The sequence below is a fragment of the Cellulomonas sp. zg-ZUI22 genome (assembly GCF_017353535.1).
GTDB classification, from domain to species: Bacteria; Actinomycetota; Actinomycetes; order Actinomycetales; family Cellulomonadaceae; genus Cellulomonas; species Cellulomonas wangleii.
Genome location: NZ_JAFMUZ010000007.1, coordinates 112,862 through 170,532 on the forward strand (window position 1 = coordinate 112,862; position 57,671 = coordinate 170,532).

The window sequence follows — 57,671 nt, forward strand, 5'->3', positions numbered from 1 at the left end:
ATGCCCGCGACCGTGTGCTGCAGGCCCTGGCCCTGGCTCACGCGGTCCGAGACCCGTGCCGCGTACTGCGAGTCACGGCCCGGCGAGACGACCGCGACCGTGGGCGCGCCGCTGCCGTTGTCACGGCCCGACCAGCCCTGCAGCGTGCTGTCCTCGAAGTCCGCGTCGATGCTGCGCGACGGGACCCACGAGCCGTCCGCACCACCGGTGGGCAGGGTGAACACCCACCCCGCGGCGAGCCGCTCGGCGATCACGGTCCTCGCGGCCGCGACCGAGCCGGCCCGGTCGCCACCGCCGTCGTGCACCAGGACGACCTGGCCGTCCCGCATGCTCGTCCGCAGGTTCGCGGTCAGGGTGGCCACGTCCTGGGTCTCCCAGTCCGCGATGGTGCTGGTCACCGCGAGCGGCTGCATGCCGAGCGCGACCGCCACCGCGGCCGTCTGGCCCCACGACCCGTTGGGGGCACGGAAGTACGGCACCGGCGCGTCCGGGTCGCCCAGCGCGCCGCGGATGATGGCGAGGTTCGCCTTGAGGTCGGTCTCGACGTCCGCCTTGCTCCACCCACCCATGTCCGCGTACCCCGTGCCGTGGTTGCACAGGGTGTGCCCCTCCGCCACGATCCGCCGCAGCAGGTCCGCGCCGCCCGGCGCCTGGACGTTCTGCCCGATGACGCAGAAGGTCGCGACGACGTCGTTCGCGGCGAGGAAGTCCAGCAGCTCGCCGGTCGCGGCACCGTTGGGGCCGTCGTCGAAGGTCAGCGCGGCCGTGGCCGTCGCACCGGCGGCGGGACGCGCCGCGACGACGGGCGTGGTCGTCGGGCCGACCGCACCGCCGAGGACGAAGCCCTCGAGGTCCGGCACCCAGCCGTCGCCGGGAGCGGCGGCGACGGGCGGCCCCACGATGGTGATGTCGTCCACGAGGAAGCTCGCGGTCGCGTCCGCGGCCTCGAGGTAGAGGTCACCGGTGACCCCGGCCGGGCGCTGCCACGTGCCCTCGAGCAGGACCCAGGCGGCGTCGGTGACCTCGACCGCCGGCGCCACCGTGGGGTAGGTGCTCGCGCTGTCGGCCACGGTCATCTTGACGGTCGTCGGCGCCGTGCCCGCGACGAGCCGGACCCAGGCGGAGAACGTGTACGTGCCGCCCTCGGCCAGCAGGGTGTTGATGGACGTCTGCGCGCCGTGCCAGTTCTGCGTCCGGCCCGCGACGAGCATGGCGCCGTTGCCGGTGCGTGCCGTCGTGGTCGCGGCGGCGGTGCCGCCGCGGCCGGCCCAGGGCGCGATCCCGGACTCGAAGTCGGAGCTCAGGACGGTGACCGGCGCGGGCGGGTCGACCGGCGCCGGACCGCTCGCGGCACGACTGACGACGACGTCGTCGAGGAGGAAGGCCGGCCACGGAGCCGCGCCACCGACCTCCAGGGTGACCTTCGACTTCGCCGGCACCGAGCGGGCCGGCAGCGTGTACGTCCCGGTGACCGTCGTCCAGGCGTCGGCCGTGACCGGGGTGTCGCCCACCCACGTGTAGACCGCGTCGGCGTCCGCCCCGCCGTTGAAGCCGGTGAAGTGCGCCGCCGTCGGCGCCGAGCCCGCAGGAAGCCTGACGCGGGCGCTGAACGTGTACTCCGTGCCCGCCTCGAGCACCCCCTCGGCGCTGGACACCGCGTCCCACCCGTTCGCGCGGCCCGAGACGCTCAGCGCGAGCCCCGCGCCCTCCGCGACGTAGCCGAACGTCGGGTTGCCGCTCTGCTGCAGCTGACCCAACGTGCCGTCGTCGAAGTTCGCCGAGACGACCACCACGGGTGGCGCGGCGGCACTCGCCGAGGACAGGGACGTGCCGATCATGGGCGCGACGACGAGAGCGGCGACAGCCGCCGTGACACCGATACTTTCGAACGCCTTTCGGCGCAGCCTGCTTCGCATGACGCTCCCTTGCGCAACCGCGGCACGCCCAGAACATGGGGCGCAGGCGCTCAGTGTGGGAGCGGGGCACGCCGGCCAACAGACCTGGTCACCCGTTCAGATGCGGCCCCACCGATGGAAACTTTCGGCCTGGGAGCGTGGTCATCGGACTATCCGACGGGGGTACGCCCGGTCTGCACGCTTCCGTCCGGTACGGACTTCACCCAGAGCCGCTGCCGCCAGCCGTCCACCGTCGAGGGATGGTCCGCCCGCGCGTGCCCGCCCCGGGACTCCTCGCGGACCAGCGCCGCGAGCGCCAGCACGGTCGCCACCTGGTGCACGTTCGTCGTCTCCCACTCCGCGAGCTGGGGCTCGCCCAGGCGCCGGCCGTCGTGGCGACGCTCGTGCGCGTCCGCCGGGATCGCCGCCAGCGTGGCCAGCGCCCGCCGCAGCCCCTCGCCCGAGCGCAGCACGCCCGGGCCGTCGGTCGCGGCGCGCTGCACCCGCGCGCGAGAGGCCGCCGCGACCAGCGCCTCGGCCCCCGGCCGCGGGACCGGCTCGACGCGCGGCAGGAACCCGCCGTCGATGCGCGCCGCGACGTCCCGCGCCGCGCGGTGCGCGAACACCAGGCCCTCCAGCAGCGAGTTCGACGCCAGCCGGTTGGCGCCGTGCACGCCCGTGCACGCCACCTCCCCCACCGCGTACAGGCCGGTCAGCGACGACCGCCCGTCGAGGTCCGTGACCACGCCGCCCGAGTGGTAGTGCTGCGCCGGCGCCACCGGCACCAGGTCGGTGGCCGGGTCGATGCCGTGCTCCGCCAGGCGCTCGTGGATCGTCGGGAACCGCCGACGCAGGAAGTCCGCCCCCAGGTGCCGCGCGTCGAGCCACACGTGGTCCGAGCCCGTCGCCGCCAGCCGCCGCACGATGGCGTGCGCGACGACGTCCCGCGGCGCGAGCTCGGCCAGCGGGTGCACGTCGGGCATGAACCGCACGCCGTCGGTGTCCAGCAGCAGGGCCCCCTCGCCCCGCACGGCCTCGCTGACCAGGGTCAGCTGGCCCTTCACACCCGCGCCCAGCCACAGCACCGTCGGGTGGAACTGCACGAACTCGAGGTCCCCCAGCACGGCGCCGGCGCGCAGGGCCGCGGCGATGCCGTCGCCCGTCGCCTGCGCCGGGTTGGTCGACGAGCGGTACACCTGCCCGATCCCGCCGGTGGCGAGCACCACCGCGGGCGCGAGCGCCGCACCGACCCCGTCGCGCGAGCCCTCGCCGATGACGTGCAGCGTCACCCCGGCGACCGCGCCGGGCGCGCCGTCGGGGCCCGGCGCACCGGTCAGCACGTCCAGCACCAGGGCGTGCTCGATGACCTCGATGCCCGGGTCGTCGCGCACGGCCTCGATCTGCGCCACCAGGGCACGGGAGATCTCGGCACCCGTCGCGTCGCCGCCCGCGTGCGCGATGCGGTCCGTCAGGTGCCCGCCCTCGCGCGTCAGGCTGATCGCACCGTCCGGCGTGGTGTCGAACACCGCGCCCCTGGCCACCAGCTCGCGCACCCGGCGGGGCCCCTCGGTGACCAGCGTCTCGACCGCGCGCGGGTCGCACAGCCCGACGCCCGCGACGAGCGTGTCCTGCAGGTGCGCCGCCGGGGAGTCCTCCGGGTGGAGCGCCGCGGCGACCCCGCCCTGCGCCCACACCGTCGACCCGGACGACAGCAGCCCCTTGGTGACCAGCAGCACCCGGCCCACCCGCGAGCGCAGCTCGAGCGCCGCCGTCAGGCCCGCGATCCCGGAGCCCACCACGACCGCGTCCGCCTGGACGGTCCAGCCCGGGTCCGGCGCCGCGAGACGCGTGGCGAGGCGGACGGACGGCAGGTCGGGCAGCACGGGCACGCAGCGGACACTAGCGCGGCAGGGTCAGCCCACCGCGCCGTCGACCGCCTCCCGGCCGCGCGCCAGCGGCAGGCCCGACGCGACGAGGCCCGTCCGCGCCGTCCACTCCTCCGGCACCTGGCCCGGGTCGTCGCCCGTGTCGACGATGCGGTTGTCCGCGTCGACGAGCACGACGTGCGGGGTGTACGTGCGCGCCTCCGCGTCGGACATCGTGCCGTAGGCGATGACGATGACGACGTCACCCGGGTGGACCAGGTGGGCGGCGGCGCCGTTGACGCACACCTGCCCACCGCCGGGCTCGCCCGCGATCGCGTAGGTGGTCAGGCGCGCGCCGTTGGTCACGTCGACGACGTCGACCTGCTGACCGGGCAGGACGTCCGCCGCCGCGAGCAGGTCCGCGTCGATCGTGATGGAGCCGACGTAGTGCAGGTCGGCGGCCGTGACCGTGGCGCGGTGCACCTTGCCGGTCATCATCGTGCGCTGCAGCGTGGTCACGCGGCACCCCCGGTCGTGCGGCCCGTCGCGTCGGAGCCCCGGCCCGCGCCGGCCAGGCCGGTGCGCAGCGTCAGCGGGGCGTTGTCGATCAGCCGCGTGCTCCCCACCCGCGCGGCCAGCAGCAGCAGCGCCTCGTCGGTGCGGGCGTCGGCCGGCGCGAAGGTCCCAGCGTCGACGAGCGCCACGTAGTCCACCGCGTCGTCGTCGGACAACCGCTCGTCGAGCACGGCACGAGCAGCCGCGACGACCTCGTCCGCGCCCTGCCCGCCGTCCGCGGCGCGACGCCCGGCGGACAGCGCCGCCGACAGGCCCAGGGCACGCTCGCGCTCGTCGGCCGTCAGGTACGCGTTGCGGCTCGAGCGGGCCAGACCGTCGGGCTCGCGCACCGTCGGGTGCACGGCGACGACGACCGGCACGTCGAGGTCCTCGACCATCCGTCGCACCGCGACCACCTGCTGCGCGTCCTTCTGGCCGAACACGGCCACGTCCGGCTGCGTCAGGTGCATCAGCTTGAGCACCACCGTGAGCACACCGTCGAGGTGGCCGGGGCGCGAGGCGCCCTCGAGGACGTCGCCGACACGACCCGCGGTCACGCGGACCGTCGGGTCCCCGTCCGGGTAGACGACGTCGACCGTCGGGGCGAACACCACGTCCTGCGGGCGCAGCAGACCGGGGCCCGACAGCAGCCGCAGGTCCCGCTCCAGGTCGCGCGGGTACCGGGCCAGGTCCTCCGTGGGGCCGAACTGCAGCGGGTTGACGAAGATCGTCACCACGACGACCTCCGCCAGTGAGCGGGCGTGCTCGACGAGCGCCAGGTGCCCCTCGTGCAGCGCCCCCATGGTCATGACCACGGCGCGCCGGTAGCGGCGCCGGCCGGTGTCCGACTCGGGCCGCGGCAGCGTGGCGGCGTCCTGCGCGGCCAGCGCCGCGGCGAGGCCGTCGCGGTCGCGCACCAGCGCGGGGTGGGTGGTGCTCATGCGTCCTCCTGCGGCGGGGTGCCGCCGTCGTCGTCCGGTCCTGGCGCGCGGGGGTGTCCCGGCGGCGGTGCTCCGTGGTCGTCCTCCTGCAACGCCGGGGGCGCCGGGATGATGCCCGCGAGCGCGTCGAGCACGCGCTGCGCTGCGTCGGGGCCGACCAGCCCGGCGCTGAGCGCCCGCGCCGCCGCGGCCCGCGACAGCGCACCGTAACCCGTCAGCACGTCGACCGCACCGCTGGTGGTGCCGAGCTCGGCGAGCACCGCGACGTGGTCGGCCACCGTGCCGGCGTCCCCGCGCCGCACCGGGCCGGTGAGCGCGCTCACCGCACCCGGACCGGTGTCCCCGGCGGCGTCCTCCGCCCGCAGCGCCCCGTCGAGCGCCGCCTCCAGCAGGGGACGCAGCACGCGACCGGGATCCGCCACGCCCGCCGCCCGCAGCACCTGGGCCGCCTGGGCCACCAGCACCACCAGGTGGTTCGCACCGTGCGCGAGCCCTGCGTGGTAGAGCGGGCGCCGGTCCTCGTCGACGACCACCGGCTCCCCACCGATCTCGACGACGAGCGCCTGGCCGATCGGCAGCACGGGCCCGGGCGCGGTCACCGCGAACGCGCAGCCCGCCAGCCGGGCCAGGTCGAGGGACGTCCCCGTGAAGGTCATCGCGGGGTGCAGTGCCAGCGGGATCACGCCGGCGGCGCGGGCGGGCGCGAGCACGGCCGTGCCGAAGCGCCCCGACGTGTGCACGGCGATCTGCCCCACCTGCCACGCGCCCGTGTCCGCCAGGCCCTGGACCAGCGGCGCGAGCGCGTCGTCGGGCACGGCCAGCAGCACCAGCTCGGCGCGGCGCACCACCTCGGGCACCTCCAGCACCGGCACGCCCGGCAGCAGCATCGCGGCACGCTCGCGCGACGCCTCGGACACCGCGGAGACCCCGACCACCGGGTGGCCCGCACCGCGCAGCGCACTGCCCAGGACGGCGCCCACGCGCCCGGCGCCCACGACGCCCACACCCAGGCGGCCCGGACGCGACGCCGGGTCGGCGGTCACGGTCGGCCCCCGTCGTCGGCGACGGGCTCGGCCGGCGTGGGGCGGACGGACGCCACGACCGTCGGGTCGGGTGCCGTCGCGGTGGCTGCCGTCGGGGCCGGGGGCGGTGCCGTCGGTCCCGTGGGCGTCGGGGTCGGGGCCGTCGGCGCGGGTGCCGCGTCGACCACCGGCGGCTGCGGAGGCTGCGCGCCGGCGACGTCGCCGCCCGTCCCCAGGTCCGCCGCGGCCGTCCGCATCCACAGCTCGGGTCCGGCGACGGCCCGGGCCTCGCGGGCGCGGCGCGCCTGCTCCTGCAGCAGCTCCGCGGCGACGTGCTCGTCCAGGTGCTCGACCTGCGGCGTGACGGGTCCGGGAGTCGAGTGGGTGACGAACGTGGCGAGCCGCAGGCGCCGCTGCACCGGGCCCTGGGTGAGCGCGATGCTCTGCGTGCGCTCGTGCGGCACGACAACCACCGAGCGCCACCACCGGCCCGACCGCATGACCAGGGCGGTGCGTGTCACCAGGACCCCGTGCCGGCGCCGGCTCAGCGGGTCGACCCAGCGCGCGCGGTACGGGGCGGGCGTGAACCCGCCGTCGTCGTCGCGGCCCGTCAGGGCGGCGTCGAGCGTCGCCAGCGGGTCGTCGACGCCCAGGTCCGGCAGCACCAGCCACAGCGCGACCGCGGCCTCCGCCCGCGTGGCGACGGGGTGCAGCACGGACTCGGTCATCGACTCGGCGCCGTAGCCCGCGACGTTGATCTCGACCTTCCACCAGTCGGCGCCGCGCCAGAACGGCCCCTGGCTGAGGCGCACGGCCTGCACGCGTCCCGGCGGCACGGTCTGGGTACGGGTCTCGGTCAGCCCGTGCCGCAGCCGGATCCCGTCGGGGGACACGGCCGCGCGGAACGTCGCGGCGGCGTTGAGCCGCCCCCACACGTAGCCGCCCACGCCGATGACGCCGGGCAGGACGACGAACAGCATGCCCACGTCCCCCACCGTGACGCTGGCGGCGACCGACGCCACGAACACGACCAGCAGGGCCCACGGCGGCCCCGAGCGCAGGATCGACCGGATGAGCCGGGGCATGGGCAGCTCGTACACCTGCCGCTCGGGCGCGGCCTCGTACACGCGCACACCCGGGCTCCCGGCTGCCGCGCCCGCGACGTCGGGCACCGCGCCCGCCGCCCCGTCGACCGCGGTACCGGCGTCCGGGTCGCCCGCGGGCCCGGGCACCACCCGCGTCGGCCCGACGCCGGCGGCGAGCGCGAGGATCTGGGCGCGCAGCGACTCCGCCTCGGCCTCCCGCAGGAAGGCCAGCTGCACGGCGGAGCCCGTGCCGCCGGCGACCTCGAGGTTGAGCTGGGCGAGTCCCAGCAGCCGCGCGAGCAGCGGCTGCACCATGTCGACGGCCTGCAACCGGTCCAGGCGCGCCTGGCGCTGCTGGCGGAACAGCAGTCCCGTGCGCAGGTGCACGGCCGTGTCGGTGACGGCGTAGCGCATGACCCGCCACGCCAGCGCGGAGTACACGAAACCGACGAGCCCGACGAGCACGACGGCACCGAGCACGACGAGCCACGCGCGGCCCGGGCCGAGCGCCCCGACCACGTCGCGCAGCACGTCGGCCATCTGGTAGCCGACGATCGCGACGAACGCCACCAGCGCCTTCCACCCGCGCAGCGCCGGTGTCACGGGGTGCAGGCGTCGCCAGTCGTACCCCTCCTCCCCCGCGGACTCGGGCACGGGGTGCAGCGCGGTGCTCACAGCCCCGCCAGCCGGGCCTCACCGCGGGACGCGAGCCGGTCGCGCAGCCGCGCGGCCTCGGCCGGCGGCAGACCCGGGATGGTCGCGTCGGTGCCGGGGGCGGCGGTGTGCAGCTGCACGGTCGCGATGCCGAACCGGCGGGCGAGTGGACCGGACGTCACGTCGACGTACTGCATGCGCCCGTACGGCACCACGACGAGCGAGCGCAGCAGGATGCCCCGGCGGATCAGCAGGTCGTCGGCGCGTTCGGCGTACCCCACCGCGCGGACCTGACGCGGCACGAGCAGCGCGCCCCACACCAGCAGGACGACCACGAGCGCGGGCACCGCCCACAGCCACGGCACGCCGACCAGCGCCGCGAGCAGCACCGTCGGGACGAGCAGCACGACGGCCCAGATCCCGAGGACCACGAGGCGCGCGGTCGCCAGGCGCGTCGACACCGCCGTCCACTCGACGTCGTGCAGGTCGAACGGGTCGGTGTCGCCCGCCGCGGCAGCCGGTTCCGGGGTGGTGGTCATGGGGTCCATCCTCCCGCACGGCACCGGGTGCCCGGGTGCGGGCGGGTCAGCCCGCCGAGGGGTCGGGCTCGGTGCGGCGGCGCACGGCCGGCTCCTCGGCGTCCGGCGGCGGGATCCGGCACCAGTGCTCGACGACGAGCCCCACGACGGCGAGCACGACCGCCCCGACCACGGCGACACCGGCGGACCCGGCCCGCGCCGAGTTGCCGGGCACGTCGGCGTCGGTGAGCAGGGACAGAGCCTGCCCGCCGTACCAGCCGGTCAGCAGCGCCCCGGTGTAGCACGACGCCTTGGCGAGCACCGCGGTGCGGGCCGCACGCACGGGGTCCAGCAGCGGTCGCCTGCCCCGCTGGTACTGCCGCACCGCCCAGCCCATCGACAGCACGACACCGGCGATCACCAGCTCCACGGCGACCACGAGCCACGGGACGTCAGGCGGGGTGGCCGCACCGCGGCCGACCGTCATCCGCATGGCCCACCACGTGACGGCCGTGACCCCGGCCGCCAGCAGGACGAGCGTGCGCACCCGGGTCGCGGTCACGGTCGGTGCGTCCCCTCCGGACCGGCGGCGTCCGGCTCGGGGATGGCCGCCGGCACAGGCGCCGTCAGCCAGTCGAGGGCCATCCAGCGCACGCCGTCGCGGTCGGGTGCGGTCGCGGCGAGCTGTGCCACGGGCCCGCCGCCGAGCCCGGGCAGCACCGCCTCCGGGTCGACCTGCGCCCACGGCTCGAGGACGAACGCGCGCTCGTGCGCGCGGGGGTGCGGCAGCTCGAGGTCGTCGGTCACGGCCAGGGTGTCGCCGTACACGATGATGTCGACGTCCAGGGTGCGCGGGCCCCAGCGCTCGGCGCGCTCGCGTCCGTGCGCGTTCTCCACCGCGTGCACGGCGCGCAGCAGCTCGCGCGCGGCCAGCGTGGTGCGGGCCAGCACGACGGCGTTGAGGTAGTCCGGCTGCTCGGGGCCGATCGCGGCGGTCCGGGCCAGCGGGGACACGGCGACGACCTCGACGCCCGGCGTCGCCGCGAGGTCGGCGACCGCCCGCCGCAGGGTGTCCTGCGCGGGGCCGAGGTTCGCCCCCAGCGCGAGCACCGTCCGCACGGGGTGACCCGGCGGCTCGTCGAGCGCGTCCTGCACGATCTCGCCCTCGACGACGTCCGTGACCGGGTCCATGAGCTGCGTCGCACCGAGATCCGGGCCGGGGCCGCCCTCGTGGCGGTCGTGGACCGGCCACTCGGGCCGGGGTGCGGCGGGCGCGGCCGCGTACGCGTCCACCCGCGCGGCGTAGGCCGGGTCGACGGGCGCCCCGCCGGCACGCTCCGCACCGTGCGACGGCGAGGCGGCGACGGCGGCACCCACCGCGGGCAGCACCCCGGTCGGGACCGCACCGGTCGGCGCCGGCCCGACGCGGACCGCACCGCCGTCGGGACCGCCGTCGTGCGCGGGACGCGAGGTGTCGGGCGCGGGCGGACCCGCCGCGGGCGCCCCGGCAGGCGGTGACGGCGGCCCGGGGACCGTGGCCGCACCGGACGCGGGCGTGACCGGTGCCGCCGGCGCCGCGTGCGCGACGAGCGGCGGCAGCGGGGCGGCGGCGGGCAGCGGGGCTGCGGCGGGCAGCGGGGCGGCGGCCGGCAGCGGGTCCGGGGCGGCGGCCCCCAGCGGCAGCGACGCCGTGCGCGGTCGCGACGCGTCGGTGGACCGGCGCACCTGCCCGGTCGCGGGGCGGTACGGCTCGGCGGCCGGGAGCTTGCTGCGGTCGCGCCGGATCGAGACCACGACGTCGTCGAACGGCACCGTGATCGGTGCCTCGGGCTTGTGCACGGCCACGTCGACGGCGTGCACGCCCGGCCGTGCGAGCACGGTCGCCGCGATCCGCTCGGCCAGGGTCTCCACCAGGTCGACCGGCTCCCCGGTGAGCACGGCCACGACCTGCTCGGCCAGCTCCCCGTAGTGCACGGTGTGCGCCAGGTCGTCACCGGCCGCGGCGCGACGCGTGTCCACGTGCACGACGACGTCGGCGACGAACGTCTGCCCGTCGCGCCGCTCGTGCGGGAACACCCCGTGGTACCCCGTGGCGCGGATGCCCGTCAGCCGGATCTGGTCCAGCCGGCGCCCGCCCTCGTCCTGCACGTCGTCCTGCACGTTCACCGCGCTCCTTCCCGTGCGGCACCCGTCGTCGCGTGCCGTGCCGTCGTGTCACCCTGCGCGTCCCGCCAGCGTGCGGCCACCCGCACCGCTGCCGCGGACGCCGCCACCTCGTGCACCCGGACCGCCCAGGCCCCCGCCGCGGCGGCCAGCGCCGTGACGGCCGCGGTCGCGTCGTCGCGGGCCTCCGGCGCGGCGGGCGTGCCGTCGGGCCCGGCCAGGAGGTGCCCGAGGAACCGCTTGCGGCTGGCGCCCACCAGCACCGGGTAGCCGTCGGCCACCAGGTCCGGCAGGTGGGCCAGCAGCGGCCAGTTGCTCTCGCCCGTCTTCGCGAACCCGAGGCCCGGGTCCAGCACGACCTGCTCGTCGCGCACCCCCGCCGCGTGCAGCGCGGCCACGCGCTGCGCGAGCTCGCGCCGCACGTCGCCCACGACGTCGTCGTAGACGTCGTGCGCGTCCATCACGTCCGCGTGGCCCCGCCAGTGCATCGCGACGTACGCCGCACCGGTGCGGGCGACGACGTCCGCCATGGCGGGGTCCGCCATGCCGCCCGACACGTCGTTGACCAGCACCGCACCGCGCTCCACGGCCCGCTCGGCCACGACGGCGCGGGTGGTGTCCACGCTCACCGCGGCACCGTGCGCGACCAGCCGCTCGACCACCGGGAGCACACGCGCGAGCTCCTCGTCGACCGGGACCCGGGCCGCGCCGGGGCGCGTCGACTCGCCCCCGACGTCGAGCAGGTCGGCACCCTGCGACAGCAGCACCACCCCGCGCTCGACCGCGGCGTCCGCGTCGAACCAGCGCCCGCCGTCGGAGAACGAGTCGGGGGTGACGTTGACGACCCCCATGACCAGGGTGCGGCCGGGCGCCCGCAGCGCGGGAGGCAGCGCCGTGAGCCGGGGCCCGTCGGCGTCGCCCCGCTGCGTCGTCGGCCGCGTGTCCACGTCGGTCCCGTCAGCGGCCCGTGACCAGGCTCATGGCCTCGGCACGGGTCGCCACGTCACGCATCTGCCCGCGCACGGCCGACGTGACGGTGCGCGCCCCCGGCTTGCGCACGCCCCGCATGGACATGCACAGGTGCTCGCACTCGACCACGACCAGCACGCCCGTCGGGTCGAGCACCTCGACCAGGGCGTCGGCGATCTGCGTCGTCAGCCGCTCCTGGACCTGCGGGCGCCGGGCGTAGACGTCCACCAGGCGCGCGAGCTTCGACAGACCCGTGATGCGCCCGTCGGCACCGGGGATGTAGCCCACGTGCGCGACGCCGTGGAACGGCACCAGGTGGTGCTCGCAGGTGGAGTACACCTCGATGTCGCGCACCAGGACCATCTCCTCGTGGCCGAGGTCGAACGTCGTGGTGAGCACGTCGCGCGCGTCGAGCCGCAGCCCGGCGAAGATCTCGCGGTAGGCGCGGGCGACCCGTGCCGGCGTCTCGCGCAGCCCCTCGCGGTCGGGGTCCTCCCCCACGGCCAGCAGCAGCTCGCGGACGGCACGCGCCGCACGCTCCTCGTCGTACGACCCGGCGGAGGCCCCGCCCGTCACGGCGGGTGGCGTCACGTCGCTCACGTCACCGAGGTCCGTCCGCGTCCGGCGTGCCGTCCGGGGGCAGCTCGACGACGGCGGTCGCGGGGTGCTCGGGACGGGCCGCCGCGGCCTCGTCCTGCGGCACCACGCCGTGGCCGTTGAGCGCGGCCTTCTCAGCCGGCGTCATGACGGGCCCGCGGTCGGACACCGCGCGCTCCTCGGCGGACAGCCACACGTCGCGCGGCGGGCGCTTGACGACCGGGGCGAAGATCTCGGCCAGCTGGTCCTGGTTGAGGGTCTCCTTCTCGAGGAGCTCCAGCACCAGGGCGTCGAGCACGTCGCGGTACTCCACGAGGACGTCGCGCGCCTCGTCGTGCGCCCGCTCGATGAGCGCGCGGACCTCGAGGTCGATCGACGCGGCCACGTCCTCCGAGTAGTCCCGCTGGTGGCCGACGTCGCGGCCCAGGAACATCTCGCTCGACTCCTGGCCGAGCTTGATCGCGCCGATCCGCGCGCTCATGCCGTACTGCGTGACCATCTTGCGGGCCGTGGACGTGGCCTTCTCGATGTCGTTGCTCGCCCCGGTCGTGGGGTCGTGGAACACGAGCTCCTCGGCGACGCGCCCGCCCATGGCGTACGCGAGCTGGTCGAGCAGCTCGTTGCGCGTCGTGGAGTACTTGTCCTCCATCGGCATGACCATCGTGTAGCCCAGGGCGCGCCCGCGCGGCAGGATCGTCACCTTGGTCACCGGGTCGGTGTACCGCATGGCGGCGGCCACCAGGGCGTGACCGCCCTCGTGGTACGCCGTGATCTTCAGCTCCTTGACGTTCATCACGCGCGTGCGCTTCTGCGGGCCGGCGATGACGCGGTCGATCGCCTCGTCCAGCGCGGCGTCGTCGATGACCTGCGCGCCACGGCGGGCCGTGAGCAGCGCGGCCTCGTTGAGCACGTTGGCCAGGTCGGCGCCGCTGAAGCCCGGGGTGCGGCGCGCGACGACCGCGAGGTCGACGCCCGGCGCCATCGGCTTGCCCTGCGCGTGCACCTGCAGGATGTGCTCGCGGCCCTTGAGGTCGGGCGGCTCGACGGCGACCTGCCGGTCGAACCGGCCGGGGCGCAGCAGCGCGGGGTCGAGGATGTCGGGGCGGTTGGTCGCCGCGATGAGGATGACGTTCGTCTTGACGTCGAACCCGTCCATCTCGACGAGCATCTGGTTGAGCGTCTGCTCGCGCTCGTCGTGCCCGCCGCCCAGGCCGGCGCCGCGGTGACGCCCGACCGCGTCGATCTCGTCGACGAAGATGATCGCGGGGCTGTTCTCCTTGGCCTGCTGGAACAGGTCGCGCACGCGGCTCGCGCCGACGCCGACGAACATCTCGACGAAGTCCGAGCCGGAGATCGAGTAGAACGGCACGCCCGCCTCACCGGCGACCGCACGGGCCAGCAGGGTCTTTCCGGTCCCGGGCGGGCCGTACAGCAGCACGCCCTTGGGGATCTTGGCACCGACGGCCTGGAACTTGGCCGGCTCGGCGAGGAACTCCTTGATCTCCTGCAGCTCCTCGACCGCCTCGTCGACGCCCGCCACGTCCGCGAACGTGACCTTCGGCGACTCCTTGCTCACCAGCTTGGCCTTCGACTTGCCGAAGCTCATGACCTTCGAGCCGCCGCCCTGCATGTTCGACATCAGGAACCAGAACAGGCCCAGGATGATGATGAACGGCAGGACGAGGGTCAGCAGGCTGCCCCACCACGACGGCTGCGGGACCTTCGAGGTGAAGCCGTTGGGCGGGTCGGCCGCGGTGATCGCGTCGACGACCTGCTCGCCCTGCGGGGTGACGTAGAAGAAGTAGACCTGCTTGCCCAGGTCACCGTCCTCGTCGGGGTCCGGGTCGTAGGCCTCGGTGAGCGTGAGGTCCACGCGCTGCGTGCCCTCGGTCACCAGGGCCTGGTCGACCTTGCCGTCCTCGAGCAGCTGCAGACCGGCGGACGTGTCGATCTGCTGCGACGCGGGCACCTGGAGCATGCCGAACGCGGTGAGCAGGATGGCGACGGCCAGGGCGACCCAGATGAAGGGGCCGCGGAAGAGACGCTTGACATTCATGGGCGATCGGGGCGTGGCCCCTCATCCTCCGCTCGCAGGGACACTGCCCTTGAAAGTACACGCTGGACCTGGACGGCCCCTGTGGTGTTCGCCCAGGGCACAGGCGCCCCGCGGCCGGCTCAGTCCTGGTAGACGTGCGGCGCCAGCGTCCCGACGAACGGCAGGTTGCGGTAGCGCTCGGCGTAGTCGAGGCCGTACCCCACGACGAACTCCGTCGGGATGTCGAAGCCCACGTACTTCACCGGCACCTCGACCTTCGCCGCCTCGGGCTTGCGCAGCATCGTCGCGATCTCGACCGACGCCGGGCCGCGGGAGCGCAGGTTGGACAGCAGCCACGACAGCGTCAGGCCGGAGTCGATGATGTCCTCGACGATCAGGACGTGCCGGCCGATGAGGTCGGTGTCCAGGTCCTTGAGGATCCGCACGACGCCCGAGGACTTGGTGCCCGAGCCGTACGAGGACACCGCCATCCAGTCCATCTCGACCTTGCCGTGCAGCCGGCGCGCCAGGTCGGCCATCACCATGACCGCGCCCTTGAGCACACCGACGAGCAGCAGCGGCTCGCCCGCGTAGTCGGCGTCGATCTGCGCCGCCATCTCGTCGAGCCGCGCGTGGAGCTGCTCCTCGCTCAGCAGCACCCGCTCGAGGTCGTCACCCATGTCCGCCGCGTCCACCGCTCACTCCCGGTCGTCGTGCTGTTCGTCGTGCTCGTGGTCCTGGTGGTCCTGCCTGCCGGCCCGTCCCCCGGCGGACCGTGCGGGCCGGGCCGCGTCGGCACCGCCACCCGCGGCCTGTGGCAGGCCCAGGTAGAGCCTGCCACACCCGCGTCGTGCCACCCGGCCACCGGGCAGGTGCACCGGCCCCTGCCCGCGCCACTGCGTGACCAACGCCTCGACGGCCAGCACGTGCACGCGCGCGAGCGCACCCGGCGGGCAGCCCGCGCGCACCGCGGCGTCGTGCAGGACGCGCCGCCGCACCGCGGCAGGGGCTGCCGCGAGGGGGCCCACGTCCAGCACGACGACCCCGGACTGCCCGGGCGCGGACGCGGACGCGACGAGCCCGGCGGCCGCCTGCTCCAGCGCCTCGTCCGCGTCGGCGAGCGCCTCCGCCGTGCGGGCGAGCGCCTGCGCGACCCCGGGTCCCAGGACCGTCTCGAGCACCGGCAGCACCTCGGTGCGCACACGGCTGCGCAGCGGCAGGTCGTCCGCGGACCCCGGCACCGCGCCGGTCCCGGCGACGACGTCCGTCCCGGCCGGCGGCCGGCCGTTGGTCGGGTCGTGCCACGGGACCAGGCCCTGCGCCGCGCACGCCGCCTCGGTGTCCGTCCGCCGCAGCGCGAGGAGCGGGCGGCGCAGGCGCCCGCGCACCGGCCGCATCCCGGCCAGCGCGCGCTCGCCGGACCCGCGCGCGAGCGCCAGCAGCACCGTCTCGGCCTGGTCGTCGAGGGTGTGGCCGAGCAGCACCGCCGCCGCGTCGAGCTCGTCCGCGACCGCGTCGAGCGCGGCGTGGCGGGCGGTCCGGGCGGCGCCCTCCGGCCCCCCTGCGGTCCCGACGTCCACGCGGACCACCCGCACGGGGTCCAGTCCCAGGGCGCGGCACGCGGCTGCGGCGTCGCGCGCGACGTCGGCGGACCCGGGCTGCAGCCCGTGGTCGACGACCACGGCGCCCGCCCGCCACCCGGCACGCGGGGCCTCCCACGCGAGCCCCGCGGCCAGCGCCAGCGAGTCGGCGCCACCCGAGCAGCCGACGAGCACCGTGCGGCCCGGCGGCACGTCGGCCAGGGCGCGGCGCACGGCGACGCGCACGGCGGCGACGGCCGGCGGCGGCCCGCTCACGGCCGACGGGGCCGCGGCGTCGAGCGACGGGCGCAGGTCATCCGTGCACGCGGCGCACCCACACGGCGGGGTCGCCGATCTCGGCGGCGCTCGGCAGCGCGTCGGGGCCGCTCCACACCGCGTTCAGGCCCTCCGTGCCGACGCGGGCGCGCACCGCCCGGACGAACGACGCACCGTCCCGGTACTGCGCCAGCTTGAGGTCCATGCCCAGCAGCCGCCGCAGGAGGCGGTCGACGCCGGTCGCACGGGCCGACGCGTCCCGGCGCCGCTCGAACGCCCTCCGGATCGTCCGCACGGTCGGCACGACGGACGGGCCCACCTCGTCCATCATCACGTCCGCGTGCCCCTCGAGCAGCGCCATGACCGCGCCGACCTCGTCGAACACCTCCCGCTGGCGCTCGGTGAGCAGGTGCAGCACACCGCCCTCGTCGTGCGTCACGGCGCGCACCAGCGCGCTCAGCAGGTCCTCGAGGCGCGGCAGGGCGGCACGCTCCGGTGCGCCGCCGGGGGCCAGGTCCGCCAGGTCGGCGAGCAGCTCCGCCGACCGCGCGCGCAGGTGGTCGGCGAGCCACGGCGCGGTGGCGAACTGCAGGGCGTGCGTCTGCTCGTGCAGCGCCACCCAGAGGCGGAAGTCGTGGCCGTCCACGCGGAGCTGACGCTCGGTGGCCAGGACGTTGGGCGCCACCAGCAGCAGCCGCCCGGGCTGCCCGGGCGCCGCGGTGAACGGGTCGTACTGCCCGATGACCTTGCCCGACAGCAGCGCCAGCACGCCGCCGACCTGCGCGGCGGCGGCCAGCCGGGCCGCGTCCGGCACGACCACGGGGGTGCCGTCGCGGCGCGTGGCCAGCGGTGCGGCCATGACCGCGAACATCTCGGCGTTGGCGGTCGCCCAGCGCGGCCGGTCCACCACCAGGACGCGCGAGAGCTCGGCGGGGTGCCGACCGTCGGCAGGCACCATGCCGGTCGCGTCGACGACGTGCCGGGCCGCGACGCCCGCCGCCGCCCGCAGGTCCGTCACGAGCTCGACCAGGGTGGCCCGGTCGGCGACCGGGCCGGGGGCCGCGACCCGCCCGGCCAGGCGGGCGGCGGCGTTCCAGTCGACGGGTCCGGGAGCGGTGGGCTGCACGCGCCCACGGTAACGCGCGAGCGCGCGGCGGGCGGGGTCAGCGCGGGCGGGGTCAGCGGCAGGCGGCGTCAGCGGCAGGCGGCGTCAGCGGCAGGCGGCGTCAGCGGCAGGCGGTGTCAGCGGCAGGCGGTGTCAGCGGCAGCCGCAGGCCGCCAGCGACCCGACGAAGCCGTCGATGGCCTGCCGGGGGGCCCACTGCCCGCCCTCGGGCGTCTGGTCCGCCATGACGACGAACACGAGCTGGCGTCGCTGGCTGTCCAGCACGGTGCCGGCCAGGGAGGTGACTCGCGGCAGCGAGCCCGTCTTGGCGCGCACGAGCCCGCGGGCGTCGGACCGGGTGAAGCGGTCGGACAGCGTGCCGGACAGGCCGGCGACCGGCATGCCCACGGCGACGTCGCGCAGCAGCGGGTGCGCGGGGTCCGTGGTCAGCCGCACCACGTCGGCCAGCAGGGCCGGTGACAGGGAGGAGCCGGCGCCCAGCCCTGACGCGTCGACCATCCGGGCGGCCGACACGTCGATCCCGAGGGTCCCGACCTGGCGCAGCACCGCCTGCGTCCCGCCGTCGAAGCTGGCGGGCAGGCCGGCGTCGAGCGCGACGAGGCGGGACACGACCTCGGTGATGGTGTTGTCGGACGTCTCCAGGAAGTAGTGCACGACGTCGACCAGGGGCGCGGACTCGACGCGCGCGAGCTCCGGCGCACCCTGCGTCGACGACGTGCGCGTCGGCTCGCCCTGCACCGTGACGCCCAGCTCGCCCAGGCGCTGCGCCAGCACCTTCGCCGCCGCCAGGGACGGGTCCGACGTGCGCGGCGCGTACTCGCCCTCACCGACGCGGCCGATGTCGACCGCCAGCCCGGTGACGGGCGCGACGAACCCCTCGTTCACGTTGGCGGGGTGCCACGCCGGGCTGACCGTCGGGCCGGCGAACAGCGCGTCGTCCACCAGCAGGCGCACGCTGGTCGTCCCCTGCAGCGCCAGCGCCGCGGCGGTGCGTGCCGCGAGGTCGGCCATGCCCGCGCGCCCGGCGGTGGCCGCCGGGTCGCCGGCACCGGCCGCCAGCATCATGTCCCCGCCCGCGACCAGCGCGATCGTGCCGTCGTCGACGCGCACCACCCGGGTGGGCAGCGTCGCGTCCGGGTCGAGCGCCGTGAGCGCGGCGACGCCCGTGAGGATCTTGGCCGTCGACGCGGGGATGCGGCCGGCGTCGGGCTGGTGGGACGCGAGCGTCTCCCCCGTGAGCTGGTCGACCACCGTGACCCCCACGCTGGGGCCCAGGCGCGGGTCGGTGACGAGCCCGTCGACCAGGGACTGGACCTGGGCCGCGGCGGGCAGCGGCACCTGCGGGTCGAGGTCGCCCAGCGCCCGCGGCACCGCGGTGGGGTCGACCGCGCCCGGCGCCGTGGGGAACGGGGACGGGTCCGGCACGGGGGGTGCCAGGGTCACGATGCCGGGCACGACGTCGTACGCGTCGGCCGTCGCGTACCCCGCTCCGAGCAGCACGACCACGAGCGTGCCCACCCCCGCGACCCGTCCTGCTGTGGCCATCGTCACTCCTTCCGGGACGTCGTGCCCCCTGCGGCCCGGTACCGCCGCAACGGTGGGTCAGACTACTGTCCGAGACAACGGCGCCCGGGGAGACGACGCGCCCAGTGGTCGATCGACCACCGCCCGGGGGGCGGGGACGCGTGGAGGGAAGCAACAAGTGGAGTTCGACGTCACGATCGAGATCCCCAAGGGGCAGCGCAACAAGTACGAGGTGGACCACGCGACGGGGCGGATCCGCCTCGACCGGATGCTGTTCACCTCGACGCGCTACCCCGACGACTACGGCTTCATCGAGGGGACCCTCGGCGAGGACGGGGACCCGTTGGACGCCCTGGTGCTGCTGGAGGAGCCCACGTTCCCCGGCTGCCTCATCCGCTGCCGCGCGCTGGGCATGTTCCGCATGCGCGACGAGGCCGGCGGTGACGACAAGGTGCTGTGCGTGCCGACGGGCGACCAGCGCGCCGCGTGGCGTCAGGACATCGACGACGTGTCCGACTTCCACCGCCTGGAGATCCAGCACTTCTTCGAGGTCTACAAGGACCTCGAGCCGGGCAAGTCCGTCGAGGGCGCCCACTGGGTGGGCCGCGCCGACGCCGAGGCCGAGATCGAGCGGTCGCGGCAGCGCGCGATCGACTCCGGCTACAACCACTGAGCACGCACAACTGAGCACGCACGGCCCCTCGGGGGTCGCGCACGAGGGCGGTCGGGCGGTGACGCCGGGCCGCCCTCCGGCGTTCCCGGGGCATGACGGGCGGGCGTGCGGACGCGCAGGCGACCGGGACACCGCGGCGCGTCGGGACGTGCGGGCGCCGGACGTGCCGCGCGGACGTGCCGACGAGGGGGTGACCCCGTCGTCAGGGGCGACCGGCGAACGGCATGGTCTTCGACCAGCGCATCGACGTGACGCGCAACGGCACACCGGGCCTGGACGCCTCGACGATCTGCCCGTTGCCCACCCACATCGCGACGTGGTGGATCGAGTTCGGGTCGGCCGGGTTGTCGCCCCAGAACACGAGGTCGCCGGGCCGCAGCTGGTCGTACGAGATCTTGAGGACCTGCTTGTACTGGTCGCGCGACGTGCGGTTGATGCCGACGCCCGCGGCGCGCCACGCGCCGCCCGTCAGGCCCGAGCAGTCGTACCCGTCGGGGCCGGTGCCGCCGTAGACGTACGGCAGGCCGACCTTCGACTGCGCCCACGCGACGGCCGCGGCACCGGCTGCGGCGGATCCGCGCGACGTCCCCGTGCCCAGGCCGTAGGGCGTCGAGGGCGCGGGAGCGGGAGCGGGTGCGGGTGCGGGTGCGGGTGCGGGTGCAGGGGCCGGGGCAGGAGCCGGCGCGGGCGCGGGAGCCGGTGCCGGAGCAGGCGCGGGAGCCGGGACCGCGGGACGCGGGCCGCCCGAGCCACCGCCGTTCGAGCCGCCGCCCGGCGCGGGAGCGCTCGGGGCGGTCCCGGGCGCGGGCAGCCGCTGCGCCTGGGCGGCGGCCTCCGCACGGGCACGCCGGTCGGCGTCGAGCGCGTCCTGCCGGGCACGCTCCACCTCGGCACTGGTCTGCCGGGCCGCGGCGAGGGCGGTGATGAGTCCGTCACGCTCCGTACGGCCCGCAGCGAGCGACGCGTCGGCGTCGGCCTGCACGCGCTCGGCCTGTGCGAGCGCCTCCGCGGCGGCGTCGGCGGCGGCACCGGCGGCCTGCGCGGCGTCGGCGGAGCGCCGCTGCATCGTCTCGGCGACCAGCAGCGCGGCCTGGTACTCCTGCACCGCGTCGTCGGCCTTGCCCGTCACCTGGTCCAGGGCGGTGGTGCGGCGTGCGACGTCCTGGAAGCCGTCGGCGGACAGCGCGGCCTCGAGGACGTCGGCCGACCCACCGGTGCGGGCGAGCTGCCGGGCGAAGGTGACCAGCCGGCGGCGCGCCTCCTCGGCCTCCGCGGCGGCGTGCTCGGCGCGCCCGGAGGCGTCGGCCGCGCGCGCCCGGGCGGCGTCGGCGTCGGCCACCGACCGGGTGTAGCCCTCGGCGGCGGTCTGGACGACGACCTCGGCGGACTCGGCCGACGCGGCGAGCTCGGCGAGGCGCACCTCGAGCTGCGCCACGGACATCTGCGCCCGCGCCACCCCGGCACGGGCCTCGCGCACGTCGTCCGCGGACGGCGTGGCGGCTGCCGGCGTCACGACGAGCCCGAGCGTCAGCAGGCCGACGGGCAGCACGGCGAGGCGGCGCGGCACGCGGCGGGCGAGGGGGCGGCGGGCGGCACGCAGGCACGCCGCACCGGGACCGTCCACGGGGGCCGGGCGGGGCTGGGGTGTCACGTCGCCGTCATGCACGTTCGGCACGCTACCTGTGGGATTCACACAAGAGAACACCTGTCACAACAGTCCCAGAAGTCACACCGTTGTGGTTCGGGAGCAACCCGGACAGACCCCCTGGGCTGTTCGGGTGACGACCGCGCGTCGGGGTCGCCGACCCCTCCGATCCGCGGGAACGGGCCCCGGCGGCGCGGGGCACGGCCGGGGCGCGTCGCCGATCTCGAAGGGTGAGATGTCCGTGCCACGGAGCGGGACGGAGCACGTAGTCTCCTGGACATGTTCCGTCGAATGTGTCGCTGACCGCGCACGTTCCCCCTGCCCACGGGCCGGTGGTCCGGCGAGGGTGCCGGATCCACCGACCGGCCGGCACCGGAGCAGCACGTGCGCTTCCCCTGACCCCCCGCGGGGCGGGCGTCGACGGCGCGCTCCTCGGGTGACAGTCCCCCACCCCGACCACCCGGCACCGCCGGCGAGGAGCACACCATGAGCAACGAGAGCTGGAGCTTCGAGACCCGGCAGGTGCACGCCGGCCAGACCCCCGACGCCGCGACGGGCGCCCGGGCGCTGCCGATCTACCAGACCACCTCCTTCGTCTTCGACTCCGCCGAGCAGGCCGCGGACAGGTTCGCGCTCAAGGAGCTCGGGCCCATCTACACGCGCATCAACAACCCGACCCAGGAGGTCGTGGAGAACCGCATCGCGAGCCTGGAGGGCGGGGTCGGCGCGCTGCTGCTCGCGTCCGGCCAGGCCGCGGAGACGTTCGCGATCCTCAACATCGCGCAGGCCGGCGACCACGTCGTCGCGTCCCCCAGCCTCTACGGCGGCACCTACAACCTGCTGCAGCACACGCTGCCCCGGTTCGGCATCGAGACCACCTTCGTCGCCGACCCGCACGACGCCCAGGCGTGGCGCGACGCGGTCCGCCCGAACACCAAGCTGTTCTTCGCCGAGACGATCCCCAACCCCAAGTCCGACGTGCTCGACATCGAGCTCGTCGCCGGCGTCGCCCACGCGCACGGCGTGCCACTCGTGGTCGACAACACCGTCGCCACCCCGTACCTCATCAACCCCCTGCAGTGGGGCGCCGACGTGGTGGTGCACTCGGCCACCAAGTACCTGGGCGGGCACGGCACCGCGATCGGCGGCGTGATCGTCGACGGTGGCACGTTCGACTACGCCCAGCACCCCGAGCGGTTCCCGGCGTACAACACGCCCGACCCGTCGTACAACGGCCTGGTGTTCGCCCGCGACCTGGGCGTCGGCGGAGCCTTCGGCGTCAACCTGTCCTTCATCCTCAAGGCGCGCGTCCAGCTGCTGCGCGACCTGGGCGCCGCGATCAGCCCGTTCAACGCGTTCCTCATCGCCCAGGGCGTCGAGACGCTCTCGCTGCGCGTCGAGCGGCACGTCGAGAACGCGCAGAAGGTCGCGGCGTGGCTCGAGGCGCGCGACGAGGTCCGGCACGTGCACTACGCGGGCCTGGAGTCCAGCCCGTGGCACGCCAACCAGCTCAAGTACGCGCCGCGCGGCGCGGGTGCCGTGCTGGCGTTCGAGCTCGACGGCGGCGCCGCGGCCGGTCAGGCGTTCGTCTCGGCGCTCGAGCTGCACTCGAACGTCGCGAACATCGGTGACGTGCGCTCCCTGGTGATCCACCCGGCCTCGACGACGCACAGCCAGCTGACCCCCGAGCAGCAGGCGCTGTCGGGCGTGACGCCGGGGCTCGTGCGCCTCGCGGTGGGCATCGAGCACATCGACGACATCCTCGCCGACCTGGACGCGGGGTTCCGCGCGGCCAAGGGCGCCTGAGACCCGGCCCCGACGAGAGGCGCTCGCACGATGACCCGACCCGACCCCCGACCCCACACCCGCACGCCCGCGCCCGCCGGGCGTGCGATGCCCGCGGGGCCGGGGGCGGGCCCGGTCGACGTGCCGGACCCGCTCGTCGGGCGCCCTGCGCGCCGCGGCGGGACGCTCGGCAGCCGCCGCCCGCTGCCGGAGCGGCCGCCCGTGCCCGCGAGCGCGGCGTGGCGCGACGGCGCCGACCCGGGACGCCGGCAGTTCGCCGACCTCGGTCCGCTGAAGCTCGAGTCCGGTGGTCGCCTGCCGGCCGTCCGCCTGGCGTACGAGACGTGGGGCGAGCTGGACGAGGACGGCAGCAACGCCGTGCTGGTGCTGCACGCGCTCACGGGCGACTCGCACGTCACGGGTGACGCGGGTCCGGGGCACCCGACCCCCGGGTGGTGGCAGTCGATGGTGGGCCCCGGTGCGCCCATCGACACCGACCGCTGGTTCGTCGTCGCGCCCAACGTGCTCGGCGGGTGCCAGGGCTCGACCGGCCCCGCGTCCGACGCCCCCGACGGGCGTCCCTGGGGAGGGCGGTTCCCGCTGCTCAGCGTCCGCGACCAGGTGGCCGCGGAGCTGCGCCTGGCGGACCTGCTGGGTGTCGACTCGTGGGCGCTGGTCATCGGCGCCTCGATGGGCGGGCACCGCGTGCTGGAGTGGGCGGCCTCGGCACCGGACCGCGTCGACGCCGTCGCCGCGATCGCGACGTGCGCGCAGACGTCGGGCGACCAGATCGCCGGGTTCCACACCCAGCTCGCCGCGATCACCGCCGACCCGCGCTACCGCGGCGGCGACTACTACGACGTGCCGGACGGCGAGGGCCCGCACGCCGGGCTCGGGCTCGCCCGGCAGATCGCCCACCAGACGTACCGCTCCGCGGTGGAGCTGGACACCCGGTTCGGGCGGATCCCGCAGGGCGCCGAGGACCCGCTGGAGGGCGGCCGGTTCGCGGTGCAGTCGTACCTCGACCACCACGGCGACAAGCTGTCCCGGCGGTTCGACGCCAACACCTACGTCACGCTCACGCGCACGATGATCACGCACGACCTGGGGCGCGACCGCGGCGGGGTGGAGGCGGCGCTCGCCCAGGTCACGGCGCGCGCCCTGGTGATCGCCGTCGACAGCGACCGGCTGTTCACACCGGCGCAGTCCGAGCGGGTGGCGGCCGCGATCCCCGGGTCCGGCCCGGTCCGGTACGTGCACTCCGACTACGGGCACGACGGCTTCCTCATCGAGGAGGACCAGGTCGGCCGGCACGTCGCGGACTTCCTGCGCGAGGGCGCCCGCCGGGCCTGACGGGGCCGCCCGGACGCATGAGGCGGCGGGCCCGATGGCGCGCCGGACGGCGGGAGACGGCACCATGGGGCGCATGTCCGTCGACGTCGCGACCGCCGCCACCGCCCTGCGTACCCAGTGGGACCGCCTGCACGCGTGGGTGGAGGTGATGGCGGACCCGCGGCTCGGGCGGGAGCCGTCGGTGCTCGACGGGTGGAACGTCGTCGAGCTGTGGGCGCACCTGGGCCGGGCGATGGACGCGCTGGCCGGGTGCACGCCGCTGCCGGCGGGCACCGTCCCGATGACCCTCGGCGAGTACCTCGGCACCTACCGGGACCGGGCGCAGGACGTGGTGGAGACGACGCGCCGGCTGGCCGCCGAGCACGCCGCCGACCCCGTCGGCTACGTGACGGCCTCCGCCCGGGCGGCCTTCGCGACGCTCGACACCCTGGGCGACGGCGACCCCGTGGTCCAGGCGCGCCGTGGCCCGGTCCGGCTGTCGACGATGACCGTCTCGCGCGTCCTCGAGCTCGTCGTGCACGGGGACGACCTGTACCGCTCGGTGCGTCGCGTACGGGCCGCCGACGCCGTCACCGACCCGGTGGACCCGGGCGCCCTCGCGCTGGCCGCCGACGAGCTGCTGGGCATCGTCCGTGCCCGCGGCGGGTGGGACCTGGAGGTCTCCGACGCGCGCCGCTGGGTGCGTCTGGCCACCGGCCGCGCGCCGTACGACGTCGACGAGCTGGCCCTCGCGCTGCAGGCGCGGTACACGTCGGACGCCGTCCCCGACCTGGGGCGCATGCTGCCGCTGATGTGAGGTCCGGTCGCGTCGGGACGCCGCACCCCGCGGGCCACGACGCGCGGCGGGCGTCCTCCTGGTGGGTCGGCGCGACCCGGCGGGCTAGCGTGGGGCATGCTCTGCGCCCGCGTCACGTCCTTCTCCCCCGACGACCCGCTGACCGGCCTGGACGTCGGTGACGCGCCGCAGCCGCCGGCACCGGACGGCTGGACCACCGTCGACGTGCGGGCCGCGTCCCTCAACCACCACGACCTGTGGTCGCTGCGCGGCGTGGGGCTGCGCGCCGAGCAGCTGCCGATGGTGCTGGGCACCGACGCCGCCGGTGTCACGGCCGACGGCCGGGAGGTCGTCGTGCACGCGGTCGTGGGCGGCCCCGACGGCCGCGGGGTCCCCGCCGACGAGCCGCGCACCCTGCTGTCCGAGCGGTACCCCGGGACCCTCGCCGAGCGCGTCGCCGTCCCCGGGTGGAACCTCGTCGACAAGCCCGCCGAGCTGTCGTTCGTCGAGGCTGCGTGCGTGCCGACCGCGTACCTGACCGCGTACCGCATGCTGTTCCGCTCGGGCGGTGCGCAGCCGGGGCAGCGCGTGCTGGTGCAGGGCGCGGGCGGTGGCGTGTCGGTGGCCGCCGTGCAGCTCGGCGCCGCGGCGGGCCTCGAGATGGTGGTCACCGGCCGCGACGCCGCCAAGCGTGAGCGCGCGCTGGCGCTCGGGGCGGCGCAGGCCGTCGAACCGGGTGCCCGGGTCGGCCGCGTGGACGTCGTGCTGGAGACCGTGGGCCGGGCGACGTGGGAGCACTCGGTGCGTTCCGTGCGGCCCGGTGGACGGATCGTCGTGGCGGGGCTCACGTCCGGTGACCCGGAGCCGGCGTCCCTGACGCGGGTGTTCTTCCAGGAGATCAGCATCGTCGGCGCGACGATGGGCACCCGGGACGAGCTCGGGCAGGTGCTGGCCCTCCTCGCCCGGACCGGTGTGCGCCCCCTGGTCGACTCGACGTACCCGCTGGCCCGCGCGCGCGACGCGCTGGCCCGCCTGGCGTCCGGCGCCCACGTCGGCAAGATCGTGCTCGAGGTCTGAGGCGTGCGAGCCTCCCGTGACCCGGGCGGCGCCGACGTCCCGGCCGGGGCCGGCGCCGCGGCGGACGCCGCCGCCCGCCCGGTCCCGCAGGCCCCGGCCGGACCGGTCCCGCCCGCCCGCTGGGACGGCGCCGCCCTGACCACCACCTGGTCGCCCGACGCGCTCGGCGAGGGCTTCGAGGCCCGTCGCCTGGACCTGGCGGACGACGACGAGGGCGAGGTCACCGCCACGCTGGTGCGCCTCGCGCCGGACCCCACGCTGCGCCCCGCGCGCGTGGTGCTGTACGTGCACGGCTGGTCGGACTACTTCTTCCAGACGCCGCTCGCGCACTTCTGGCGCGCGCAGGGTGCGGCGTTCTACGCGCTGGACCTGCGCAAGTCCGGCCGCTCGCTGCGACCCCACCAGACCCCCGGCTACGTCGACGACCTGCGCACCTACGACGAGGAGATCGGCGCGGCGCTCGCCGTGGTGCGCGCGGAGCTCGGGCCCGTCGCGCGTGTCATGCTCATGGGCCACTCCACCGGCGGGCTGGTGCTGAGCCTGTGGACCGCCCGCCACCCGGGGGCCGTGAGCGGGCTGGTGCTCAACTCCCCGTGGCTCGAGCTGCAGGGCTCGTCCCTGGCGCGGCACCTGTCGGCCCCGGCCATCAGCCGGCTCGCACGCTTCAACCCCAAGGCCGCGCTGCCCAACATCGACCCCGGGTACTACGCGCGCACCATCGACGTCGCCACCGGCGGGGACTGGACCGTCGACGACCGCTGGCGACCGACGCCGTCGTTCCCCGTCCGTGCAGGGTGGCTCAGCGCGATCATGGTCGGGCACGCGGCGGTCGCGCGCGGCCTGGGCATCGACGTGCCCGTGCTGGTGACCATGTCGGACCGGACGCTCATCAGCGCACGCTGGAGCGAGGAGATGCGGTCCGCGGACGTCGTGCTGGACGTCGAGGCGATCGCGCGGCGGGCGGTCCAGCTGGGGCACGTGGTGACGGTGGTGCGTGTGCCCGGCGGCATGCACGACCTCACGCTGTCGGCGCGCCCCGCCCGTGAGCGGTTCTACGCCGAGCTGACCCGCTGGCTGGCGGCCTACGGCTGGTCCTGACCGGCCCGGGCGTCACAGCGCGCCGGTGGCCTCCGACAGCGTGGGACCGCCGTCGCCCAGGCGCCAGGCCCGCCAGCCGTCGACGCCCTCGACGCCCGAGACCGCGGCCGCCGCGTCGTCCGGGTCCGTCAGCACCGTGCCGTCGGGCAGCTCGATCATGCCGTCGGGGCGCAGCAGCGCCGAGAATCGCTGGCCCCGGCGCTCGCGCACCCACACGAGCGTCGTCACGGCACGCCGGCTCTTGGCGAGCGTCGCCAGCGCGGGGTACGGCCAGTCGGGCCGCTCCGGGCGGGGCGCGGCGGTCGCGTCGGGCGGGCTGTCCGCCAGCGCGTGCCCACCGGGCGACGTCGTGACCTCCGCCTCGGTGCGCGCGTCACGCTCGGCGCCCGGGCGGTCCGGCGTCCGGGGGCCGTCGACCACCGCGGCGCGCAGGCCGGCGACGGGCGTCAGCGTGGGCGGTCCCTCGAGCATGGAGGAGGACGGCGGCACGGACGCGTCGCGCGGCCACTCGGTGACGTCGGGGCGGCCCGGGCCGCCGTGGCGCGGGGTCTCCGCCGGCGGCTCCGGCGGCTGGGCCGTCGGCCCCGCGGTCCGGAACGGCAACGGGGTCGGCTCGGTCACGCTGCCGCGCCGGCCGATGGGCGTGGGCGCGGGCGGCTCCGTGCGCTCGGGCGGCGTGACCGCGCGCAGCTCACCGGTGGGCTGCGACCGACCGCGTGCGGCCGGCGCCCCGGGGCCGCGCTCGAGCTCGGGCTCGTACGCCATGGCGGTCGCGAACGCCTCGCTGGAGCGCACCAGCCGCAGGGCCGTCGGCTCGACCGTGCGGCGCACCCCCTCGTGCAGCGCGAGCGGGGAGACCTCCAGCAGGCGACGCTCGTCGCCCCGCACGACACCCACCTGCATCACGTCGACCTGGTGCTCGCCGCCGCGCAGGAACCCGAGGGCGTCCGCGGCCTCGGCCGCGACCTCGGAGCACAGCAGCAGCAGACGCACCCCGCCGCGGGACCGCCCGGCGGCGGCGCCGAACGGCACGTGCTCGCGGAACGCCGCGAAGTCGACGGCGAACCGCGACGGGTCCGCGTGGTAGGCGCGCGCGAGGTCCGCCGTCGTCATGCGCGCGGCCGCTCCGCCGTGCCGCAGGGCGGTGACGATCGCGTCCTCGTCGAGCACCTGGGCCACCGCCACGACCACCGGCCGCCCCGACGCGTCGAGCGCGAGCAGCTCGGGCAGGTCCGACCGGTCCGACGCGCCACGCGCCCGCACGACGAACAGCGGCTCCCCCGCGATGGCGGCGAGGTGGTGGGTGACGAGCGCGGTGACCTCCTGGGCGAACGACCCGGCGAGCGGCTGCATCGGCTGGACGAGGCGCGGGCGCCCGTCGTCGAGCTCGAAGATCGGCATGTCGCGTCCGGGCCTTCCTTGCACGGCGGGGCGGGCGGGGCGGCGTCACGCCCGCCGGCGCGGTGCCGACCGGGCGCGCGTCGTCGCCCGCCCACTGTCCCACATCCGACCGGGCCCGGTCAGCCCGTCGTCCGGGGGACGTGGGGTCCGTCGGGAGTGCCGGGCGCGAGGGTCCCGGGTCCACCCGCGGGTGGACGCGCGGGCCTGCCGCGGGCAGGGTGGGACCCGTGCTCGTCGCCTTCTCCGTCGCCCCGCTCGGTGCGGGTGAGTCCGTCTCCCACGCCGTCGCCGACGCCGTGCGCATCGTGCGGGAGTCCGGCCTGCCGCACCGCACCGACGCCATGTTCACCACGCTCGAGGGCGAGTGGGACGAGGTGATGGACGTGGTGCGTCGGGCCACCGAGGCGGTGGGCGCGCACGGCCACCGGGTCAGCCTGGTGCTCAAGGCGGACATCCGTCCCGGGCACACCGGCGAGCTCGACGGCAAGGTCGCCCGGGTCGAGGCCCTGCTCGACGGCTGACGGGACGGCGCGTCCCGCGCCCCTCAGCCCTCCGACGCCCCGCGCCCCAGCCGCGACGCCAGCAGCTCGGCCAGGTGCACGCCCTGCACGTCCGCGAGCTGCTCGGCCTGCGTGCGGCACGAGTACCCGTCGGCCAGGTAGACGTCCCCCGGGGCCGCGGCCCGCAGCGCCGGCAGCAGCGCGTTCTCCGCGACGGCCACCGAGACGTCGTAGTGGCCCTTCTCCATGCCGAAGTTGCCGGCGAGCCCGCAGCACCCCGCGAGCGCGGAGAACTGCGCGCCGGCCTCGGTCAGCAGGCGGCGGTCCGCGGTCCACGTCATCACCGAGTAGTGGTGGCAGTGCGGCTGCACGACGGCCGTGACGTCGGACAGGTCCGGCACCTGCCAGCGGTCCCCCGGCCCGATCGGCGCCGGTGCGGTCAGCAGCTCCGCCAGGGTCCGGGTCTCGCGCTGGACGGCCACGGCGCGCGGGTCGTCCGGCAGCAGGTCGACCAGGTCGCTGCGCAGCACGGCGGTGCACGACGGCTCGAGCCCCACGATCGGGATGCCGTTGACGGCGAACGGACCGAGCACCTCCAGCAGGTGCTCGAGCTGGTGCCGCGCGCCCTCGAGCTGGCCGGTGCTGATCCAGGTCAGCCCGCAGCACGCGTCGTGGTCCGGCACCAGCACCTCGTAGCCCGCGTCGCGCAGCACGGCCACGGCCGCGTGGGCGACCGACGGGGCGAGGGTGTCGCTGAACGAGTCGGTCCACAGCAGCACCGGGGGACGCGGCGTCGCTGCCGTGGTGGCGTCCGCGTCGGCGGGCAGCGTCACGCGCGCGGCGTCGTCGCGGCCCACGACGCGCACGTCGCCCGACCGCCGCCCGGCCCGCCGCGCCCACGCCCGGAACGGCACCGGCGCGAACCGCACCATGCGCCGCCGGGTGTCCATGCCGCCCAGCGCCAGCACGGCCTTGGCGACGGGCCGGATGCCGAGCACCGCGTTGGCCACGGCCGCGAGGCCCGGGACGCCCGTGACGAGACGCGCCCAGCGCGGCAGCCAGCCCAGCGCGTAGTGGTTCACCGGGCGCAGCCGACGGCGGTACGTGCGGTGCAGCACCTCCGCCTTGTACTGCGCCATGTCGACGCCTGCGGGGCAGTCGGACGAGCACGCCTTGCAGCTCAGGCACAGGTCCAGCGCCTCGTGCACCTCGGGCGAGGACCACCCGCGCGAGACCAGGCTGCCGTTGGCCATCTCCTGCAGCACGCGCGCCCGGCCGCGGGTGGAGTCCTTCTCGTCCTTGGTCGCCAGGTACGACGGGCACATGAAGCCGCCGGCCGCGCTGTTGTCGGCGCGGCACTTGCCCACGCCGACACACCGGTGCACGGCGGTCGTCATGTCGCCGCCGTCGTGCGCGAACGAGAAGCCCGACGCGGCGGGCAGCGGGCGCGCCGCGGGCCGGCGCAGGTCGGCGTCGAGCGGGCGGGGGCGCACCAGCACGCCCGGGTTGAGCAGGTCGCGCGGGTCGAACAGGTCCTTCACGGCGCCGAACAGCTCGATCGTCCGCGGGGAGTACATGACGGGCAGCAGCTCGGAGCGGGCGCGCCCGTCGCCGTGCTCCCCGGACAGGGACCCGCCGTGGCGCGCGACCAGCGCGGCGGCGTCCTCCATGAACGCCCGCAACGGGTCGCCCGACCGCGTCAGCGGGACGTCGAGGCGCAGGTGCAGGCACCCGTCGCCGAAGTGCCCGTACGCCAGGCCGTCGACCCGGTGGTCGGCCATGAGCGCCTCGAGCTCGCGCAGGTAGGCCCCCAGCCGTTCCGGCGGCACCGCGGAGTCCTCGAAGCCGGGCCACGCCTGCGCGCCCGACGGCGTGCGGCCACCCAGCCCGGCACCGTCCTCGCGGATCCGCCACATCGCCGCCGCGTCGGGCCCGGGCGGGAAGATGCCGACCGCGGCGGTGCCCGCGTCGGCCGCGAGCGCGCGCGCCGTCGCCAGCGCGTCGTCCAGGGTCGGCCCGCCGACCTCGCACATCAGCCAACCGCCGCCCGGGGGCAGGTCGGGCACCGCCGCGGCGCCCTTGACCCGCCGCACCACGTCCACCAGGCGCGAGTCCATGCCCTCGATCGCGAGCGGCGCGTGCGCGAGCAGGGCGGGCACGGCGTCGGCTGCCGTCGGCATGTCCGGGTAGCCCAGCACCACCAGCACCGGTGCCGACGGCACGGGCACCAGGTTCACGGTGGCCCCGAGCACCGTCACCAGCGTGCCCTCGGTGCCCACCAGCATCTTGGCCAGGTCGGTGCCGTTCTCGGGCGTCAGGTGCTCCAACGAGTACCCGGACACCTGCCGGCGGAACCGGCCGAGCTCGGTGCGGACCACGTCGAGGTGCGCACGGACCAGCGCGTCGAGCCCCGGGACCGCGTCGAGCGCACCGGCCCCCGCACGCGCGGTGAAGCGCCGGCCGGTGCCGTCGACGACGTCGAGGTCCACCACGTTGTCCGCCGTCCGCCCGAAGGCCACGGCCCGCGGCCCGCACGCGTTGTTGCCGATCATGCCGCCGAGGGTCGCGCGGGCCTGCGTGGACGGGTCGGGCCCGAACCGCAGGCCGTGCGGCGCGGCGGCCCGCTGCAGGTGGGACATGACGACGCCCGGCTCGACGCGCGCCGTGCGCGCCTCGGGGTCGATCTCCAGCACCCGGTTCACGTGCCGCGAGAAGTCCAGCACGATGCCCGTGCCGACCGCGTTGCCGGCCACCGACGTGCCGCCGCCGCGCGACGTCAGCGGGGTCCCGGTCTCCCGCGCGACGGACAGCGCCGCGAGCACGTCGTCCGTGTCCCGCGGGAAGACCACGACCTGCGGCACCACGCGGTAGTTGGAGGCGTCGGTCGAGTACTCGGCCCGGCGCCGGGAGGAGTCGTCGACGCTCCCCCGCACCGCGTCGCGCAGCGCGTGCACGACGTCCCGGACGTCGGTCCCGGTCGCGTCGGTCGTCACAGCCACGTGCGGCAGTCTCCCACCACGCCACCGGGACCTGCACGGGCCGTCCGGTCCGCGGCGTCCGTGTGGGAGGCCGGTCGTACCGTCGGACCGTGCGACGCGCCCCGGTCACGGTCCTGTGCGCGGTCCAGTTCGTCGACGTCCTCGGCGTCACGAGCGCGACGACCGCGATCCCTGCCGTGCTCGCGGGCCTCGGCCTCGACGCGCACGCCGCAGGCCCGCTCGCGACGGCGTACGCGATGTTCTTCGGCGGCCTGCTGGTGGTCGGTGCGCGCCTCGGGGACCGCTACGGCCACCGTCGGGTGCTGGCCGCGGGGCTCGTGGGGTTCGCCGCGGTGTCCCTCGTCGGCGGGCTCGCCGGGTCGCTCGCGCAGGTGCTCGCCGCGCGTGCGCTGCAGGGCGCCGCGGCGGCGCTGTCGGTCCCGTCGGCGCTGCGGCTGCTGCTGCACGCCACGCCCGAGGCCGACGCCCGGCGCACCGCGCTGGCCGCGTGGAGCGCGGCCGGCGCCGCCGCGGGCGCCGCCGGGTTCGTCGTGGGCGGCGCGCTCGTCGAGGCGCTCGACTGGCGCGCCGTGTTCTGGGTCAACGCGCCGGTCGGGGCCCTGCTCCTGGTGGGCGTGCTGCTCGTGGTGCCCGCGCTCGCGCCCGACGACCGCACGACACGGCTCGACCTGGTGGGCGGGGCCCTGCTGGTCGTGTCGGTGATGTGCGTCGTGGCAGGGGCCGCAGCCGTCGAGCAGGGTGCGGGGGCGGGGCGCTCCGGCCTGCTCCTCCTGGCGGGCACGGTGGCCGCCGTCGGGTTCGTGGCGCGGATGCGGCGGGCCACGGACCCGCTCGTCCCGCCGGCCGCGTGGCGGTCGGCCCAGCTGCGGGACGGGACGGTGCTGTCGTTCGTCAACACCGCCACCACCAGCAGCGCGGCGGTGCTCGCGACCCTCCACCTGCAGGACCGGCTCGGCCTGTCCGCGCTCGCGACCGGGCTCACGCTGCTCGGGCTCAGCGTGCTCGTCGTCGTCGGGGCCGCGGCAGCCAAGCCGCTGCTGGACCGCCGGGGGCCGCGCACGGTGGCCGGGCTCGGCCTGGCGGTGGTCGCGGTCGGCGACGTCGTGCTCGTCGCGGGCGGCGCGACGTGGGCGGCGGTCGGGGCGGGTGCCGCCGTCCTCGGCCTGGGGCTCGGCCTGGCGTCGGTCGCGGCGACGGCGCTGGGGACCGACGTGCCGGAGGACCTCGCGGGCAGCGCCAGCGGCATCCTCAACACCGGCGCGCAGCTCGGCACCGCGCTCGGCACCGCCGTCCTCGTCATGGTCGCCGGGGTGACGTCGGTGTCGTGGGGATGGGCCGCGGCGGCGCTCGGAGCGGCGGTCACCGCGGGGTGGTCGTGGCGCGCCGGGCGGGCCGACGCGGCGCGCCACGGCGCGGCGACGGTCGGCGCCTGAGGCGCCCGGCGGCGCCTACCCGCCGCGCCGCCGGCCGCCTCGCCCTCAGGACTCCAGGGCCGCGTCGAGCGTGATGTCCGTGCCGGTCAGCGCCTTGCTCACGGGGCAGCCGGCCTTGGCCTTCTCGGCCGCCTGCTGGAACCCGGCCTCGTCGAGGCCCTCGACCTCGCCGCGGACCTTCAGGGCGATGCCGGTGATGCGGAAGCCGCCCGCCGGGTCCGGACCCAGGCTGACGTCGGCGGTCACCTCGAGCGCGACGGGCGTCCCGCCGGCCTCGGCGATGTCCGCGGACAGCTGCATGGCGTAGCACGACGAGTGCGCCGCGGCGATGAGCTCCTCGGGGCTCGTCGTGCCGCCCGCGTCCTCGGCCGCCCGCTTCGGGAACGAGACGTCGTACGTGCCGACCTGCGAGCTGCTCAGCTCGACCTGGCCGCCGCCGTCCTGCAGCGTGCCGTTCCAGGCGGTGCGTGCGGTGCGCGTGGGCATGACCACTCCTTCGTCCGTCGGTGGGTGGGCGCGAGCCGCGCCCCCCAGCGACCCTACGGGGGTGCCCCGCGTCAGCGCGCGCGCTCCAGGTGGGCCGCGACCACGTGCGGCGGTGCGCCCGCGGCCCGCAGCGCCCACGCGGCGCGGGCGTGCAGCGCCCGGCGCTGCCCCTCGTCGAGCCCCGCGTACAGCGACGTGCGGACCAGGTCGTGGCGGAACACCAGGCGGTCGCCGCGCGCGTGGACCACACCGGCGGCCAGACCGTGGCGCAGGGTCCGCCAGCACTCCGTGACCGGCTCGCCCGCCAGCGCGGCGAGGTCACCGACGACGAACGAGGTGCCCAGCACCGACGCCTGCCCGAGCATCGTCAGGACGTGCGGCCCCAGGTGCTGCACGTGCGCGCGCCCCACCTCGTCGAGCTCGTCGAGCCAGCCCGTGCCGACGACCTCGACCACGCCGCCCGAGCGCTCCAGCACACCGCACGCCTCGGCGGTCCGCAGCACGTCGACCACCAGCCGCGGGTTGCCGCCGGTCGTCGAGAGCACGCCACGCAGCGCCGGCCCCACGCTCCCGCGCAGCAGGTGCTCGGCCAGCTCGACCGTGGCGGCCGGTCCGAGCGGGCGCAGCTCCAGGTACCGGGCCCCGGCGCGCGTCCAGCCGGCGACGACCACGTCCAGCTCGGCGCGGTGCGGCACCCCGCGCATCGTCATGACCGTCAGGGCGCTGGGCAGCGCCCCCTCCCCGGCCAGGTCGGCCAGCAGGTGCAGGCTGCACGGGTCGGCCAGGTGCACGTCGTCGAGCGCCAGCACCCACGGGCCGAGCTCACCGCGGCGGCGCACCAGGGCCGCGAACAGCTCGTCCGCGCGGGCGAAGCGCGCCGGGGCGCCCGCACGCTCGGGCGGCAGGACCTCCAGCAGCGCCGCGAGCTCGGCCACGACCGGGCCCCGCCCGTCCCGACCGCGCGACGGCCCGAGCAGCGCGTCGGTGAGCAGCGTGTACGGCGGGGCCGCGGGACCGACCGCACGGCCGAGGCACACCTCGATCCCCAGGAGCCCGGCGGCGCCCTGCAGCGCCTCGACCAACCGGGTGCGACCGACGCCGGCCTCGCCCTCCAGCAGCACCGTGGCACCGCCACCGGTCGCGACGGAGGACAGCAGCTCGTCGATGTCGTCGAGCTCGGCCCCGCGCCCGACGAGCGGGCGCGCGCGGGACGTCGGCTCGGTCATGCACCCGATCGTATGACTCAGCCCACGTACTCCCAGTGCCACGGCTCCGGCTTGCTGCCGCCGGCCTGCGCCCAGGCGGGGTGGACCCACTGGAACGACGCGGCGTTCTCCCGCATCCACTGGTGCTCGGCGGTGCCGAAGCCCTGCACCCCGCCGGCCAGGTCGACCGCGAGGCCCCAGCCGTGGTTGGACGTGCCGGGCGCGGCGCACAGGCCACCCTTGTTGGCGCGGCACGCGACCTGCGCACCGTAGGACCGGTAGGAGTCGGTCACGTACAGCGGGCGGCCGAAGTGCGCGGCGAACGCGGCGTTGAGCGCCTCGAGGGCCTCGGCCGCGTCGCAGCGCAGCCGGGCGTTGCCGTCGAAGGACACCCCGCACAGCGCCTCGTCGGGGATGCGGCCGTTCGCGTACCCCTGCAGCGAGACCTTCCACGCGGCGCGCTGCGCCTCCTTCTCGGCGGCCACGCGCGCTGCCTCCTCGGCGGCGGCCTGCGCGGCGGCCTGCGCGGCGGCCTCGGCGGCGGCCTGCGCCGCGGCGGCCTCGGCCCGCTTCTGGTCCGCGGTGCCGGAGACGACCTCGGCGGCCTCCTTGACCCGGTCGAGCGCCGCGCGCAGCGGCGTGGTCCCGGGGTCCGTGGTGGGCGGCAGCGTCACGTCGGCGATCCGGTCGGACGCGTCCTCCTCGGCGGGCGCCGGCTCGGCCGGTGCGTCAGGGGCCGGCGCCTCGGCGGCGGCCGCCGCGGCCTCGGCTGCGGCGGCGTCCTCGGCGGTCGCGCCGTCCGCCGGGTCGACGGTCGCGTCGGTGGTCTGGGCGGTGCCGGTGTCCACGACGTCCTGCTCGCCGCGCTCCGCGTCGCGCGAGGCGCTGCGGGACCGCTCGACGATCTCGGGGATCTCGACGTCCGCCATGGCGGCCTGCAGCTCGGCGGTCGCGGCGTCGAGCTCGGCGAGCAGCTCGTCGGGGACGGCGGCCTCGGCGGCGTCCGCGCGGACGGCGACGGCCTCGTCCACGGCGGCCTGCGCCGCCTCGACGGCCTGCGCGCGCAGCTGCGCGGTGTACGCGTCGGCCGCACGGGCGGCCGCGGCCCGGGTGAGGGAGGAGTCGTCACCGGCCACGGCGGCGACGGAGGGCTCGGCGTCGGTCGTCACGACGACCGCGCCCATGCTGAGGACGAGAGCCAGGGCGATGCCGCCCTGGGCGGTACGGATGGCGACACGGGGTACACGTGCGGCACCGGGGGAAGCCGGTCGCTGCGGGCGGGGCGCGGCGTGCTTGCCTCCCGTCCGTCGCCGGACGGTGATCTTTCTGTTACTCACGCGCAACACGTTATGTGTCTCGGACTGTCGTCCAGAAAAGTTGAGGCCGAGAGAGCGCGAAGATCCTGTGCACGTTCTGTTACCACGGAGACACGCGGCCCGCACGGCGGCCCACTACGCTGACGCCCGTGCCCGCAGACGTCCGCCCCGACACGGCGAGGACCGCCGCCCCACCGTCCGCCGCGGACGGCGGGGGCCTGGACGACCTCTACGACATCGCCCGCCTGGCACGGCGGCTCGACGTGGAGCACGCGACGATCCGCGTCTGGCTGTCACGCAAGGTGCCGTGGCTGCCGCCCCCCGACGGGCGGCTCAACGGCGGTGCCGTCTGGCGCGCGTCGACGCTCGAGGGCATCGAGGAGCGGCGCTTCCGTCGCCGCCCGGGCCGCAAGCCCCGCTTCACCTCGGCACCCGCAGCCGCCGACGTGCCGCGCACGGGATCCATCCCCGTGGTGGCACCGCGCACGGGCGCCGTCCCGCTCGTCACCGCGCCCCGCGTCGGCGCCGAGCCGCCTGCCGCCGGACCCCTCGTCGCGGCCCCCGCAACGGCCCCGACCGTCGCCGCGAACGACCCGTCCCACGCCGTCGGGGCGCTCACCTCCCGCTGATATCCGCCCGATCCCGGCCGAACCCTCCCTGCGCCGCGCCCGTGGCGGCCCGACCCGGCGAACCCGGCGAAGCGCTCGGACGACCAGGTTGTGGAGAAGGGGTGACGAAACGCCTACCGGTCAGTAGCGTTCACGGAGCGCCGGGAACCCTGTGACAGCAGCCATACCCGGATGTGACGCCCCGCGGCTGCCCGCGGGGCGCCGACCGCTCCGCGTCGTCCGACACCCGGGATGAGACCCCATGCCACGTCGCCTGCTCGCCGGCCTGACCGCCGCCTCCGTCGTCCTCACCACCGCGCTGCTCGGCACACCCGCTGCGACCGCAGCGCCCCCGCCGGACGACCTCACGGGCCTGCTGGTCGGCCGCGAGGTCCCGGTCCAGCGGACCGAGGGCGTCGGCGACGCGCTCGCCGCGGCCGACGGCACCGTCACCGCGTTCGTCGAGCTCGACACGCCCTCGGGCGTCGAGGTCGCCGCCGACGGCGGGAGCCCGGCCGACGTCCGCGACGCCGCGACCGCCACGCAGGCCGCCGCCGAGGACGTCGTCCCCGCCGAGGCCGGGACCTCCGCCCGCACCGCGGCCGCCCAGCCGCAGCGCCTCGCCACCGTCACCAACCTCGTGTCCGGGGCCCTCGTGCTCGGCGACGCGGCCCAGCTCCGCGCCCTGGCCGACGAGCCCGGCGTGCGCGCCGTGCGCCTGGTCGCCGAGCGCACGCCCGACAACGCCGCCCAGGTCGAGTTCACCCGGACCCTGGCCACGTGGCAGGACACCGGGGTCCTCGGCACCGACGTCACGATCGGCGTCATCGACACCGGGATCGACTACACCCACGCCACCTTCGGCGGACCGGGCACCGTCGAGGCCTACGAGGCCGCGTACGGCGAGAACGGCAGCGGGCCGGTGCCGCAGGGGTCGTACGACCCGGACAAGTACCTCGGCGGCTACGACTTCGCCGGGACCGACTACGACGCCGGCGGTGAGGGCGCGCAGCTCGTGCCCGTGCCCGACGAGAACCCGATCGACGTCAACGGGCACGGCACGCACGTGGCCGGCACCGCCGCCGGGTACGGCGTCACGCCCGACGGCGGGACGTTCGAGGGCGACTACGCGGAGCTCGACACCGTGCTCGACTGGCCCGTCGGCCCGGGCACCGCGCCCGGGGCCGGGCTCTACGCGCTCAAGGTGTTCGGCGACGTCGCCGGCTCGACCAGCCTGTCGGCGCTCGCGCTCGACTGGGCGGCCGACCCGGACGGCGACGGCTCGTTCGACGACCGCCTCGACGTGCTCAACCTGTCGCTGGGTGCGTCCGGCTCCCCCGCGGACGACCCCGAGTCGGCGCAGGTCGCCGAGCTCACGGCGCTCGGCACCACGGTGGTGCTCTCCGCCGGCAACGAGGGTGACATCGAGGACGTCGGCGGCTCGCCCGGCAACGGGTTCGCCGGGCTGACGGTCGCCTGGTCCGTCGGCAAGGACCTCGCGTTCGACTCCCTCGAGGTCGTCGAGGCGTCCGACCCCGCCCTCGAGGGCCGCCACGCCGGGCAGAACTCGGTCGCGTACTCCGGTGAGGACGTCACCGCACCGGTCGCCTTCCTCGGCGAGCGGTTCGACGGCTGCGACCCCTTCACGCCCGAGCAGTCCGCGGCCGTCGCCGGCAAGATCGCCTACCTGTGGTGGGACGACGACGACGCGGCCCGCCGGTGCGGGTCGGTCGCGCGGTTCGACAACACGACGGCCGCCGGCGCGGTCGGGGTGCTCCTGCCCACCGAGCTGACCCTGTTCTCCGCGGGCATCTCCGGCAACGACGCGATCCCGGGGCTCCAGCTCACCGCGGCGGCCACCGACGCGCTGCTGCCCGAGATCGAGGCCGGCACGCTCGTCGCCCACATCGGTCCGTCGCTCGCGCTCAGCACGCGGCAGGACGTCGGCGCCGACACGCTCAGCACCTCGTCGTCGCGCGGTGTGCACGGCTCGCTGGGCTGGGGCAAGCCCGACGTGGCCGCGCCCGGTCAGCAGATCGCGTCCGCGGCCGTCGGGTCCGGCAACGGCGGGTCGTCGAAGAGCGGCACCTCGATGGCCGCCCCGCACGTCGCCGGCATCGCCGCGCTCGTCCGCGAGGCGCACCCCGGGTGGTCCGCGACCCAGATCAAGGCCGCGATCGTCAACACCGCGACGCACGACCTGGCCACCGAGGCCGGCGGCGACCTGTTCTACGGCCCGGCCCGCGTCGGCTCCGGCCGGGTCGACGCGCTCGCCGCGGTGACGAGCAGCACGCTCCTGTACAACGCGCAGCAGCCCCAGCAGACGTCGGTGAGCTTCGGCGTCGTCCCGCTGGCGGACGAGCCGGTGACGATCCGCAAGGCGGTCACCGTGCAGAACCTCGGGTCGACCGCCCGCACCTACAGCACGCAGGTCACCTCGAGCACCACGGCGGGCGCCGCCACGATCACGGCCTCACCCGCCAGCCTGCGGGTGCCCGCCGGCGGAACCGGCGTCGTGACGCTCACGTTCACGGCCGACCCGGCGACCGTCGCGCGGCAGATCGACCCCACGCAGCAGGTCGAGCAGATCCCCCGCCTGCCGCGCGAGTACGTCTCGCAGGTGTCGGGCCGGCTGGTCCTGACGTCCGGGGACACGCAGTGGCGCCTGCCGGTGCAGGGCACGCCCCGTCCCACCACCGACCTCGAGGCCGCCGCCGTGACGTTCCCCGACGCCGCGGCGCAGACCGCGGAGCTGGTGTTCAGCGGTCGTGACGTCGAGGCCGAGGGCTGGAGGGGCCTCGCCTCGCCGCTGGTGCACGCCGCGGACTCCCCGCGGCTCGAGGCGCTGCCCGCGAGCGTCGAGACGTCGCGCTCGACGATCGCGGCCGGTGACGTCCGGCACGTCGGCTGGGCGTCCACCGCACCCGCGGTGGTGGCCGACGGCGGCGACCCGACGCTCGAGGGGTACCTCGGCGTGGGCATCGCGACGGACGGCGACTGGGCGGTCCTGGGCCACGCCCTGCAGCCGTGGGTGCTCGTCGACACGGACGGCGACGCCGAGCCCGACGTGGCGGCGATCGCCAGCAAGATGACCGACACCGACTACACCGTCGTCGAGACGTACGACTGGGAGACCGGCGACCTGCTGGCCGGACCCGAGCTGCTGTACCCGTTCGGCGGCGGGCTCGAGATGGGCGCGTTCGACAACAGCACCGTCGTGGTGCCGGTGCCGCTCGCGGCGCTCGGGGTCGAGGCCGGCACCGAGGTCGGGGTGTGGGCGCAGATGCGCAGCCCGTACGCCGTGTCGGGCGACGGCGTCGTCGACTCGGTCGGCCCGTTCACCGTCGACCCGTACGACCCGCCGCTGTGGTTCGAGCCGGCCACCGACGACCTGTTCGTCGCCCCGGCGGCGGACGGCCGCTCGATCACCGTCCACGGCGGTCCGGGGGCGGCCGACGCCGACGTGCTGGTGCTGCACCACCTCAACGGCGCGGGCGACCGCGCGCAGGTGGTGGACGTGACCGCGCCGGAGGCCGTCGCGACGACGACGACCCTCGAGGTGGACTCGGAGCGCACCGCCGGCCAGGGCAACCTGCTGCAGATGACGGTCGCCCCGCGGGACGCCACGGGCACGTTCACGCTGTACGACGGCGACACGGAGATCGGCACGACCGAGGTCGTGGACGGCGGCGGCGTGTGGAGCACGTGGTCGCTCGGGGCCGGCACGTACCGGTTCCGCGCGCAGTTCACGCCGGACGACCCGCGGTACGCGCCGTCGTCGTCGCCGGTCGTGGAGGTGGCGCTGGCACGCTCGACGTCCACCACGACGCTGAGCGTCTCGCCCGCGAACGTGCGCTACGGGCAGCCGGCCACGGCCACGGTCACGGTGACCGGCGGGAGCTGGGCACCGTCCGGTGCGGTGACGATCAGCGAGCGCGGCAAGGTCCTGGCCACCGCCGACCTCACGGTCGACGAGCTGACCGGCACCGCGACGGTCGAGCTGCCGCGCGACCTGGCGACCGGCAGCCACCGGCTCGTCGCGGAGTTCGCCGGGAGCACCGACGTCGCGGCCTCGCAGGGCGGCGCGCAGCTGCGCGTGGCACCGGCACCGGCGAGGGTGACGCTCGAGGCGGACAGCTGGACCGTCCCGCGCGGGAGCACCCCCACGGTGACCGTGCGCGTGGGCGGCGGCGAGGGCGCACCGGCGGCCACCGGCCACGTCACGGTGCTGCTCGGGCTGCGCTCGCTCGGCACCTACCGGCTCACGGACGGCGCGGCGAGCGTCACGCTGCCGCCCGTCCGCTCCACCGGCGTGCTCACGGTGCTGTACGGCGGCGGCGGCGGGTACCTGCCGGGTGCTGCCGCGCAGGTGGTGCGCGTGGGCTGACACGTCCTCACCGCGCATCGAGCGGGTGCCGCCCGGGGTCCGACCGGGCGACACCCGCTCGCGCGTGTTCAAGCCGGGGCGCCGCCCGGCCGATGCGTGCACATGGGACTGGACCGACAGGCACCGCAAGGGAGCGGATCCGTGCTGCCCGCCCCCCACGGCCCGACCGACGCGTCCCCGCCCGAGGGACCGGCCGCCGTGACGGAGGGCGGGACGCCGGACACCGGTGCGCTGCTGCGCGTGGTCGAGCACCTCGCCGAGGTGCCCGACGAGGTCGAGCCGGACGACACGGCGGACGACGCGGAGGGGCCGCGTCCGGCGTCGCCCGACCAGGTCGACGCGGCCGTGGCCCCCGAGGACGCCGAGGACGCCGAGGACACCGAGGACACCGAGGACACCGAGGACACCGAGGACACCGTGGCACCCGAGGACACCCCGGACACCGCCGGGGACGTGCCGCCGCAGGACCCGGCACCCGAGGACGCACCCGCCGTCGACGACGAGCCGGACGCACCCGCCCCCGACGAGGACGCGGCACCGGCCGCACCGGACAGCCCCGCGACAGACTCCGAGGGCGATGCGCCCCGTGACGAGCCCGCGGCCGTGGCAGATGCCGGGAGCACCGACGACGCCGAGCCTGCCGACGACGAGCCCGACGACCGCGCCGAGCCTGCCGACGACGAGGCTGACGACGACGGGCCCGCGGACGACGAGCCCGACGACGACGCCGAGCCTGCCGACGACGAGCCGGCGGACGACGAGCCGGCGGACGACGAGCCCGACGACGACACCCAGCCTGCGGACGACGAGCCCGTCGGCGACGACACCGGGCCCACCGGCACCGAGCCCGCGGGGACCGAGCACAGCGACGACGACCCCACGGGGACCACGGACGACGGCACCGTCGGCGACGAGCCTGTGGACGTCGATCCGCCCGTCGCCGAGGGCGACCCGACGCCCGACGCGGCCGCGACCGTGCCGACCCCCCACCCCGTCCCGGCGGCCCCGACCTCCCCGGTCGGGCCCGTGGCGGCGGCGCTGTCGGACACGCGGCACCGGATCGACGAGCTGAACCCGGCCGAGCGGCTGTTCCTCGGCCAGCAGCGGGCGCTGATCGCGGAGCTGTGCCGCGACCCGTTCGACGCCGACGAGGTCGGCGCGTTGTTCGACCGCGTGCACGAGCAGTGGACGCAGGCCGACGACCGCCCCGACCCGCTGCCGCTCGCGGACGCGTTCGGCGTCGCGCTCGGCGACCTCGTGTGCGCCCAGGCGCCGGACCTGGGCTGGGCGACGTGCAGCGACCGGTTCGGCACCGAGATCGTGCTGGCCCGGGAGGACCCCGAGGTGCTCGTCTACCCGATCGCGTCCGTCGCGCGGGACTGGCCGAGCGCCGGACCCGGCTGGTTCGTGGCGCACCTGGCGACGGTGCTGCGGGGCGTCCGCCCGGAGGGCGCACCGCACGACGCCTGACCCCTGATCTGCGGGCCCCGCACCGCCTCACCACCCCCCGGGAGAGGCGGCCGGGGCCCGCTGCTGTGCACGGCCGCGACGCGCCGCAGACGTCCGATGTCATGCCGGACGCCCGGGATGACGATACTGGGGGGGTGACGACGTTCGACGACACCGGCATCTTCGAGCTGGTCGACGAGGAGCAGGACGCTCCCGAGCGACCGCAGCGCGCACGTGTGGTGGCCGTGCTGGCGGTTGCGGCCGCCCTCGTCGTCGCGGGCGTGACGTGGCTGCTGCTGGCGCGGTCGGCCGACGCACCCGCCCCGGAGCAGCTCTCCGTCGAGCTGCTGGACCGGCCGGCCGAGCCCACCGACGTGCTCCCCTCCGAGGTCGTCGAGCAGACGGGCGTCGACCCGGCGAGCTCGCGCTTCGCCGTCCGCACCGCCGCCGGTCAGCACTACGCGGCGACGCGGTGGGACGGCAGCCTGTGCCTGGTGGCGGTGCCGGACGGGGACGCCGCCCGCGTGGTCTGCGTCGCACCGTCCGCCACGGCCACGGCCACGCTCACGGGTCCCGACGCGTCGCGCGTCCGGCTGGGCACCGACACCGCGCCCGCCCCGGACGCGTCCGAGGGGTGGCGCGCCGCGGGCGCGAACGTGTGGGTGCTGGACGCGCCCCCGGCGGGCTGACCGCCGCGCGTCAGCCGTCCCCGCGGCCGCCCTCCGCGGTCAGCACGTCCACCAGCCGGCGCACGCTGGACGCGAGGCCCCAGCGCTCCGCGAGCGCGACGAGCGCGTCCGGGTCGGCGGGCACCGTCGGCAGGTGGTCGTCCACGTCGTCGACGGGTGCGTCGGGTGCGACGGTCACCACGCGCGGCGCCACCGCGAGGTAGTCGGCCGCGTCGGTGAGCCGGGTGCGCTGCGTCGCCGTCAGGCCCCGGTCCCCCGCGTCGCGCGCCGCGAGCACGCCCTCCAGGGTCCCGTAGCGGCGCAGCAGCGCCGCCGCGGTCTTCTCCCCGATCCCGGGCACGCCGGGCAGCCCGTCGCTCGGGTCACCGCGCAGCACGGCCATGTCCGCGTACGCGCGACCGGTGGCCACCCCGTACCGCTCCTGCAGCACCTGCTGGTCGACCACCAGCAGGTCCTTGACGCCCTTCACCGGGTACAGCACGCGCACCGGGACGTCGTCGTCGACCAGCTGGAAGAGGTCCCGGTCGCCCGTCACGACGTCGACCGCGCCACGCTCGCCGGCGGGCCGTGCCGCCTCGCGGGCGACGAGGGTGCCGATCACGTCGTCCGCCTCGTACCCGGGCGCCCCCAGGCGCGGGATGCCCAGCGCCGCGAGCACGTCGACGATGACGGGCACCTGCGCGGTGAGCGCGTCGGGGACCTCCTCGACGCCGGTGGTCCCCGGGACCTCGCGCGCCACCCGGTGCGCCTTGTACGACGGCACGGCCTCGACGCGGAACGCCGGACGCCAGTCGTCGTCCCAGCAGGCGACCAGACGGGTCGGGTGACGGTCCGCCACCAGCCGGGCGATCATCTCGAGGAGCCCGCGCACGGCGTTGACGGGTGTGCCGTCGGGGGCCCGCACGGAGTCGGGGACGCCGAAGAAGGCGCGGAAGTACAGCGAGGCGGAGTCCAGGAGCAGCAGACGCCCGGCGGGTCCGGCGGTGGCGGTCATGGGGGAACGCTACCGATCCGCCGCCTCGCCGGGCGGGGACGCCGGTGGCGCCGTGCCGTGGCCCTCCACCACGGCGCGACGCCACCGGTGCGCGGGCCCGCCTGACACGCGGCTCGCCCCGGCCCCGTCAGGCGGGGCTCAGGTCCAGCTGGTCCTCCACCACCGCGACGACGCTCCACGTCCCGCCGTCGGCGTCGGTGAGCTCCCACGCCGGGACCACGAGCACCGCACCGTCCGGTGCGGTGAGCACCGTGACACCCAGCCGCGCACCGGTCAGGGTCACCTGCTGCACGGGCCACGCCACGGGGTCGCCGGGCGCGGGCACCGGGGGCACGGTCGGCTCGACGGGCTCCGGCAGGATCGTCGCGGGCTCGTCGAGCGTCGCGACGCCGCCCTCGGCACGAGCGGCGAGCGGCACGACGCCGCCCGGCGACCCGCCGAACCGGGGGTCGTTCAGCCGCTCGACGGCCTCGTCGGCGCCGATCACGTCGTACGTGCCGAGCGGCACGAGGGGCGCGAGCGTGCCGTAGAGCGACTGCACGCCGTCCCCGGCCAGCTGCACCGACCACGCCATCCCGGTCTGGTTGCCGTCGACGACCTGCGTGCCGGTCACGCTCACCAGCCCGGGCACCCCGGTCTCGTCGGTCACCGCGACCTCGTAGCCGTCGGGACCCACACCGAGCTCGGCCATGAGGTCGCGGGCCCGCTCGATCGCGGCGTCGCCGGTCGGGGTGCCGGCGGGGTCGCAGACACCGGGGTCGACGACGGCGGGCTGCTCGTCCGGCGCGGGCTGGATCGAGACGTCCGGCGCACCGCCCGCCGCAGCGCCCACCGATCCCCCGACGGACCCCGGTGCCGCGGGCTCGGCGGACGCACCGTCGTCGGGCGCGCTCGACGGGTCCACCGTGCAGGCGGCGGGGTCGTGGGCCGGGTCGTAGAACCAGGTGCTCGCGTACCCGTCGATGCCCACCTGGACCGTCGCGGACGTGCCGTCGGACGCACCGACGACCCACTGCCCCCACTCCTGGCGCGGCTCACCGGGCACGCCGAGCACCTCGGCCACCTGCGCCGCCGTCTGCGCCGTGGCGGCCTGCGACGCGTCGAGCGCCCACGCCTGCGCGGACCCGCCTGCGCCGTCCAGGTCGCTGCCCGTGAACACCGTGCGCCCGCCGAACCACCCGCCGGCCATGCGCGCGTCCGCTGCCATCTCGGTGGCACCCGCGCCGCCTCCCTGCAGCGCGATCGCCGGCGCGCCCGGCTCGTCCGCACCCGCGGCACCGATCGCGTACCCGCCGGCGCCGACGACCGCGACGCCCGCGGCGACGGCGGCCGCCTGCAGCCACCGGGCAGGGCGGCGCCGGGCACGGGCCGCGGCGAGCTCGTCGGTCACGGGTGCGGCACCCCCGGGCCCCAGCGGTACACCGGTGCTCGCGGCGAGGCGCGCCTGCAGACGTGCGGCGTCCGGTGTCGCACCGGCCGCCGGGTCGGCGGCGCGCACGCGGGCCACGGCGTCGTCGGCGCCGTCCGAGAGGTCGGCGGGGCCGGAGGTCTCGGCAGGGCCGGGGGCCTCGGCAGTGCCGGGAGTGTCGGCGGTCCCTCCGCTGCCCCGGGCGTCAGGGGCGGCGTCGTCGGGGACGCCGGGGTCGCGCATGTCGTCCATGTGGTCCTCCTGGGGCGGGCTCGGCCCGTGGTCCGTTCCTGCTCCGTCTGTGTGCCGGGGGCGGCGGGTCTTGCAGCGGTGGGACGTCGCGGTCCGCTGCGCGGGCCGGGTCGAGGCGTCGGTCAGCCGTCGACGCCGGCCGCGGCGAACGCGGTCCGCAGCCGCGCCCGGGCGCGGGAGAGGGCCGCGTCGGCCCCGCCCCGGCCGATGCCGAGCGCGGCGGCGAGCGCCTCCCCCGCCAGGCCCTCCCAGGCGTGCAGCAGCAGCACCTCGCGGTCGCGCGCCGACAGGCCCGCGAGCACGGTCCGCACGGTGTCGTCGCGCACGGCGCGCAGCGCGGGGTCGTCGGCGTCCGTCTCCTCCGGGACGTCCGCGACGGGCACGGGTCGGCTCTTGCGCCGGTGGTTGGCCACGACGTAGCCCGCGGTGCGGTAGAGCCACGGCAGCTCGGCGCCCTCCGGCACGTCGTCGCGGCGGCGCCAGGCGGTCGTCAGCACGTCGGCGGTCAGGTCCTCGACGTCCGACGCGGCGACCCGCCGCAGGACGTACCGGTGCACGGCGGTGGCGTGCGACCGCACCAGGTCCTCGAACCACGCCGCGTCGCGCCCACCGCCCCCGGTGACGGCGTCGCGGTCGTGCGCGCCGGCGCCCGCCGTGTCGACGTCCGCCGTGTCGCCGTCCGCGGCGTCGACGGGGCTCGGGACGGTGCGGGGGTCGGTGTCGTGCTCAGGGTGCGCGGGCACTGCGGCTCCCGGGTCGGGCGTGCGTCGGACGTCGGTCGGGACGGTGCGGGCACCACCCTCACCCTCCCGGTGTCGCGACCGGTCCCGATCTTGCACGACCCGGTCGATCCGGCGCGAGCCGCGCGATCCGGCCCGGCCCGGCGCGACGTCACCGCCGGTGCGGTCCGCCTGCCCGGCAGGTCGGGGCCGCCGGCGGGTCACGCCGGCGGCCCGTCGACGTCACAGGCCGTCGGCCACCACGGCGGTCGCGCGGAGCCAGGCGTCCCGCGTCGCGGGGCGCAGCGAGGCGTGGTCGATCGGTCCCCCGGACACGAGCGCCTTGTCGTGCGGGACCTCGAGGACCGCCCGGGTCAGCGCACCGAAGTGCGAGCGCAGCCGCTGGCGCAGGTCCTTGTCGACCTTGGGCTCGGGGAACGACAGGATCGTCACCGCCTGCCGCACCAGCTCCTCCTGGCCCGTCGCCCGCAGCGCGTCCAGCGCCCACGCGGCGGACTGCGCGGTGTCCTCGCGCAGCGTCGACACCACGACCAGCTGGTCGGCCGAGCGCACCGCCGCCTGCCAGTTCGAGGCGCGCATGTTGTTGCCGGTGTCCACGACGAGCACCCGGTAGAACTGCGTCAGCACGTCGTGCAGCGCCCGGTACGACGCCGCGTCGACGCTCTCGATCGACGCCGCGTTCTCGTCGGAGGCCAGGACGTCGAACTGCTCGTCCTGCTGCGTGCGCACGAACTGGTCGAGGTCGCCGATGCGCAGGGTGCCGCGCTGCGTGAGGTCTGGCAGGGAGTGCAGCAGGTCCACCGCGGTGCGCGTGTGGTCCCCGTGCGACGAGCGCCAGCCCAGCGTGCCCCGCGTCTCGTTGTTGTCCCAGGCCAGGGTGTACCCGCCGCGGGCGAGCCCGAACGTCGATGCCAGCAGCATCGTGGCGGTGGTCTTGTGCGCGCCGCCCTTGGGGTTGACGACGACGACCGTGCGCGGACCGTCGAACGTGCGGCGGATCGCCTCGACCTGGGAGCGACGCGCACGCTCGGCCGCGCCGGGTCGCGGCTTGACCGCCCCGAACGTGAGGCGACGGACCGTGCGCTGCCAGCCCTGCTCGGCCGGGCCCTCGTGGCCGGGGTGCCGGGCGGCGAGCAGGTCGTCGAGCGTGGGCAGGGTCGCCGGGTCGGCCGCGCGCCGCTCGGCTCGCGTCCCGGACGTCGGCGCGCCGGAGGGCACCGCGGGCACGGCCCCGGAGGTGGCGACAGGCCCGCCCTGTGCCGCGTCGGCCGCGACCACGGGGGTCGCGCCGCTGGGCACCACGGGCGTCGGCGCCGACAGCGGGTCCGGCGTGGACCAGGCGGCCGGCTCGACGACGGGCACCGGGGCGCTGAGCGCCAGGTCGCGCTCGTCCGCCTCGTCGACGCGTCCGTCGGGGTGGATCAGCAGGGCCCACAGCCCGTCGGGGTCCCGGACCTCGACGGGCAGCGCACGGCCCGCGTCGGCCGCGAGCGCGGCGATGCGCCCCGTCACGGCGGCGCCCGCCTGCGCGAGGTCGGCCATCGCGATGGTCTCCCGGACGCCGTCGACGGAGATCTCGCCCGTGCCGTCCTCGCGGACCTCGGCCGTGATCTGCGGCAGGCGCAGGGGCGCGTCGTCGCCGTCCACCGCCGCGACCGACCCGGTGGTCGTCGGGACCGCGCCCGTCGCGGTGCCCGGCTCCGTGGCCACGTTGCCGTTCTTGCCCGTCATGTCTGCTCCCTACGTCCTGCCCGGCACGCGACCCACCGTCAACGGCACCCCGCAGGCGCGAGCACGCCACATCCTGGACGAACGTATCGCCAGACCAGCAGACGCGCACAACGGACGTCGACCGCAGCGCACCATGCACTCGTGGCCCCGCGCACACCGCCGCCGCGCGGACGCGGGCGTCAGTCGTCGGTGTCGACCTCGAACCACACGGTCGTGCCGCCGTCGGCCAGCCGGGCCGAGCCCCAGGCGGTGGACAGCGCGTCGACCAGGGCCATGCCACGCCCGTTCGGCTCGGTGGGCTCGGGGTGCCGGACCCGCGGCACGCCGCCCCCGCGGTCGGTGACGGCGACGCGCACGACACCCCCGTCGACCCGCACGGCCACGCGGACCGGCTCGTCGGCCGGTCCGTGGATCACGGCGTTGGACACGAGCTCACCCGCGAGCAGCTCGATGACCTGGTTGGACGCACCCCCGACACCGGCTCCGGCGACGGCCCGCATGACCCAGTGGCGTGCGTGCCGGGGGGCACTGCGCTCGGCGGTCAGGACCAGCTCGTCGTCGAGCACGGGCGGGGGCGTACCGCGGCGGCTGCGAAGGTCACGGACTTCTCCCACGGGCACCAGGGTGCCTGACGCGGCGGCGTCCTGCCGCCTGGGACCACGACCCGGACGGGTGACCAGCACCATGCGGTCAGTGCGTCCGGGTAGGCGGCACCCATCCCTGCGGCGGCATGCAGAACCACAGCACCGCGTACACGACGACCGCGCTGCCGGGCAGGATCGTCAGGAGCAGCAGCGCGAGGCGCACCATCCACGCGTCGATCCCGGTCCGCGCCGCGACCCCCGCGCACACCCCCGCCAGCCACCGTCCGTTCTGCGGTCGCACCAGACCCGCCCGTGCGAACGCCCCACGTATGCCGTCCATCGGTCCTCCTCGTCGTCGGTACGACGAGTCTGGACGGCCGTCCGCGTCGACGCCTCCGGGACGACCCCGGAACCGACCCTGAGGCGACCCCGGTCGCGGTCGGGGCCGGGCGACCGGGGTGCCTGCGGGGGGCACGTGGCGGCACCGGCCTCTACGGTGTGACCCATGGCACAGACCTCGGCGGTGGAGCTGGACGTCCGGGGGCGCACGGTGCGGGTCAGCAGCCCGGACCGCGTCGTGTTCCCGGAACGCGGCCTGACCAAGCTGGACGTGGTGCAGTACTTCCTGGCCGTGGGCGACGGGATCCTCGGCGCGCTGCGCGACCGCCCCACCACCCTGGAGCGCTGGCCCAAGGGCGTCTTCGAGGGCGCCCGCATGGCGACCCGGCAGGACTCCTCCGGTGACGCGTTCTACCAGAAGCGTGTCCCGCAGGGTGCGCCGGAGTACGTCGAGACGTCCCGGATCGCCTTCCCGTCGGGCCGCACGGCCGACGAGGTGGCGCCCACCGAGCTGGCGGTCGTGGCGTGGGCCGCGAACCTGGGGACCCTGACCTTCCACCCGTGGCCCGTGGTGCGCGACGACGTCGACCGGCCGGACCAGGTGCGCATCGACCTCGACCCGCAGCCCGGCACCGACTTCGCGGACGCCGCGCGCGTGGCCCCGCACGTGCGCGAGCTGCTCGCCGAGCACGGGCTGGAGGGGACCCCCAAGACGTCGGGCGGGCGAGGGCTGCACGTCTTCGTGCCGATCGAGCCGGAGTGGACGTTCACCGACGCGCGCCGCGCCACCATCGCGTTCGGCCGGGAGCTGGAGCGTCGTCTGCCGGACCAGGTGACGATGCGGTGGTGGAAGGAGGAGCGCGGCCGCAAGATCTTCGTCGACTACAACCAGATGGCCCGGGACCGCACGATCGCGTCCGCGTACTCGATCCGCTCGAACCCGCGCGCGACCGTGTCGGCGCCGCTGGCGTGGGACGAGGTCGGCGAGGCGCACCCGGACGACTTCGACGTGTCGACCATGCCCGCCCGGTTCGCGGCCGTCGGCGACCTGTTCGCCCCGCTCGTGGCCGGGGGCACGCCCCGGTACCGCCTGGACTCCCTGCTGGAGCTGGCGGACCGCCAGGCGCACGACGAGGGCCACGGCGACCTGCCCTACCCCCCGGAGTACCCGAAGATGCCGGGCGAGCCCAAGCGCGTGCAGCCCAGCAAGGACCGCGACCGCCCCCGCTGACGCGCCGGCGCGCCGACGCCGTCAGCCCCGGTACTCGTAGTGCCAGTACTCCGGGTTCGAGCCGCCCTGCCGGGCCCACGTGGGCGAGACCCAGCCGTACGCGGGGCCGTTGGCCACGAGCCAGGCGCGCGCCGGGGAGTCCCAGCCGTACTCGCACGGCAGCTCCGGCACGTCCAGGGCCAGGCCGGTGCCGTGCGAGGACGTGCCGGGCACCGCCGCGACCGAGCCGAGCGCCGCGCGCATCGCCACCTGCGTGTCGAGGTCGCGGTACGTGAGGTCCAGCGCCAGGTCGTGCCCGAGCGCGGCGCGGAACGCCCGGTTCAGCCGCTCGAGGGCGGCCGCCGCGTCCGTGCGCAGGTAGAACGGTGTGCCGCGGGAGTCGCGCGTCCAGGAGACGGCCGTGAGCGCGGAGGGCGGCAGCCGGCCGTTCGACCCGTCGCCCCCCTCCGTGGGCACCGACGTGTAGAACGCGGGCCCACCGTAGGTCGTCGCGCACCGGTCGGCGCCCCCGCCCGGTGCGGGAGGCGTCCCGGGCCGGCTGGTCGCCCGCACCGCCCGGGCGGCCTCGGCCGCGACCCGGGCCGCCTCCCGCTCCGCCACGCGTGCCTGCTCCGCCGCCACGGCCACGTGCACGGCCTGCTCGGCGGCGGCCAGCTCCGCCGCGAGCCGCCGCGCGGCCAGCGGCGACGCGGTGGGTGCGGCCGCCCGGCCCGCCTCGAGGTGGGCGGTCAGCGCGGCGCGTGGCGCGTCGTCGTCACCGACGCGCTCGGCGGACGCCTCCAGCGTCTGCTGCCCCCGCGCGAGCGCCGCCTCGAGCGCGGAGCGGGCGTCGGTCAGCAGGGCGGACGAGCCCACCGCGTCGGACGTCGCCCCCTCGACGACCCGGGCGGCCACGTCCGCGTGCACCACCGCGAGCGCGTCGTCGACACGCCCGAGCGCCGCCTCCCGCTCCGCCTGCGCCGCGCGCCGGTCCGCCGAGGTCCACGTCTGCACGCCGACGCCCACGCCGAGGGCGAGAGAGACCGCGGTGACGGCGGCGACGGCGACGCGACGGATGAGGACCTCCCCGGGGACCGTCGTCACGGTAGCCGAGCCCGCGGCGGGCGCCACCGCAGGGGGCGCCGGGCGCGACGCCCCCTGCGGTGGCGCCGGACCGGCGCGTGGCCGGGCGGGCGCGTCGGGCACGGTCCGCCTCGCCACGACTCACACGTCCGGGTCCTCAAGGCGCGCGCCGCCGGCGCCGATGAGCGGGCATGGACACCGTCTCGCCCGCGCCCGCGGCGAGGTCCGCCGCCCCCACGGCACCCTTGCTCGCACGCCCGCTGACTCCCGGGGAGTCCGCCCACCTCGACCGCCTGCGTGCCTGGCTGCGGGCGGACGGCACCGACGCGCACGACGCCGCGGCGCTCGACGCCCGCTGGGCGCGCCTGCTGCAGACGCACCCGGCGGACGCGCCCGCACCCGCCGGGGTCTCCGCCGCGCTCGGGATCGCGGTCGGCGACCTCCTGCTCGCGTCGGTCACCGACGCGGTGTGGATGATGTGCCCCGGCCCCGACGGTGCGACCCCCGGCGTGCTGCTGCCGGACCGGCCCCACATGCCCGTGCTGCCGGTGCTCGACGCCCACCAGCGCTGGCGGGTGCGGTCGCCCTCGTGGACGGTGGACTACGTGCAGCGGGCGGCGGCGCACCTGATGTCCGGTCGGCAGCAGGTCCCCACGCCGCACCCCGCCCCCCGGTCCGAGCAGCCGCCGGCCGCGGCGGCGCCGGAGCCCGCCTGGGCGCCGGCCGTGGTCCCCGACGCCCCCGCCGACGAGCCCACCCCGGAGCGCGCGGCGTGGACCCCCACGGTCGTCCAGGACACCGGGGCCGACGAGCCCGACCCGGAACCCGCCGGCTGGAGCCCGACGTTCGTCGAGGACACCGGCAGCGACGTCGGGGCGTACGACGACGCGATCCAGGACCCCGACCCGGAGCCCGCCGCGTGGACCCTCACGGTCGTCCAGGACACCGGCCCCGACGAGCCCGTCGACGAGCCCGCCGCCTGGACCCCCACGTTCGTCGAGGGCACCGGCGACGACGACACCGACCTCCCGGGCACGTCCCCGGCACCCGCCGCGTGGACCCCCACGGTCGTCCAGGACACCACCGGGACCGACGAGCCCGACGAGCCCGACGACGAGCCCGCCGCCTGGACTCCCACGTTCGTCCAGGACACGGCCGAGCGGTTCGCGACGCCCGACGCCCCCGTGCCCGTGGTCCTCGAGGAGCCCGTGGTCGTCGAGGAGCCCGCGGTCGTCGAGGAGCCCGTGGTCGTCGAGGAGCCCGTGGTCGCACCGCAGTCGACGGTCACGCCGGGTCGCGGCCTGCCCGTCACGGCGCACCAGCACCTCACGCCGGAGGACCTGCCGCACCGACCCTCGGAGCGGGTCCAGGACCTGGCGCTGCGCGCCCTCGAGCTCGCACTGGACCGGGCCGTCGCCGACGCCGCGGGGTCCGCCCCGTTCGTGCTGGTGCGCGAGGGGTACGACGTCGAGGTGCTGGACTTCCCGCACTCCGACGCGGGCCTCGCGCAGGCGCGGGACGCTGCCCGGTCCGGCGGGTACACCGCTGCCGCGGTCGCCTGGACCAGCCCGGCCGACGCGACACGCCCCCACCCCCGGGTGGTCGTCGACGCGTCCGCGGCGGGCCGCCCCGGCATCCGGGTCGCGCACTCGTACGCGCACGACGAGCGCGGTGGCCACGAGGTCGGCGGACCGCTCGTCGTCGGGCAGTCGGCACCGGTCCTCTAGCCGTCCGGCCGCACCCCGGGAACGGCCGCGCGACCGCCGCGCGGACCCCGGGGGCCCGGCCCTACGATCGCCCCGTGGCCGACCGTGACACGCCCGCCCACGCCGCGGCGGAGGAACGCCTGCACCGGGTCGCGCAGGAGCTCGCCGACCTGCCGGGCGTGGTGCTGCCCGCGGACGGCCGCCGCCACTTCGGCACCGCGACGCTGCGCGTCCACGGCCGCATCGCCGCCTTCACACCCGAGGACCGGCTCGTGGTCAAGCTCCCCGCCGACCGGGTGGCCGCGCTGGTCACGTCGGGCGAGGGCCTGCCCTTCCCGACGGGACGGCCCCCGATGCGCGAGTGGGTCGCGGTCACGTCGGACGACCCCGCCGTCTGGCGCGCGCTGCTCGCGGAGTCCGTGACGTACGTCGGCGCCTGACCGCGGCTGTCGGACGACGGTGCCGTCGGACGACGGTGCCGTCAGACGACGGGTGCGTCGGTGACGACCGGCTCGGCCTGCTTCTTGCCGTGCCGCACCTCGGCGCCGGCCATGATCGCCACGATGCGCACGTCGAGCACGGGCCCGCCGCCGACGGGTGGCTGCGTCTTGTTCTCCCAGCCGCCGAGCAGCGGCAGCCCCGACGTGCGGACCTCCCAGGTGCGGGGCACCTTGATCTCCACACCGCCCCAGAACGTGAACACGTCGATGCGCGCGGTGCCCTGGATGTCGGCCTCGCGCAGGTCCAGCTCGACGCCGCCCATGATCGCCGTCAGGCTCGCGGACCGGAAGTGCGGGGACCGGCTGCGCCGCTCCGTGCCCCACCAGAAGGCGAGAGCCGTGATGCGGTCGTCCTGCTGCTCCCGCGACGCGGCGCCGAACGTGATGCCCAGGCCGACGAGGATCACCGCGATCGGCCACAGGTAGTCCCACACGTCGACGTCGAGCACGTCCAGCCGGTCCAGCAGCAGCACCACGCCGGCCGCCGTGATGACGACGGGACCGAACCACGCGCGCGGCACCAGCAGCAGCGAGGTCAGCCCGGCCAGCACCACCAGCAGCGGCCACAGGGTCGAGGCGACCATGCCGAGGTCGATCTCGACCACGCCGGTGCGCTCGAGCAGGAGCACCACCCCGGCGAGCACGACGAGCACACCGAGAAGCACCTGACCGAGCGAGCGACGACCGTCCACACCCCCACGCTATCCCCCGTAGGCCCCGGCGTCACGGGCGAATCCGCAGGTCAGTGGGTTGCACCCACCGGGTGCTCCGGGCGCGTCGCCGCGGTGCGCACGCACTGGGGGCAGGGCTCGCAGCCCTCGGTGCCCTCGACCTTGTCGAACCACGCGAGGTTCCGGCCGGCGGGGCAGTCGTCGTCCTCGTGGAAGACGTGCGGGGCGTTGCTGCGAGCGGAGTGGTACGGACGGACGTGCATGTCGGCCTCCTTGCCGATGCGCCCTGCCCTTGCGGGCCGTCCTCGCAGGCTAGGAGGCCGGGCGGGCCGGGACCCGGGACCTCGGTCCGTGGTGCGACGTGGCCGCCCGGAGCCGTCACGGGGCCGGGGACGACGAAGGCCCCGCACGCACCGTGCGGGGCCCTCGTTCCGGAGCCGCCTAAGGGAATCGAACCCTTGACCTTCTCATTACGAGTGAGACGCTCTGCCGACTGAGCTAAGGCGGCATCGTCGTCCGACCGCGCACGTGCGCGACCGATCGGCGAGCGCGCCCACTGTACCCGTCGCGCGCCCCGACACCAAAGTCAGCAGCGCGTCCCGTCGGCCGGCGCCTCACCGGTGAGCAGGTACGTGTCCACGGCGCCCTTGACGCACTGGTTCGAGCGCCCGTACGCGGTGTGCCCCTCACCCTCGTAGGTGAGCAGCACGCCGGAGGACAGGATCCCCGCGAGCTGCTCGGCCCACGCGTACGGCGTCGCGGGGTCGTTCGTCGTGCCGATCACCAGGACGGGCGCGGCACCGTCCGCGGCGTACGACTCCAGCGCACCGACGGCGGGCACCGGCCACGCCTCGCACGCCACGCCGCCGTAGGAGAAGAACCGCCCGACCGTCGGGGCGACCTCCGCGACCTCCGCCGCGTCCGCGCGCATGTCGTCCGGGTCGGCCGACGGGCGGTCGTCCAGGCACAGGACGGCGGAGAACGCCTCGTTCTGGTTCGACGAGTACGTGCCGTCGGGGGCACGGCCGTAGTAGCTGTCGGCGAGCTGCAGCAGCACCGAGCCGTCGCCCTCCTCCATCGCCTTGGTCAGCGCCTGCGTGAGCAGCGGCCAGCTCGCCTGCGCGTACAGCGGCGCGGCGACGCCGCTGAACGCGAGCGCGAGGGTCAGCTCGCGCTCGGTGCCGGTGGGCAGCGGGTTCGCGGCGATCCGGTCGAACATGCGGGTGATCTGCGCCAGCCCGGCGTCCACGTCGCCGCCCAGGGGGCACGCGGCACCGGCCTGGCAGTCGGCCACGTACGCCCGCAGCGCACCCTCGAACCCGGCGGCCTGCCCGGCGGCCACCTCACCGGAGTCGAGCGTCGGGTTCATCGCACCGTCGAGCACCATGCGCCCGACGCGCTCGGGGAACAGCGCCGCGTACGTCGCGCCCAGCTCGGTGCCGTACGAGAACCCCAGGTACGTCAGGGCCTCGTCGCCCAGGGCGGCGCGCAGCACGTCCATGTCCCGCGCCGCGCTGATCGTGTCGACGTGCCCGAGCAGCGGGCCGGTGCGCTCCAGGCACGCCTGCCCGAACTCCCCGTTGCGCTCGACGGCCTGCGCGATCCCCTCGTCCGTCGAGAGGTCCGGCACCCACGACGTGAGGGCGTCGAGCTCCGCCGGCTCCACGCAGGTCACGGGCGACGAGTGCTGCACGCCCCGCGGGTCGAACGCCACCAGGTCGTACGCCGCGAGCACCTCGCGCGACACGACCTGCCGGAAGAACCCGAGGGTGTCGATGGCCGAGCGTCCCGGACCCCCGGGGTTCACCAGCAGCGACCCGACGGGCTCGCCCGACGACGCGGGCACGCGGCGCAGCGCGACCGTGATGGTCTCCCCGTCCGGCTCCGACCAGTCGAGCGGCACCGTGGCGTCCGCGCACTGCTCGCTGCCGCAGGTCGTCCACTCCAGCACCTGGTCGTAGAAGCGCGCGAGCGCCGGGTCGGACGTCCCGGAGGTCGCGGCGGCGGCGGAGGTGGGGGCGGAGGCCTGGTGCTTCGGCGCGACGCATCCGGCGAGGCCGAGGGCGAGCAGGGCGACGAGGGCGCACCGGCGCAGGGTGGGTCGCGTCGGCATGCCACTACGGTAGCCGCCGGACAGGCGAGTCAGGCACGGTCCGCGGTGCCCGTCGTCGCGCGTCAGCCCTGCGGTCGCAGGGCGATCGCCATGGCCTCCACGGCGAGCAGCGGGGCGACGTTGCCCGCGAGTCGCGTGCGCGCCTGCCCGACGGCGTCCATGCGCCGCAGCGTCTGCTCCGGCGTGCTCCCGGCCGCCAGCGCCCGGACCTCCGCCTCCTGCTCCACGTTGACCAGGTCCACGCCGGCGCCGAGCTGCACCACGAGCACGTCGCGGTACAGCGAGAGCAGGTCCACCATCGCGCGGTCCAGGACGTCGCGCTGGGCGCGCGTCGCCCGCCGCTTCTGCTCCTCCTCCAGCTGGCGCACCTGCGCGCGCAGCGACGGCGGCAGCTGCTGGGCGCCGTCCGCGCCCATGCCGCGCAGCAGCTCGTTCCGTTCGGCGGCGTCCCGCTCCTCCGTGGCGGCCTTCGCGTCGGCCTGCGCGGTCTCGACGAGCTCGCCGGCGGCGAGCACCGCGTCGCCCACGCCGCGCACGCGCGACGCGAGGGACAGGACGGCCGCGCGGCGCTCGCGCGCCTGGGGGTCCCGCGCGAGCCGACGCGCGATGCCGATGTGGCTCTGGGCCGCGCGGGCCGCGACCTGCGCGACCCGCGG

The 57,671-nt window shown here is 76.5% G+C and carries 48 protein-coding genes and 1 tRNA gene (2 of these 49 running past the window's edge); 15 read left to right on the top strand and 34 right to left on the bottom strand.

Going from position 1 to position 57,671, the window contains the following annotated elements:
• The 16 genes from J1G43_RS15340 to dacB form a co-directional block, all read right to left on the bottom strand.
• Positions 1-1,916, bottom strand: partial view of an endo-1,4-beta-xylanase gene (locus J1G43_RS15340; protein ID WP_207378775.1) — the 5' end (the start) only. Its footprint begins 2,809 nt before the window's first position; the window shows 1,916 of its 4,725 coding nt (coding positions 1-1,916); it begins with the start codon at positions 1,914-1,916; its stop codon lies beyond the left edge, outside the window.
• Positions 1,917-2,065: 149 nt separating this feature from the next.
• Entirely contained in the window at positions 2,066-3,784 is a 1,719-nt protein-coding gene (locus tag J1G43_RS15345) for an L-aspartate oxidase (protein WP_207340443.1), read from the bottom strand.
• Positions 3,785-3,808: 24 nt separating this feature from the next.
• On the bottom strand, positions 3,809-4,279 hold the full coding sequence (gene panD, locus J1G43_RS15350) for an aspartate 1-decarboxylase (protein ID WP_249670758.1): 471 nt from the start codon (positions 4,277-4,279) through the stop codon (positions 3,809-3,811).
• A complete protein-coding gene (panC, locus tag J1G43_RS15355; RefSeq protein WP_207340442.1) occupies positions 4,276-5,256 on the bottom strand; it encodes a pantoate--beta-alanine ligase in 981 nt (326 codons plus the stop codon). The genes panD and panC overlap by 4 nt, the downstream gene beginning before the upstream one ends.
• A complete protein-coding gene (locus tag J1G43_RS15360; protein ID WP_207340441.1) occupies positions 5,253-6,299 on the bottom strand; it encodes a Rossmann-like and DUF2520 domain-containing protein in 1,047 nt (348 codons plus the stop codon). The genes panC and J1G43_RS15360 overlap by 4 nt, the downstream gene beginning before the upstream one ends.
• Positions 6,296-8,038 (bottom strand): PH domain-containing protein, encoded by a 1,743-nt coding sequence (locus J1G43_RS15365; protein ID WP_207378776.1) that lies wholly within the window; start codon positions 8,036-8,038, stop codon positions 6,296-6,298. Before J1G43_RS15365 ends, J1G43_RS15360 begins: the two co-directional genes overlap by 4 nt.
• Positions 8,035-8,556 (bottom strand): PH domain-containing protein, encoded by a 522-nt coding sequence (locus J1G43_RS15370; protein WP_207340439.1) that lies wholly within the window; start codon positions 8,554-8,556, stop codon positions 8,035-8,037. The genes J1G43_RS15365 and J1G43_RS15370 overlap by 4 nt, the downstream gene beginning before the upstream one ends.
• A gap of 46 nt (positions 8,557-8,602) precedes the next feature.
• Complete coding sequence (locus tag J1G43_RS15375) at positions 8,603-9,097, bottom strand: DUF3180 domain-containing protein (protein WP_207340438.1); 495 nt, start codon at positions 9,095-9,097, stop codon at positions 8,603-8,605.
• Positions 9,094-10,701 carry a 2-amino-4-hydroxy-6-hydroxymethyldihydropteridine diphosphokinase gene (folK, locus tag J1G43_RS15380; protein ID WP_307859623.1) on the bottom strand — a complete coding sequence of 536 codons (1,608 nt, stop codon included), beginning with the start codon at positions 10,699-10,701 and terminating at the stop codon, positions 9,094-9,096. The genes J1G43_RS15375 and folK overlap by 4 nt, the downstream gene beginning before the upstream one ends.
• Complete coding sequence (gene folP, locus J1G43_RS15385; RefSeq protein ID WP_207340786.1) at positions 10,698-11,549, bottom strand: dihydropteroate synthase; 852 nt, start codon at positions 11,547-11,549, stop codon at positions 10,698-10,700. Before folP ends, folK begins: the two co-directional genes overlap by 4 nt.
• Positions 11,550-11,655: 106 nt before the next feature.
• Positions 11,656-12,258 (bottom strand): GTP cyclohydrolase I FolE, encoded by a 603-nt coding sequence (folE, locus tag J1G43_RS15390; protein WP_207371179.1) that lies wholly within the window; start codon positions 12,256-12,258, stop codon positions 11,656-11,658.
• Between the two features lie 10 nt (positions 12,259-12,268).
• Positions 12,269-14,320, bottom strand: coding sequence for an ATP-dependent zinc metalloprotease FtsH (ftsH, locus tag J1G43_RS15395; RefSeq protein ID WP_207370938.1), 2,052 nt, complete (start codon positions 14,318-14,320; stop codon positions 12,269-12,271).
• A gap of 119 nt (positions 14,321-14,439) precedes the next feature.
• Positions 14,440-14,994 carry a hypoxanthine phosphoribosyltransferase gene (hpt, locus tag J1G43_RS15400; protein WP_207340436.1) on the bottom strand — a complete coding sequence of 185 codons (555 nt, stop codon included), beginning with the start codon at positions 14,992-14,994 and terminating at the stop codon, positions 14,440-14,442.
• A 3-nt stretch (positions 14,995-14,997) separates the two neighbouring features.
• Positions 14,998-16,155 (bottom strand): tRNA lysidine(34) synthetase TilS, encoded by a 1,158-nt coding sequence (gene tilS / locus J1G43_RS15405; RefSeq protein WP_207378777.1) that lies wholly within the window; start codon positions 16,153-16,155, stop codon positions 14,998-15,000.
• A 37-nt stretch (positions 16,156-16,192) separates the two neighbouring features.
• Positions 16,193-17,281 (bottom strand): zinc-dependent metalloprotease, encoded by a 1,089-nt coding sequence (locus tag J1G43_RS15410; protein WP_207378778.1) that lies wholly within the window; start codon positions 17,279-17,281, stop codon positions 16,193-16,195.
• Positions 17,282-17,413: 132 nt separating this feature from the next.
• Positions 17,414-18,826, bottom strand: a complete 1,413-nt coding sequence (gene dacB / locus J1G43_RS15415; RefSeq protein ID WP_207340433.1) for a D-alanyl-D-alanine carboxypeptidase/D-alanyl-D-alanine-endopeptidase — start codon at positions 18,824-18,826, stop codon at positions 17,414-17,416.
• Positions 18,827-18,983: 157 nt separating this feature from the next.
• On the opposite strand from dacB, the gene J1G43_RS15420 reads away from it, so the two are divergent.
• A complete protein-coding gene (locus J1G43_RS15420; protein ID WP_089800440.1) occupies positions 18,984-19,478 on the top strand; it encodes an inorganic diphosphatase in 495 nt (164 codons plus the stop codon).
• A 202-nt stretch (positions 19,479-19,680) separates the two neighbouring features.
• On the opposite strand, the gene J1G43_RS15425 is transcribed toward J1G43_RS15420, so the two are convergent.
• Positions 19,681-21,144 (bottom strand): C40 family peptidase, encoded by a 1,464-nt coding sequence (locus J1G43_RS15425; protein WP_307859624.1) that lies wholly within the window; start codon positions 21,142-21,144, stop codon positions 19,681-19,683.
• 465 nt (positions 21,145-21,609) lie between these two features.
• Between J1G43_RS15425 and J1G43_RS15430 the strand changes: the two genes are divergently transcribed.
• The 5 genes from J1G43_RS15430 (at position 21,610) to J1G43_RS15450 (ending at position 27,211) form a co-directional block, all read left to right on the top strand.
• On the top strand, positions 21,610-22,929 hold the full coding sequence (locus J1G43_RS15430) for a bifunctional o-acetylhomoserine/o-acetylserine sulfhydrylase (protein ID WP_207340432.1): 1,320 nt from the start codon (positions 21,610-21,612) through the stop codon (positions 22,927-22,929).
• A 30-nt stretch (positions 22,930-22,959) separates the two neighbouring features.
• Positions 22,960-24,261: a homoserine O-acetyltransferase gene (locus J1G43_RS15435; protein ID WP_242635845.1), complete on the top strand. Its 1,302-nt coding sequence runs from the start codon at positions 22,960-22,962 to the stop codon at positions 24,259-24,261.
• Between the two features lie 73 nt (positions 24,262-24,334).
• The gene (locus J1G43_RS15440) at positions 24,335-25,057 is read left to right on the top strand and encodes a maleylpyruvate isomerase N-terminal domain-containing protein (protein ID WP_207378779.1); all 723 of its coding nucleotides are present in this window, start codon (positions 24,335-24,337) and stop codon (positions 25,055-25,057) included.
• Positions 25,058-25,153: 96 nt separating this feature from the next.
• Complete coding sequence (locus J1G43_RS15445) at positions 25,154-26,113, top strand: zinc-binding dehydrogenase (RefSeq protein ID WP_207370941.1); 960 nt, start codon at positions 25,154-25,156, stop codon at positions 26,111-26,113.
• A gap of 3 nt (positions 26,114-26,116) precedes the next feature.
• On the top strand, positions 26,117-27,211 hold the full coding sequence (locus J1G43_RS15450) for an alpha/beta hydrolase (protein ID WP_374191809.1): 1,095 nt from the start codon (positions 26,117-26,119) through the stop codon (positions 27,209-27,211).
• A gap of 12 nt (positions 27,212-27,223) precedes the next feature.
• On the opposite strand, the gene J1G43_RS15455 is transcribed toward J1G43_RS15450, so the two are convergent.
• Positions 27,224-28,612 (bottom strand): hypothetical protein, encoded by a 1,389-nt coding sequence (locus J1G43_RS15455; RefSeq protein ID WP_207378780.1) that lies wholly within the window; start codon positions 28,610-28,612, stop codon positions 27,224-27,226.
• A 227-nt stretch (positions 28,613-28,839) separates the two neighbouring features.
• Between J1G43_RS15455 and J1G43_RS15460 the strand changes: the two genes are divergently transcribed.
• Positions 28,840-29,133, top strand: a complete 294-nt coding sequence (locus tag J1G43_RS15460; RefSeq protein ID WP_207340428.1) for an MTH1187 family thiamine-binding protein — start codon at positions 28,840-28,842, stop codon at positions 29,131-29,133.
• Positions 29,134-29,156: 23 nt separating this feature from the next.
• On the opposite strand, the gene J1G43_RS15465 is transcribed toward J1G43_RS15460, so the two are convergent.
• A complete protein-coding gene (locus J1G43_RS15465; protein WP_207378781.1) occupies positions 29,157-32,111 on the bottom strand; it encodes an FAD-binding and (Fe-S)-binding domain-containing protein in 2,955 nt (984 codons plus the stop codon).
• A gap of 89 nt (positions 32,112-32,200) precedes the next feature.
• Between J1G43_RS15465 and J1G43_RS15470 the strand changes: the two genes are divergently transcribed.
• A complete protein-coding gene (locus J1G43_RS15470) occupies positions 32,201-33,544 on the top strand; it encodes an MFS transporter (protein ID WP_207340426.1) in 1,344 nt (447 codons plus the stop codon).
• 45 nt (positions 33,545-33,589) lie between these two features.
• Here the strand turns inward: J1G43_RS15470 and J1G43_RS15475 are convergent, their stop codons facing one another.
• From J1G43_RS15475 to J1G43_RS15485, 3 genes are all read right to left on the bottom strand, one after another.
• Positions 33,590-34,030 (bottom strand): OsmC family protein, encoded by a 441-nt coding sequence (locus tag J1G43_RS15475; protein ID WP_207340425.1) that lies wholly within the window; start codon positions 34,028-34,030, stop codon positions 33,590-33,592.
• Positions 34,031-34,101: 71 nt separating this feature from the next.
• Positions 34,102-35,256, bottom strand: coding sequence for an AAA family ATPase (locus J1G43_RS15480; protein ID WP_207340424.1), 1,155 nt, complete (start codon positions 35,254-35,256; stop codon positions 34,102-34,104).
• A 17-nt stretch (positions 35,257-35,273) separates the two neighbouring features.
• Positions 35,274-36,572: a M15 family metallopeptidase gene (locus J1G43_RS15485; RefSeq protein WP_307859625.1), complete on the bottom strand. Its 1,299-nt coding sequence runs from the start codon at positions 36,570-36,572 to the stop codon at positions 35,274-35,276.
• 128 nt (positions 36,573-36,700) lie between these two features.
• Between J1G43_RS15485 and J1G43_RS15490 the strand changes: the two genes are divergently transcribed.
• From J1G43_RS15490 to J1G43_RS15505, 4 genes are all read left to right on the top strand, one after another.
• Positions 36,701-37,180: a hypothetical protein gene (locus tag J1G43_RS15490; RefSeq protein ID WP_207340423.1), complete on the top strand. Its 480-nt coding sequence runs from the start codon at positions 36,701-36,703 to the stop codon at positions 37,178-37,180.
• Between the two features lie 241 nt (positions 37,181-37,421).
• Positions 37,422-41,546: a S8 family serine peptidase gene (locus tag J1G43_RS15495; protein WP_207378782.1), complete on the top strand. Its 4,125-nt coding sequence runs from the start codon at positions 37,422-37,424 to the stop codon at positions 41,544-41,546.
• A 141-nt stretch (positions 41,547-41,687) separates the two neighbouring features.
• Positions 41,688-43,016: a DUF3806 domain-containing protein gene (locus J1G43_RS15500; RefSeq protein ID WP_207378783.1), complete on the top strand. Its 1,329-nt coding sequence runs from the start codon at positions 41,688-41,690 to the stop codon at positions 43,014-43,016.
• Positions 43,017-43,150: 134 nt separating this feature from the next.
• A complete protein-coding gene (locus J1G43_RS15505) occupies positions 43,151-43,684 on the top strand; it encodes a hypothetical protein (protein WP_207340420.1) in 534 nt (177 codons plus the stop codon).
• A 10-nt stretch (positions 43,685-43,694) separates the two neighbouring features.
• Here J1G43_RS15505 and J1G43_RS15510 read toward each other — a convergent pair whose 3' ends face one another.
• The 6 genes from J1G43_RS15510 to J1G43_RS15535 all read right to left on the bottom strand — a co-directional run bounded on the left by J1G43_RS15510 (position 43,695) and on the right by J1G43_RS15535 (position 49,733).
• Entirely contained in the window at positions 43,695-44,678 is a 984-nt protein-coding gene (locus J1G43_RS15510; RefSeq protein WP_207378784.1) for a 5'-3' exonuclease, read from the bottom strand.
• 127 nt (positions 44,679-44,805) lie between these two features.
• Positions 44,806-46,338 (bottom strand): hypothetical protein, encoded by a 1,533-nt coding sequence (locus J1G43_RS15515; protein ID WP_207370947.1) that lies wholly within the window; start codon positions 46,336-46,338, stop codon positions 44,806-44,808.
• A gap of 122 nt (positions 46,339-46,460) precedes the next feature.
• Positions 46,461-47,081, bottom strand: coding sequence for an RNA polymerase sigma factor (locus J1G43_RS15520; RefSeq protein WP_207340417.1), 621 nt, complete (start codon positions 47,079-47,081; stop codon positions 46,461-46,463).
• A gap of 219 nt (positions 47,082-47,300) precedes the next feature.
• Entirely contained in the window at positions 47,301-48,809 is a 1,509-nt protein-coding gene (locus J1G43_RS15525; RefSeq protein ID WP_207340416.1) for a chromosome partitioning protein, read from the bottom strand.
• 179 nt (positions 48,810-48,988) lie between these two features.
• Complete coding sequence (locus tag J1G43_RS15530; protein ID WP_249670748.1) at positions 48,989-49,375, bottom strand: ATP-binding protein; 387 nt, start codon at positions 49,373-49,375, stop codon at positions 48,989-48,991.
• Positions 49,376-49,499: 124 nt separating this feature from the next.
• Positions 49,500-49,733, bottom strand: a complete 234-nt coding sequence (locus tag J1G43_RS15535; protein WP_207378785.1) for a PspC domain-containing protein — start codon at positions 49,731-49,733, stop codon at positions 49,500-49,502.
• Between the two features lie 165 nt (positions 49,734-49,898).
• Here J1G43_RS15535 and ligD point away from each other — a divergent pair, with 165 nt between their 5' ends.
• Positions 49,899-50,963: a non-homologous end-joining DNA ligase gene (gene ligD, locus J1G43_RS15540; protein ID WP_207378786.1), complete on the top strand. Its 1,065-nt coding sequence runs from the start codon at positions 49,899-49,901 to the stop codon at positions 50,961-50,963.
• Between the two features lie 21 nt (positions 50,964-50,984).
• Here the strand turns inward: ligD and J1G43_RS19700 are convergent, their stop codons facing one another.
• On the bottom strand, positions 50,985-52,046 hold the full coding sequence (locus tag J1G43_RS19700) for a M15 family metallopeptidase (RefSeq protein WP_307859626.1): 1,062 nt from the start codon (positions 52,044-52,046) through the stop codon (positions 50,985-50,987).
• 170 nt (positions 52,047-52,216) lie between these two features.
• On the opposite strand from J1G43_RS19700, the gene J1G43_RS15550 reads away from it, so the two are divergent.
• Entirely contained in the window at positions 52,217-53,752 is a 1,536-nt protein-coding gene (locus tag J1G43_RS15550) for a hypothetical protein (protein ID WP_207378787.1), read from the top strand.
• 74 nt (positions 53,753-53,826) lie between these two features.
• Positions 53,827-54,171 carry an MmcQ/YjbR family DNA-binding protein gene (locus tag J1G43_RS15555; RefSeq protein ID WP_207340412.1) on the top strand — a complete coding sequence of 115 codons (345 nt, stop codon included), beginning with the start codon at positions 53,827-53,829 and terminating at the stop codon, positions 54,169-54,171.
• Positions 54,172-54,212: 41 nt separating this feature from the next.
• Here the strand turns inward: J1G43_RS15555 and J1G43_RS15560 are convergent, their stop codons facing one another.
• The 5 genes from J1G43_RS15560 to J1G43_RS15580 form a co-directional block, all read right to left on the bottom strand.
• Positions 54,213-54,923 carry a LiaI-LiaF-like domain-containing protein gene (locus J1G43_RS15560; RefSeq protein WP_207340411.1) on the bottom strand — a complete coding sequence of 237 codons (711 nt, stop codon included), beginning with the start codon at positions 54,921-54,923 and terminating at the stop codon, positions 54,213-54,215.
• A 50-nt stretch (positions 54,924-54,973) separates the two neighbouring features.
• Entirely contained in the window at positions 54,974-55,165 is a 192-nt protein-coding gene (locus tag J1G43_RS15565; RefSeq protein WP_207340410.1) for a hypothetical protein, read from the bottom strand.
• Positions 55,166-55,337: 172 nt separating this feature from the next.
• A tRNA-Thr gene (locus tag J1G43_RS15570) sits at positions 55,338-55,410 on the bottom strand.
• A 78-nt stretch (positions 55,411-55,488) separates the two neighbouring features.
• The gene (locus J1G43_RS15575) at positions 55,489-57,015 is read right to left on the bottom strand and encodes an alpha/beta hydrolase (protein ID WP_207340409.1); all 1,527 of its coding nucleotides are present in this window, start codon (positions 57,013-57,015) and stop codon (positions 55,489-55,491) included.
• A 62-nt stretch (positions 57,016-57,077) separates the two neighbouring features.
• Positions 57,078-57,671: the 3' portion of a DNA polymerase III subunit delta' gene (locus J1G43_RS15580; RefSeq protein WP_207340408.1), read on the bottom strand. The gene runs 543 nt beyond the window's last position; 594 of the gene's 1,137 nt are visible here — the last part of the coding sequence; its start codon lies beyond the right edge, outside the window — the gene reads right to left on this strand; it ends in the stop codon at positions 57,078-57,080.

Excerpts from the sequence above, each read along its gene's own strand:
- ftsH (WP_207370938.1), bottom strand. The coding sequence starts at position 14,320 with ATGAATGTCAAGCGTCTCTTCCGCGGCCCCTTCATCTGGGTCGCCCTG.
- J1G43_RS15440 (WP_207378779.1), top strand. The coding sequence starts at position 24,335 with ATGTCCGTCGACGTCGCGACCGCCGCCACCGCCCTGCGTACCCAGTGG.
- J1G43_RS15370 (WP_207340439.1), bottom strand. The coding sequence starts at position 8,556 with ATGACCACCACCCCGGAACCGGCTGCCGCGGCGGGCGACACCGACCCG.
- J1G43_RS15480 (WP_207340424.1), bottom strand. The coding sequence starts at position 35,256 with ATGACCGAGCCGACGTCCCGCGCGCGCCCGCTCGTCGGGCGCGGGGCC.
- J1G43_RS15475 (WP_207340425.1), bottom strand. The coding sequence starts at position 34,030 with ATGCCCACGCGCACCGCACGCACCGCCTGGAACGGCACGCTGCAGGAC.
- J1G43_RS15565 (WP_207340410.1), bottom strand. The coding sequence starts at position 55,165 with ATGCACGTCCGTCCGTACCACTCCGCTCGCAGCAACGCCCCGCACGTC.
- panC (WP_207340442.1), bottom strand. The coding sequence starts at position 5,256 with ATGAGCACCACCCACCCCGCGCTGGTGCGCGACCGCGACGGCCTCGCC.
- folP (WP_207340786.1), bottom strand. The coding sequence starts at position 11,549 with ATGGGGGTCGTCAACGTCACCCCCGACTCGTTCTCCGACGGCGGGCGC.
- dacB (WP_207340433.1), bottom strand. The coding sequence starts at position 18,826 with ATGGCCACAGCAGGACGGGTCGCGGGGGTGGGCACGCTCGTGGTCGTG.
- J1G43_RS15550 (WP_207378787.1), top strand. The coding sequence starts at position 52,217 with ATGGACACCGTCTCGCCCGCGCCCGCGGCGAGGTCCGCCGCCCCCACG.
- J1G43_RS15495 (WP_207378782.1), top strand. The coding sequence starts at position 37,422 with ATGCCACGTCGCCTGCTCGCCGGCCTGACCGCCGCCTCCGTCGTCCTC.
- J1G43_RS15455 (WP_207378780.1), bottom strand. The coding sequence starts at position 28,612 with ATGCCGATCTTCGAGCTCGACGACGGGCGCCCGCGCCTCGTCCAGCCG.
- J1G43_RS15575 (WP_207340409.1), bottom strand. The coding sequence starts at position 57,015 with ATGCCGACGCGACCCACCCTGCGCCGGTGCGCCCTCGTCGCCCTGCTC.
- J1G43_RS15515 (WP_207370947.1), bottom strand. The coding sequence starts at position 46,338 with ATGGACGACATGCGCGACCCCGGCGTCCCCGACGACGCCGCCCCTGAC.
- J1G43_RS15510 (WP_207378784.1), bottom strand. The coding sequence starts at position 44,678 with ATGACCGCCACCGCCGGACCCGCCGGGCGTCTGCTGCTCCTGGACTCC.
- ligD (WP_207378786.1), top strand. The coding sequence starts at position 49,899 with ATGGCACAGACCTCGGCGGTGGAGCTGGACGTCCGGGGGCGCACGGTG.
- J1G43_RS15430 (WP_207340432.1), top strand. The coding sequence starts at position 21,610 with ATGAGCAACGAGAGCTGGAGCTTCGAGACCCGGCAGGTGCACGCCGGC.
- J1G43_RS15535 (WP_207378785.1), bottom strand. The coding sequence starts at position 49,733 with ATGGACGGCATACGTGGGGCGTTCGCACGGGCGGGTCTGGTGCGACCG.
- J1G43_RS15435 (WP_242635845.1), top strand. The coding sequence starts at position 22,960 with ATGACCCGACCCGACCCCCGACCCCACACCCGCACGCCCGCGCCCGCC.
- J1G43_RS15445 (WP_207370941.1), top strand. The coding sequence starts at position 25,154 with ATGCTCTGCGCCCGCGTCACGTCCTTCTCCCCCGACGACCCGCTGACC.
- J1G43_RS15525 (WP_207340416.1), bottom strand. The coding sequence starts at position 48,809 with ATGACGGGCAAGAACGGCAACGTGGCCACGGAGCCGGGCACCGCGACG.